At 67.6% G+C, this 56,634-nt stretch carries 53 protein-coding genes (1 of these 53 only partly in view); 28 read left to right on the top strand and 25 right to left on the bottom strand.

Translation table 11 applies throughout. The annotated features are described in order from the left end of the window. Positions 1-102: 102 nt before the first annotated feature. The 17 genes from HCU76_RS23640 to HCU76_RS23720 form a co-directional block, all read right to left on the bottom strand. On the bottom strand, positions 103-2,457 hold the full coding sequence (locus HCU76_RS23640) for a hypothetical protein (protein ID WP_218510746.1): 2,355 nt from the start codon (positions 2,455-2,457) through the stop codon (positions 103-105). Between the two features lie 9 nt (positions 2,458-2,466). After that, positions 2,467-3,390 (bottom strand): hypothetical protein, encoded by a 924-nt coding sequence (locus tag HCU76_RS23645; protein ID WP_213955770.1) that lies wholly within the window; start codon positions 3,388-3,390, stop codon positions 2,467-2,469. A 2-nt stretch (positions 3,391-3,392) separates the two neighbouring features. Continuing rightward, positions 3,393-6,011: a phage tail protein gene (locus tag HCU76_RS23650; protein ID WP_218510747.1), complete on the bottom strand. Its 2,619-nt coding sequence runs from the start codon at positions 6,009-6,011 to the stop codon at positions 3,393-3,395. Between the two features lie 6 nt (positions 6,012-6,017). Next, positions 6,018-8,306, bottom strand: a complete 2,289-nt coding sequence (locus HCU76_RS23655) for a putative baseplate assembly protein (protein WP_218510748.1) — start codon at positions 8,304-8,306, stop codon at positions 6,018-6,020. Between the two features lie 7 nt (positions 8,307-8,313). Next, on the bottom strand, positions 8,314-8,715 hold the full coding sequence (locus tag HCU76_RS23660; RefSeq protein ID WP_213955773.1) for a GPW/gp25 family protein: 402 nt from the start codon (positions 8,713-8,715) through the stop codon (positions 8,314-8,316). After that, on the bottom strand, positions 8,708-10,393 hold the full coding sequence (locus HCU76_RS23665) for a hypothetical protein (RefSeq protein ID WP_213955774.1): 1,686 nt from the start codon (positions 10,391-10,393) through the stop codon (positions 8,708-8,710). Before HCU76_RS23665 ends, HCU76_RS23660 begins: the two co-directional genes overlap by 8 nt. Positions 10,394-10,400: 7 nt before the next feature. Next, positions 10,401-11,084, bottom strand: a complete 684-nt coding sequence (locus tag HCU76_RS23670; protein WP_213955775.1) for a phage baseplate assembly protein V — start codon at positions 11,082-11,084, stop codon at positions 10,401-10,403. 7 nt (positions 11,085-11,091) lie between these two features. After that, positions 11,092-12,177: a phage late control D family protein gene (locus HCU76_RS23675; protein ID WP_213955776.1), complete on the bottom strand. Its 1,086-nt coding sequence runs from the start codon at positions 12,175-12,177 to the stop codon at positions 11,092-11,094. Positions 12,178-12,190: 13 nt separating this feature from the next. Next, positions 12,191-12,355 (bottom strand): hypothetical protein, encoded by a 165-nt coding sequence (locus tag HCU76_RS23680; protein ID WP_213955777.1) that lies wholly within the window; start codon positions 12,353-12,355, stop codon positions 12,191-12,193. A gap of 5 nt (positions 12,356-12,360) precedes the next feature. Continuing rightward, positions 12,361-13,488, bottom strand: coding sequence for a hypothetical protein (locus HCU76_RS23685; protein WP_213955778.1), 1,128 nt, complete (start codon positions 13,486-13,488; stop codon positions 12,361-12,363). Beyond that, positions 13,488-13,991, bottom strand: a complete 504-nt coding sequence (locus HCU76_RS23690; RefSeq protein WP_213955779.1) for a phage tail protein — start codon at positions 13,989-13,991, stop codon at positions 13,488-13,490. Before HCU76_RS23690 ends, HCU76_RS23685 begins: the two co-directional genes overlap by 1 nt. A 13-nt stretch (positions 13,992-14,004) precedes the next feature. Beyond that, the gene (locus tag HCU76_RS23695) at positions 14,005-15,585 is read right to left on the bottom strand and encodes a phage tail protein (RefSeq protein WP_213955780.1); all 1,581 of its coding nucleotides are present in this window, start codon (positions 15,583-15,585) and stop codon (positions 14,005-14,007) included. A gap of 17 nt (positions 15,586-15,602) precedes the next feature. After that, a complete protein-coding gene (locus HCU76_RS23700) occupies positions 15,603-16,049 on the bottom strand; it encodes a phage tail protein (protein WP_213955781.1) in 447 nt (148 codons plus the stop codon). A gap of 33 nt (positions 16,050-16,082) precedes the next feature. Next, complete coding sequence (locus HCU76_RS23705; protein ID WP_218510749.1) at positions 16,083-17,843, bottom strand: phage tail sheath subtilisin-like domain-containing protein; 1,761 nt, start codon at positions 17,841-17,843, stop codon at positions 16,083-16,085. Between the two features lie 57 nt (positions 17,844-17,900). Continuing rightward, positions 17,901-18,710, bottom strand: coding sequence for a hypothetical protein (locus HCU76_RS23710; RefSeq protein WP_218510750.1), 810 nt, complete (start codon positions 18,708-18,710; stop codon positions 17,901-17,903). Between the two features lie 82 nt (positions 18,711-18,792). Then, positions 18,793-19,374, bottom strand: a complete 582-nt coding sequence (locus HCU76_RS23715; RefSeq protein WP_213955784.1) for a DUF4255 domain-containing protein — start codon at positions 19,372-19,374, stop codon at positions 18,793-18,795. A 111-nt stretch (positions 19,375-19,485) separates the two neighbouring features. Further along, positions 19,486-19,839: a hypothetical protein gene (locus HCU76_RS23720; RefSeq protein WP_213955785.1), complete on the bottom strand. Its 354-nt coding sequence runs from the start codon at positions 19,837-19,839 to the stop codon at positions 19,486-19,488. Between the two features lie 214 nt (positions 19,840-20,053). Here HCU76_RS23720 and HCU76_RS23725 point away from each other — a divergent pair, with 214 nt between their 5' ends. The 8 genes from HCU76_RS23725 (at position 20,054) to HCU76_RS23760 (ending at position 28,694) form a co-directional block, all read left to right on the top strand. Next, entirely contained in the window at positions 20,054-21,493 is a 1,440-nt protein-coding gene (locus HCU76_RS23725) for an MFS transporter (protein WP_213955786.1), read from the top strand. A gap of 9 nt (positions 21,494-21,502) precedes the next feature. Continuing rightward, positions 21,503-22,120, top strand: a complete 618-nt coding sequence (locus HCU76_RS23730; RefSeq protein WP_213955787.1) for a paraquat-inducible protein A — start codon at positions 21,503-21,505, stop codon at positions 22,118-22,120. Then, positions 22,117-22,800 (top strand): paraquat-inducible protein A, encoded by a 684-nt coding sequence (locus HCU76_RS23735; protein WP_213955788.1) that lies wholly within the window; start codon positions 22,117-22,119, stop codon positions 22,798-22,800. Before HCU76_RS23730 ends, HCU76_RS23735 begins: the two co-directional genes overlap by 4 nt. Then, a complete protein-coding gene (locus tag HCU76_RS23740; RefSeq protein WP_213955789.1) occupies positions 22,797-24,446 on the top strand; it encodes an intermembrane transport protein PqiB in 1,650 nt (549 codons plus the stop codon). The genes HCU76_RS23735 and HCU76_RS23740 overlap by 4 nt, the downstream gene beginning before the upstream one ends. Beyond that, positions 24,443-25,060, top strand: coding sequence for a membrane integrity-associated transporter subunit PqiC (locus HCU76_RS23745; protein WP_213955790.1), 618 nt, complete (start codon positions 24,443-24,445; stop codon positions 25,058-25,060). Before HCU76_RS23740 ends, HCU76_RS23745 begins: the two co-directional genes overlap by 4 nt. Positions 25,061-25,101: 41 nt before the next feature. Further along, the gene (locus HCU76_RS23750; RefSeq protein WP_213955791.1) at positions 25,102-26,577 is read left to right on the top strand and encodes an MFS transporter; all 1,476 of its coding nucleotides are present in this window, start codon (positions 25,102-25,104) and stop codon (positions 26,575-26,577) included. Positions 26,578-26,737: 160 nt separating this feature from the next. Then, positions 26,738-26,971 (top strand): hypothetical protein, encoded by a 234-nt coding sequence (locus HCU76_RS23755; protein WP_213955792.1) that lies wholly within the window; start codon positions 26,738-26,740, stop codon positions 26,969-26,971. A gap of 184 nt (positions 26,972-27,155) precedes the next feature. Then, a complete protein-coding gene (locus tag HCU76_RS23760) occupies positions 27,156-28,694 on the top strand; it encodes an FAD-dependent monooxygenase (protein WP_218510751.1) in 1,539 nt (512 codons plus the stop codon). A 74-nt stretch (positions 28,695-28,768) separates the two neighbouring features. Here HCU76_RS23760 and HCU76_RS23765 read toward each other — a convergent pair whose 3' ends face one another. Next, entirely contained in the window at positions 28,769-30,337 is a 1,569-nt protein-coding gene (locus tag HCU76_RS23765) for a phospholipase D family protein (RefSeq protein WP_256354392.1), read from the bottom strand. A 143-nt stretch (positions 30,338-30,480) separates the two neighbouring features. On the opposite strand from HCU76_RS23765, the gene HCU76_RS23770 reads away from it, so the two are divergent. The 11 genes from HCU76_RS23770 (at position 30,481) to HCU76_RS23820 (ending at position 40,811) form a co-directional block, all read left to right on the top strand. Beyond that, entirely contained in the window at positions 30,481-32,106 is a 1,626-nt protein-coding gene (locus HCU76_RS23770; RefSeq protein ID WP_218510752.1) for an FAD-dependent oxidoreductase, read from the top strand. Next, positions 32,081-32,287: a DUF2783 domain-containing protein gene (locus tag HCU76_RS23775; RefSeq protein WP_218510753.1), complete on the top strand. Its 207-nt coding sequence runs from the start codon at positions 32,081-32,083 to the stop codon at positions 32,285-32,287. Before HCU76_RS23770 ends, HCU76_RS23775 begins: the two co-directional genes overlap by 26 nt. 309 nt (positions 32,288-32,596) lie before the next feature. After that, the gene (locus HCU76_RS23780; RefSeq protein ID WP_218510754.1) at positions 32,597-33,628 is read left to right on the top strand and encodes an ABC transporter substrate-binding protein; all 1,032 of its coding nucleotides are present in this window, start codon (positions 32,597-32,599) and stop codon (positions 33,626-33,628) included. An 8-nt stretch (positions 33,629-33,636) separates the two neighbouring features. Next, on the top strand, positions 33,637-34,419 hold the full coding sequence (locus HCU76_RS23785) for an ABC transporter ATP-binding protein (RefSeq protein ID WP_213955975.1): 783 nt from the start codon (positions 33,637-33,639) through the stop codon (positions 34,417-34,419). Positions 34,420-34,432: 13 nt separating this feature from the next. Then, complete coding sequence (locus HCU76_RS23790; protein ID WP_213955797.1) at positions 34,433-35,284, top strand: ABC transporter permease; 852 nt, start codon at positions 34,433-34,435, stop codon at positions 35,282-35,284. Positions 35,285-35,408: 124 nt separating this feature from the next. Next, entirely contained in the window at positions 35,409-36,740 is a 1,332-nt protein-coding gene (locus HCU76_RS23795) for an FAD-dependent oxidoreductase (RefSeq protein WP_371319888.1), read from the top strand. Further along, positions 36,740-37,906, top strand: a complete 1,167-nt coding sequence (locus HCU76_RS23800) for a CaiB/BaiF CoA-transferase family protein (RefSeq protein ID WP_256354393.1) — start codon at positions 36,740-36,742, stop codon at positions 37,904-37,906. Before HCU76_RS23795 ends, HCU76_RS23800 begins: the two co-directional genes overlap by 1 nt. Beyond that, complete coding sequence (locus HCU76_RS23805) at positions 37,903-38,721, top strand: enoyl-CoA hydratase-related protein (protein WP_371319889.1); 819 nt, start codon at positions 37,903-37,905, stop codon at positions 38,719-38,721. The genes HCU76_RS23800 and HCU76_RS23805 overlap by 4 nt, the downstream gene beginning before the upstream one ends. A gap of 28 nt (positions 38,722-38,749) precedes the next feature. Then, on the top strand, positions 38,750-39,085 hold the full coding sequence (gene fdxA / locus HCU76_RS23810) for a ferredoxin (RefSeq protein WP_213955800.1): 336 nt from the start codon (positions 38,750-38,752) through the stop codon (positions 39,083-39,085). Between the two features lie 27 nt (positions 39,086-39,112). Then, complete coding sequence (locus tag HCU76_RS23815; protein WP_218510757.1) at positions 39,113-40,027, top strand: LysR family transcriptional regulator; 915 nt, start codon at positions 39,113-39,115, stop codon at positions 40,025-40,027. A 22-nt stretch (positions 40,028-40,049) separates the two neighbouring features. Continuing rightward, the gene (locus HCU76_RS23820; RefSeq protein ID WP_218510758.1) at positions 40,050-40,811 is read left to right on the top strand and encodes an SDR family NAD(P)-dependent oxidoreductase; all 762 of its coding nucleotides are present in this window, start codon (positions 40,050-40,052) and stop codon (positions 40,809-40,811) included. Between the two features lie 7 nt (positions 40,812-40,818). On the opposite strand, the gene HCU76_RS23825 is transcribed toward HCU76_RS23820, so the two are convergent. The 3 genes from HCU76_RS23825 to HCU76_RS23835 form a co-directional block, all read right to left on the bottom strand. Continuing rightward, a complete protein-coding gene (locus tag HCU76_RS23825; RefSeq protein WP_256354403.1) occupies positions 40,819-42,117 on the bottom strand; it encodes an MATE family efflux transporter in 1,299 nt (432 codons plus the stop codon). Positions 42,118-42,296: 179 nt separating this feature from the next. Continuing rightward, the gene (locus tag HCU76_RS23830; protein WP_218510759.1) at positions 42,297-42,863 is read right to left on the bottom strand and encodes a DUF2239 family protein; all 567 of its coding nucleotides are present in this window, start codon (positions 42,861-42,863) and stop codon (positions 42,297-42,299) included. 113 nt (positions 42,864-42,976) lie between these two features. Continuing rightward, positions 42,977-43,492 carry a hypothetical protein gene (locus tag HCU76_RS23835; RefSeq protein WP_213955805.1) on the bottom strand — a complete coding sequence of 172 codons (516 nt, stop codon included), beginning with the start codon at positions 43,490-43,492 and terminating at the stop codon, positions 42,977-42,979. 122 nt (positions 43,493-43,614) lie between these two features. On the opposite strand from HCU76_RS23835, the gene HCU76_RS23840 reads away from it, so the two are divergent. Next, the gene (locus HCU76_RS23840; protein WP_218510760.1) at positions 43,615-45,984 is read left to right on the top strand and encodes a Tex family protein; all 2,370 of its coding nucleotides are present in this window, start codon (positions 43,615-43,617) and stop codon (positions 45,982-45,984) included. A 58-nt stretch (positions 45,985-46,042) separates the two neighbouring features. After that, positions 46,043-47,113, top strand: coding sequence for a patatin-like phospholipase family protein (locus tag HCU76_RS23845; protein ID WP_213955807.1), 1,071 nt, complete (start codon positions 46,043-46,045; stop codon positions 47,111-47,113). Positions 47,114-47,206: 93 nt separating this feature from the next. Here HCU76_RS23845 and HCU76_RS23850 read toward each other — a convergent pair whose 3' ends face one another. After that, the gene (locus HCU76_RS23850; RefSeq protein WP_218510831.1) at positions 47,207-48,499 is read right to left on the bottom strand and encodes an MFS transporter; all 1,293 of its coding nucleotides are present in this window, start codon (positions 48,497-48,499) and stop codon (positions 47,207-47,209) included. A 200-nt stretch (positions 48,500-48,699) separates the two neighbouring features. On the opposite strand from HCU76_RS23850, the gene cyoA reads away from it, so the two are divergent. From cyoA to HCU76_RS23885, 7 genes are all read left to right on the top strand, one after another. After that, complete coding sequence (gene cyoA, locus HCU76_RS23855) at positions 48,700-49,758, top strand: ubiquinol oxidase subunit II (RefSeq protein ID WP_213955808.1); 1,059 nt, start codon at positions 48,700-48,702, stop codon at positions 49,756-49,758. Between the two features lie 19 nt (positions 49,759-49,777). Next, positions 49,778-51,769, top strand: a complete 1,992-nt coding sequence (gene cyoB / locus HCU76_RS23860; RefSeq protein WP_213955809.1) for a cytochrome o ubiquinol oxidase subunit I — start codon at positions 49,778-49,780, stop codon at positions 51,767-51,769. Position 51,770: 1 nt separating this feature from the next. Then, entirely contained in the window at positions 51,771-52,403 is a 633-nt protein-coding gene (gene cyoC / locus HCU76_RS23865) for a cytochrome o ubiquinol oxidase subunit III (protein ID WP_213955810.1), read from the top strand. Positions 52,404-52,455: 52 nt separating this feature from the next. Next, positions 52,456-52,836, top strand: coding sequence for a cytochrome o ubiquinol oxidase subunit IV (gene cyoD, locus HCU76_RS23870; RefSeq protein WP_213955811.1), 381 nt, complete (start codon positions 52,456-52,458; stop codon positions 52,834-52,836). Beyond that, a complete protein-coding gene (locus HCU76_RS23875) occupies positions 52,833-53,582 on the top strand; it encodes an SURF1 family protein (protein ID WP_218510761.1) in 750 nt (249 codons plus the stop codon). The genes cyoD and HCU76_RS23875 overlap by 4 nt, the downstream gene beginning before the upstream one ends. A gap of 61 nt (positions 53,583-53,643) precedes the next feature. Next, positions 53,644-54,960, top strand: a complete 1,317-nt coding sequence (locus HCU76_RS23880) for an ATP-binding protein (protein ID WP_218510762.1) — start codon at positions 53,644-53,646, stop codon at positions 54,958-54,960. Beyond that, positions 54,950-55,489 carry a response regulator transcription factor gene (locus tag HCU76_RS23885; RefSeq protein WP_213955813.1) on the top strand — a complete coding sequence of 180 codons (540 nt, stop codon included), beginning with the start codon at positions 54,950-54,952 and terminating at the stop codon, positions 55,487-55,489. The genes HCU76_RS23880 and HCU76_RS23885 overlap by 11 nt, the downstream gene beginning before the upstream one ends. A gap of 33 nt (positions 55,490-55,522) precedes the next feature. Here the strand turns inward: HCU76_RS23885 and HCU76_RS23890 are convergent, their stop codons facing one another. The 3 genes in view from HCU76_RS23890 to nthA are tightly spaced (each overlapping or abutting the next) and all read right to left on the bottom strand, a layout consistent with a single transcriptional unit that may run on beyond the window. After that, positions 55,523-55,885, bottom strand: coding sequence for a nitrile hydratase accessory protein (locus HCU76_RS23890; protein WP_218510763.1), 363 nt, complete (start codon positions 55,883-55,885; stop codon positions 55,523-55,525). Further along, positions 55,882-56,589, bottom strand: a complete 708-nt coding sequence (gene nthB / locus HCU76_RS23895; protein WP_256354394.1) for a nitrile hydratase subunit beta — start codon at positions 56,587-56,589, stop codon at positions 55,882-55,884. The genes HCU76_RS23890 and nthB overlap by 4 nt, the downstream gene beginning before the upstream one ends. Further along, positions 56,586-56,634: the 3' end of a nitrile hydratase subunit alpha gene (gene nthA, locus HCU76_RS23900; RefSeq protein WP_218510764.1), read on the bottom strand. Its footprint extends 605 nt past the window's final position; the window shows 49 of its 654 coding nt (coding positions 606-654); its start codon lies beyond the right edge, outside the window; its stop codon occupies positions 56,586-56,588. The genes nthB and nthA overlap by 4 nt, the downstream gene beginning before the upstream one ends.

The following is a 56,634-nucleotide window of genomic DNA, read 5'->3' on the forward strand; positions in this document are numbered from 1 at the left end:
CGGCGCAGCCAGTCGGTGGCGGCGTCGGACGCGTTGCCGGGCTGCAGCGCGATGACGCGCTCGCCGGGCAGCGGCGTGGCGATGGGGACGATGGTGCTCACCTCAGCCTCCCTTGCGCTTGGCCTTGCGGCCGCTGCGTGATGGCGAATCGCCCGGATCGGGCTTCGGCGTCTCTGCCGACACGGACCGGGCGGCGCGAACCACCGGCGACACCGGGGCGCCGCGGATGACTGGCGAGACGATGGGCGAGACGGGTGTGATGACAGGAGTGACCGGCGTCACGGGGAGGACAGGCGTGACGGGCCCCAGGATCGGCGGACGCGGCCCCGGCACCGGCGTGACGACGGGCGGGCGCGTGGGCGGCGGCGTTGGCGTTGGCGTTGGCGTTGGCGCGGGCGTTATCGGCGGGCGCGTGGGCGGTGGCACCGGGGCCGGTGGTGGCACGGGAGCCGGTGGCGGCACAGGCGCTGGGGTTGGCACTGGAGCTGGCACCGGAGCCGGCGGCACTGGGCTCGAAGGCGTCACCGGCGCCGGAGTCGGCACGGGTGCCGCGGGCGGCACAGGGCTCGGCGCGGGGGGCTCCGGAACCGGCGCAGGCGGCGACGCCGGCCCCCCAGGCGCACCCACCGGCGCATCGAAGACCCGCGCCAGTTCCGCCACCACCTGCGTCGGCGCCAGGGATGCGTTCTGGTCGAGCTTGCGCCACGTCACCCCAGTCGCGATGCGGCGCAGCGTGTCGGGCCGCAACTGGCCTTCGGGCGCAGCCTTCTCGACGCGCTCGAGCCCCTGGCCGGCGCCCCGCGCGGTGAGATCGGCGCTGACCTTCAGGACGGTTGCCAGGTCCAGCGAGGGCCGCGTGCCGGCTTGCGTCGCCGGCGCCGCCGCATCGGCATCGCGCGCGGCCTGGGTCAGCGCGCCGATGGTCGCAGCGCTCAATGCCGGCGACTCGGCCAGTCGCTTCGACGACAGCAGCGAAGTCAAGGTGCCCACCGCCGCCGGCGACGAGCGAGACACGAGGTTGTTGAACGAATCGCTCAGCCCCAGCATGCTCATGCGGGTGCGCAGCGACGTGTCGAGCGTGCGCTCGTCCACGCCGCTCACGGCCTGCCATGCGCCTGTGTAGTCGTCGCGCACCGCGAGATGGCGGCGCCGCACGAACCACAGGTTGGGCAGGCGCGCGAGCCGTTGCCATTCGGCGTCGGAGGGGCTGGTCGGGTCGAGCACCACGACCGGACCGCTCGGCAGCCGCAATTTCTGCAGCACCTCGAAGGGCTTGCGCTGCGAGATCAGGTTCGGCGCCGCCGGCTTGACGACACGGCTGGTGCTGGCCAGGCGCGCGTTGACGGCGCGCCATTCATTGCGCGGCACCGGCGCAAGGATCAGCACGGCCGTGGAATCCAGCGCGTCGGCGGAGGCTTGGAGGTCGATCGGTTGCAGCAGCAGCGCGTCCTCGATCAGCGCGGGCAGTTCGTCTTCCGGCACCGGGCTGAAGTCGACCTCGATCTCCGCCGGGAAGAAGCCCTGCGTGAAGTCGCGGATGTCGATCAGCCCCGCCGGCAGCGGCCCGGCGCCGGGCAGCGCAGGGAACCAGGAGGACGCAGGGAAAGTCCGCCCCCGCGTGTTCTCCACCACCGCGGCCAGATGGTCCTGGTACTGCATGAGGTGTGCAAGCCGCAATGCGCGTGGCGAAAAGCCCAGCCCCGGCAGGTCGCCGCGATCCGCGCCGAGTTCGCGCCGCACCATCGCCTCGTCCACCCATTCGACCGTGTTGTTGCGCAGTGCCACCAGTGCCAGCGGCAGCACGTTGGCCGACAGGCTCGCGCCGCCACCGGCCACGAACACGTCGCGCGCCACCCGGCCACGGCGCGCGTCCAGCGCGTCGGTCGCGCCGTCGTCGGGCCAGGGCACCAGCACGATGGCGGTGGCTTCGATGGTGTCGCCGTCCTCGACGGTGCGTTGCCCGGTCAGCGACGACGGGTAGGCGCCGATCGGGTTGGCGGTGTATTCGACCGGACGCAGCGCCAGCACGAACAGCCCGGTGCGGCTGCGCATCGGCGGGTTGGGGATGCGGCCGAGGCCGAAGCGCGCGGACAGCTGCTCGGCCTGCGCGATGTTGGCCAGCGCGATGTCGAGGTCGCGCGGCAGCAGCACCAGTTCGCCGGCGGGCGTGATGCCGTGTCCGGTTTCGATGTGAAGCGACTGCGAATCGCTGCTTTCGGTCACGCGCAGGCCCTGGGCGACGCCGCTGCCCGCCGCGCGGCCCAGGTCGGCTTCGCGCGTCAGCGTGTATTGCTGCTCGCGGATCAGGTCGCGCGCGGCCAGGAAGCGGCCGTCGAACCAGCGCGGGCGCTCGCGCCGCGGGTCTTCGACCAGTACGCCGGCCGTGCGCAGGCGTTGCACATCGGAGCGGGCCACGAGTTCGCGCGCGGCGCCCTGGGTGAGGTTGGGGAAGGGCATGGTGAGTCCTTAGAGGCCGATGGCGTTGGCCAGCAGGTTGACCGCCGGCAGGAAGCGGCGGCCGAAGTTGTCGACTTGCGGCGCCTCCGCACTGCGCAGCGGCGCACCGGTGGCGACCAGCGCCTGCACCGGGATGAAAAGGCGCGCGAGGAACACCGCGCTGTGGTCGAACACCAGCGGATGCTCGGGCAGGGCGTCGAGCGGGTCGGTGCTGCCGGAGCGGCCGGTCGCGGGGTAGGCGGCGAGCACGGCGTCCTGCGTCGCGGCACGGCGATCGGCCGGCGCCTGGCCGCTGAGATCGGCGCCTTGCAAGGGCAGGCCGGCGTTGGTGTCGGAGAGTCCGGCGCGCAAGGTCACCACCACCTCGTAGGCATCGCGCAGGCGCGACACCGAGACGGCGTCCAGCGCGTCGTACGGCCCGGACGCAAAGCTCGGCGTGTAGCCATGCGCGCAGGCGATGAAGCGCAGGTAGACATCGGCGACGACGGCGGCGGCGGGCAGGGGCGTCGCGTCGGCCTGGCGGCGCAGGCTGGCAAAGCGCGCCAGGTTGTCGTAGCTGGCCAGCCGCATCGCGCCGCCGCCCTGCGTCGCGGACTGCTGCGTGAACCACGGCACGAGGCGCAGGCAGGCAGGTCGCGGCACCTCGATGAGCCGGCCGAGCCGGTCGACCGCCACGCCGGGGTCGACGACGATTTCCTCCGGATGCGGCGCATTGCCGCCGATGACTTCCGGCTCGTAGTGCACGCGCAGCCCGGCCAGGGTGCCGTTGCCGGACAACTGCGCCAGGGCGCGCGCGAGCCGGCCGCGGTGGTAGGTCTGTTCGTCGCTGAAATCGTCTGCGGCGAGCATCATGCCGGTGGCATAGGAAGGTCGCTCGGGCAGCGGGCGGGCGTACAGCGGATCGGCGCTGGGGTCGCGGCTTTGCACGGTCATGGTCATGGCTCCTGGTTCAAGATGGGCGCGGTGCTGCCGCCGACGCGCGGGTCGAGTGCGGGCGACTGGCGCACCAGGTCGCCCATGCCGAGCACGCTGCGCTGCACGCGCACCGGCTGCGGCGCCGCGGGCGGCGCGAGGTAGGTGTCCACGGCGACCAGGCTGGAGACGCCGACCAGCAGCGGCTTCGACGCCGTCACCACGCGCACGTCGACGTGCGCCGGTGCTTCGAGTTCGACGATGCGGCGGATCAAGCCGAGGTCCTGCGGCTCGACTTCCTGGTGCACGAACACCGTGGCGCGGTGGGCCAGGCGGCCGTAGAAGGCGCGCACCGCGTCGTTCTCGGCGTCGGTGGCCTGGTCGTCGCGGAACAGCGCCATCAGCTCGGCCTGCTGCTGGTCGGCGAGGAACAGCGTGTCGCCGACGATGGAATTGCCGCTGTGGCCAAGGCCCGGCAGCAGCGGATCGTCTTCGTCCACGAGGTCGACGCCCAGCAGCGTGGCCAGCAGGCGGCGCAGGCGGAAGTCCTCGATCACGACGATCTCGCCGCCGCTCACGCCACCGCCGCTGGCCACGTCGAGCGCGAACGACAGGCCGCGCCGCGTGCCGTGCCAGCGCGCCAGCCGCGGGGCTTCGCGCAGCCATGCACGGCGGCGGTTGGCGGGCAGGGCGGCATCGAAGGCCACGCCGACCCAGGCGCCGAGCCAGTCGAGTTGCGGCTCGGGCACGGTGGCCGGATGGGTCAGCACATGGGCGCTGGCGACGCGGTCTTCCAGCGTGGTCAGCACGCCCTCGTAGTTGGCGACCATGCGCGAGAGGAAGTCGGATGGGGTCGCCTTCGGCCTGTAGACGCCGATGTCGCGTGCGCCCAGCGGGTCGCGCACCAGGTGCCAAGTGGCCTGGCGCGAACTGTCGAACAGGCGCCAGCGCTGCTGCGGCTCGATGGGCGTGGCGGCCAGCGCGCCGGAGATGTCGGGGAGTTGCTGTTGCAGCGCCTGGACGACCGCGGCTGCCGCGGCGCCGCCCGCATCGAGCGACGCGATCGCGCTCGCCGGCAAGGTCGCGAGCCGCTCACCGGCGGCTTGCGCATCGGCGCCGAACTGCGTCTCGCGCAGGAAGCGCGGCAGGTAGTGGTCGACGTAGTCAAAGCGGCCGGCCCAGGCGCGCAGCGCGAGGATCTCGGGCGTGGCGCGGCCGTCGCCGAGCAACGTGCAGCGCACCCACAGGTAGCGTCCGACCAAGCGGCGCACCCGCCGTGTCGCGTCCTGGATCAGCACGCCGAACAGGCCGCGCCGGTCGCGCTCGGCGGTCCAGGATGCCAGCCCGGGGTGGCCGGGCAACTCGGACGGCGCGCGGTCCCATGCGGCGCGCGGCACCGGGCCGGCCATCGTGTCCGGCGCGAGCGCGGCGATGTCGCGGCCAAAGCCGTGCGGCTGCCAAGCGCCTGCATCGTCCAGCGGCGGCGGCGCGGGATCGGCCGTGGCCGCGAGCCAGACGATGAAGCCGGTGCCGGCCGGGATCGAGGCCTCGGCCATCAGGCGGTGCCAGACGGTGTCGGGCTGGCCGCTGTCGAGCCATTGGGCCGCGAGGCCATCGGCGGTGTCGGCCCAGTTCGTGGCCTCGCCTTGGCGCGCGGTGTTGACGAGCGAGAGCGGCAGCAAGGGCTCGGCCTCGTCGTCGTTCAACGGGTAGCGCGGTGGCATTTCCAGCGTATGGGCGAAGGAGGCCTCGACGGCGCCGGTGGCCAACGGGAAGACCTCACCGAGCACGATGCCGCCGTCGTCGAACGAGAGCGCGTCGGTGCGGCCGGGCAGCCGCACGGCGATGGCGCCGTTCGCGAGCCAGGCCAGGCTGTAGGCATAGCGGCCACCTGCGAGGGGCACGGCGGGCGTGAGGGTGCCGCTGGTGGCGTCGATGCTGCGCAGCCGTGCCGCACCATCCGGCCCCCAACTGAGCAGGCGCAACGCGGGGCCGGGGTACGCGGCCAGGGCGATCGGCTGTTCGTCGGCGGGCCAACTGATTTGCGTCAGCCGGCGCAAGGTGGGCGGGAAGCAGTTCTCCAGCTCGGGGCGGAAGACCTGCGGCGCGTATTCGTCGCGTGCCGGCGTCTGCAGCGAAAGCGGCCGGCCTTCGAGCCGCGCCAGCCGTCCGCTGGTGCGCTCCATCAGCAGCACGCCGCCGTCCGCGTGGGCCGCGAGGCGCCAGGGCACGAAGCCCTCCGTCGGGACGCGTGTCGTGGCGAAGCGGCCGCGCAGGTCGTGCATCAGCACGGCGTCCGGCAAGGCGGCGTACAGCACGCCATCGGTGCCGACGCAGATGTCGGTCGGTGCGACGTCCAGCGGCAGCGTGATCGCGTCGCCGGGGAGATGGCCGGTGTGCACGACCACCGCCATGGCCTCGCCATCCCATCGCGCGACGGAGCCGAAGCTGTCGACCGCGCGCGGCACCACGTCCAGCGCGGCCAGCGCCACGGCCTCCGCGGCGGCATCGATCGGCGAGACCACCTCGCGCTCGCTGGCCAGCCGCAGGGCCCGGCAGCCGCTGTCGTAGCGCGTGTGGTCATGGCTGCGCCAGTGACCGGCATTCGCCAGCAGGAAGAAGCGCAGGCCGTTGGCGTCCATGGCGGTTCAGCAGAGTTCCGGCACGACGGGCACCGCGACCTGGTTGGCCTTGGCGAAGGGGTTGGGCAGCGCGGCCAGCGAGGTGGGCACGGCCGTGTCCCCATCGACGACGATCACACCGAGCAATTCGGGCAACTGCCAGCGCGCCAGTTCGAGGCTGCGCGTGCCGTCCGGCTGGTTGCGCGGCAGCAGCGTCCATGCGGGGCCGCTTTCCGACACGCCCTTGCCGAACAGGTTCAGCCCCGACACCTCGCGCACGCCGGCCACGCGCGAGACCTCGACCTCCAGCTCGCGCTCGCGCACATGGCGGCCCAGCGTCCAGCCCTTGCCGTCGGCGCCGCCGGGCGGCAGCGGCCACAGCAGCCGCTTCAGGGCCTGGCGCACTTCGAGCAGCACGGCGTCGCGGCCGAAACCGTCGCGCAGCACCACACCTACAGCGAGTCCGAGCGGGATGTATTCGCAGCCGATCACGTACAGCTCCGACGCGAGCGGCGAGCGTGCGGCCAGGTGGCTGTACGTGCGCTCGAGGAACGGCCTGTCAGGACGCGGGTTGGGTGCCTGCGCGGTCGTCATCGGCTGCTCCGGCAGCACCATCACGCTGACCACGCCGGGCACTTCGAAGCGCCGGTCGCGCGGCTTGAAGCGCGGCATCACCTCGACGCGGCCCATGGCGATGCCGGGCACTTCGAAGGCCAGGCGCTGGTAGTCGAGCGGGGTCACGGCCCGGTCGCGGTGGCGCAGCAGCGCGGGAATACGCGCCTCGGCCTGCGCCATCGTCTCGGCATCGACGCCGCCTTGCATCGGCAGCGGCTGCTGGACCTTCAGGGGCGAGGATCGGCCGCCTTCGATGCGGGTGGCGCTGATGGCGGTCAGTGATTGCGGCGGCAGGTTGGCCACGACGCCGCCACCGAAGCGGCCGAAGGCCAGGCGCACGCGCATCTGGCGCTCCGGGATGCGGCCACGGATGCCGTCGCCGAAGCGCAGCGTGCCGGCGGCGGCATCGAATTCGAAGACCGCGGCTTCACGCGCGACGTTGGGATTGGCATCGATGGTTGCCAGGTCCTCGATGCGGCTCCATGTGCGGTAGCCCTGGCCAGGTTCCTCGACCTCGATCACCAGCGTGTCGGCATCGACCGATCCTTGCGGCAATGAAAAGCTTTGGTCCGCCGCACCGGTGGAACTGCCGAGCACGCTGCCGCGCAGGGTCGTGCGCTGGTCCACTTCGACCGCATTGGCGCCGATCCACGACAGCGCCAGGTGCTCGACCTGCGCACCGGGCCGCGGGCGCAGGCGCAGCCAGCCGACCAGGCGGGCGGCGCGGTCGGCATCGTCGATGCGCGGCGGCGTGTCGCCGACACCGGCGGACGGATTGGCCAGCACGTCGTTGGGCGGCACCCACAGGCGATCCTTGCCAGGCAAGGGCAATCTCAGCGTGCCCGCGCGGGTGAGGCCGGCGGTGGTGTTGCTGTCGGGCAGCGGATCGAGCGTGAGGTATTCGGTGCCGAAGGTGCCGGTGCCGCGCGTCGCCAGTTCCCACAGCACGGGCAGCGGCGCCGGTGCCTCGAGTTCGTCGAACAGCTCGGGCGTGCTGATGGTCGGCACCACGCCGAGCGACAGCAGCGTCGGCGTGCCGGCCGCGCCGCCGAGCGCGTTGCGCACGGATTCGTTGGTGCTTTCCTGTTCGGTGGGCCGGGCCGCGGTGGGCGCGAGCAGCGCGATCCACAGCACCCGGTCGATGCTGCTCGCGAAGACGTCGATGCCGTCGGGCTCGGCGCGGTCGGCATCGAACACGCGATGGGTTTCATACGGCTCGGCCGCACCGTTGACGCGATGGATGCGGGCCAGCCCCGCGACCACGTCGGCCATGCGGGCGCGTTCGCCATCGTCCAGCGCCCGCTTGATGTAGGCCTCGGCCACGATGGGCAGCACGCTGGTCTCAGACAGCGTCTCGAAGGGCGCGGGGCCGCTCAGCGTGGCGCCGGGTTGCAGCGTCTGCACGGTCAGGTCGTTGGGCGGCTGCGCGTAGGCCAGTTGCACGATGCCGCGCGCGGGCAGGGCGCCGCGCATCGGCGCACCGAGCAACTGCTGGAACACCAGCCGCTGCCGCTCCGGCACGAGGTTGGCGCGGTACAGCAGCGCATCGCCGAGCCATGCGAACAGCTCGACCATGGTGCGGCCGGGATCGCCCAGGCGCGGGTTGGTCCATTCCGGCGTGTGGGCCGGGATGCGGGCGAGCAGGTCTTCGACAAGGTCGTCGAAGCGCCGGTCGTCGAGGCGGGGTGGGGTGATTGCCATGGTGGGTCTACCGTGGTTCCTGGGTCATGGTCAGCGCGAGCGTGGCCGCCTCGCCGGTGCGTTGCAGCCGGTAGGCGATCTCGACGCGGATCTGGGTGGGTTCGCCGTCGACTTCGAGCACGTCGACGCGGTCGAGCACGATGCGCGGCTCCCAGCGCGTGACGGCCTCGGTCACCAGCACCTGGATGCGGCGGCGCGTGGCCAGCGTGTTGGGCTCATGCAGCAGGCGATCCAGGCCGGCGCCGAAGTCGGGCCGCATGAGTTGCTCGCCGGGGCGGGTTGCCAGCAGTGCCTGCAAGGTGTCGCGCACGCTGCGCTCGAGCACCGGCCAGTCGAGGCGGCCATGCGCATCGGGAACCGCGAACAGCGGCCAGCCGATGGCGGGGCGGCGGAGGTCGAACTCAGCCATTGCCGTCGCTCCGCTTGGGGAACGGGATGCAGATCTTGATGAACAGCATCCAGCGGAAGAACAGGTCGAACAGGCTCAGGAAGATGTTCAGCGAAATGAACGCGCAGATCGTGATGATCGGGATGTTGAAGCTGCAGATCCAGCCGAGCGTGAGGTTGCCGGTCGAGCCCTTGCCGTCCAGCATGTCCTTCGGGTTGCCCGACATCAGGTTCTGCAGCGAGGGCGGCACGACGAAGGAGACATTCGGCTTGAGGCCGGCGAGGAAGCCGCGATCGGTCGGGTCCGGCATGGCGATCTGCACCGGCGGGGCGCCTGCGCCTTCGTACCACGGGGCGATGACGAAGGCTTCGCTGGGCTCGGCCCAGACGGTGCGGGCGGGGCACGTTCCCTCTGGCTTGAGGCGGACGAAGGCAAGCAAGATGTACTTCGCGCCCGGCTCGTCGTAGCGGCCCGGCGCGCCCTTGACGGTGGCGAAGCGGGCGCGCATGGCGGAGGACAGGCAGGAGCGCAAGGCGCGCTTGTCGGCGTCGGACAGCGCGGGCCAGGCCCGTGGCATTTCGGGCGCCGGTGCGCCGGGGTCGCGTTCGATCACCAGGCGGACTGCGGCGCGCAGGAAGCTGCCGGCGTCGACGAAGTGGTCCGTGGTCTCGCCGTCCCGGCGCTTCAAGGGCAACTGGATGACTTGAAGCCGCGCATAGACGGCCGCGCTGGCCGGGCTGGTGCCGAACGCATCGAATTCGCTGGCCAACTGGCGCAGCAGCGTCACGAAGCGCTTCATCGCGAGGTTGCCGGGGTTGGCGTTGAGCACGGCCCAGTCCGCGTTGCTGATGCCTGGCGGCTGGATGCCACCGGGCTCGCCGAGCGCGTCGACCCAGGCTGTCTTGAGCGCGTTGCCGGCGAACGGGAAGTCCATTCCGTCGCCGCGCAAGGGCTCGACGAGGTGGTTGATGAAGTCGGCCGAGTCGGCGCCGAAGCTGTCGCCGAAGGTCTCGCTTTCTGGCGCTGGCGTTGCAGCCAGCTCGCCACTGCTGGTCGGCACGATGCCGCAGTAGAGCGTCTTGGCCGCGGCGGCGCAGACATCCGGTGGCGCGAGGAACAGCGGGTGGGTCTTTTCCTCCAGCCACGCGTCGGCCGGTTCGAGGGCGAGCTGCGTGAAGGCGCGGTCGAGCGCGGCGCCCAGGCGCGGCGCGGGCAGGCGGCGTTGCATGTCGGGGTCCGCACCCGCAGGGCCGAGGCGTTCGACCCGCGCCCAGCCTTGCAGCACGCCGCGCCGCGACATCCAGCCTTCGATCCAGGCGCCGTGCGCGTCGCTGCGCAGCCGCCGCACGACGAAGCCGGCCGAGGCGATGCGCTTCGGGTCCAGCCGCGGCAGGCCGGGCGTGTCGCACCAGGCTTCGATCAGGGCCAGGTGGAACTGCCGCTGCACCGGCTGGAACAGCTTGAGGACGCCCGACTTGTTGCGCTGCGCCGCGACGAGGCTGCGCAGCGTGGCATGGGCATCGGCATCGCGCAGTTGCGCGAAGGTGCTGGCGAGGAAGTCGTCGTCGCTGCGTTGCAGCAGGAAAGGCGCGCTGCCCCGGCCGGGGACCGGTGGCGGTTGCAGGTTGCGCGGCGCGCCGACCAGTACCGGATGGTGCTGCTGTTGGGGCGGCTGTTGCCGTTGAAGAGCTTGTGCCATGCCGGGCCTACCAGATGTTGCCCGCGCCGGGCGTATAGGCGGTGGAGATCACCGTGTTGCTGATCAGCGTGTCGCACTTGACGACGCCGCTGAAGGTCGACATGCCTGCGTCCACCGTGACCATGGCGGCGCTCACGGCCACCTGCGAGGCCTGCACCGTGACCTTGGCCGACGCGGTCACGGTGATGCCCGCGGTTTCGAGCTTGACGGAGTTGCCGTTGGAATCCTCCAGCGTCAGCGCACCGGGGCCGTCCTTCAGCGTGACGGTCTGGCCGCCGGGGGTTTCCAGCTTCAGCGTCTCCTGCCCACTTTCATCGGTGAGGGTGATGCGGATGCCGTTCTTCGACGCGATGCACTTGGTGACGTTGCGGCCGCCGCTGTCGATCGACGCAGGCGCGGCCGAGGCGCCGTTCCAGAGCCCGCCCACGACCAGCGGAAAGCGCGTGTCGCCGCCGGCGAAGACGACCAGCACTTCATCGTCCACGTCCGGAATGAAGAAGGCGCCGCGGTCGCTGCCGGCAAAGGCCGACACCACGCGCGCCCACAGCGGCGCGTCGTTGTCGGCGCCGTCGAAGGCGAACAGGCGGACCTGCACGCGGTTGGCGCTGTCGGGATCGTCGAGCGACACCACGCGGGCCAGGTGCGCACCCTGGTAGAGCGCGGCGGGGCGGTCGAAGGTGGAATGGCGCATGTTCATCTCAGGTGCCGAGGTACGCGCACTCGGCGCTGAATTCGGTGCGATAGCCGTGCTGCAGGTCGAACAGGTGGCAGGCCTGCGTGACGTAGTAGGTGTTGTCGAAGCGGGTGTCCAGGCCCGTCAGCGTGACGTGGCTGCCGACGCGCAACTTGGGGTTGCCTTCCGTCGTGCCGTCGACTTTCACGAAGCGGCGGGCGCGCTGGTCGAAGGCGGTCTGCGCGACGACGGTGGCTTCCTCGCTGGTGGCGACGCTGACCTGCGCGACGCGTTCATGGCGTGCGCCGAAGGCGTCCTTCAGCAGTTGCGCGCCGGTCTTGCCGGCGCCCGGGCCGAGATGCGCGCCGCTTTCCGCGGTGGACTCGGCGACGCTGCCTTGCCCGGCGTCCCAGCCACGCACGCTGACGCTGGTGGCCTGGTCGGCCAGGTCGGCCCGCACCCTGGCGCGGCCGAGCTGGCCATGCATTTGCAGTTCGATGGCATTGCGCTTCACGTCCTCGCGTGGCGAGACCTGCAGCTCCTCGCCGACGATCTGCAGATCGGCGTCGAAGCGCTCCAGCAGGCGGCGCAGGAAGGCGAGGTCGCTCTCGGCCAGCTGGGCCCAGGTGCCGCTCGGTGATGTCAGGCCGGCGATCACCGGGCGCAGGCCCAGGTCGCTGGCAATGGCCTTGACCACGTCGGCCGGCGTGGCATCGGTCCAGGTGCGGCTGCGGCGGGCGAGGCGGGCGCCCTGCAAGGCGTCTTCGGCCAGCGCGACGATGGTCGGTGGGTCGCCGGTCGCGTATTCGAGTTCCAGCGCGGTGATGCGGCCGCGGAAGATCTCGCAGGGGCTGGCCTCTTCGCCGAGGTACACGATCAAGGAGGCGCCCAGCGCCAGCTTCGAACCCGAAGGAAAGGCCAGGCTCGCGCTGCCATCCGGCGTGCTGGCCCAGTTCGAGAAGCGCAGCTCCATGCCGCTCAGGCCGCTTTCCTGCTCATGCATGCGCATCGACTGGATCAACTCGGCGGCGCGCTCGTCTTCCTGCCCATCGAAGCGCAAGGTCGGCCGCGCGCGGTAGATGGCGGCCTGGCTGACGGATGTCTCGGACATGGTGACGGGCTCCTCAATCGGCGTGCAGGCGGGCCTGGCGCTCGGCCATCAGCGCGAGTGCGTGGCGCATCGTTTCAAGTGGGTCGTGGCTCGCTTGCGCCTGCTGTGTGGGCGCGGTCTCGGCGGGCGCGGATGGCGGTGCGATTTCCGCGGTGACGTCTTCGAAAACGATGGCCATGGTGTTCAACCCTCGAAGTTGATCGAGGCGCGCAGCCCCGATGGAATGTCGACTTGCGCCGTGAGGCCCGCGCCCCCGCCGGCCTGGGCCTGGCCGCCGACGCCGATGGATGCGCCGGCCGAGATGCCTGCGGACAGTCCTCTGGCCGAGCCACCTGCGGTGAGGTTCAATACGGCGCCACTGCCGTTGAGCGACAGCGACGGCGCGGGCGGGACATCGACGCGCAGTCCGGCGAAGGCGCCGCTGGCGGCCGTGCCAAGCGAAAGGCTGGTGCCGGCCGTGGCGCCCGCGCTGGCTCCGGCGGAGGCGCCGAAACTGAACCCGGCGCCGGCGCTCGCGCCCAGACCGGCACCGGCACCGGCTCCGGCGCTGAGACTGAATCCCGCGCCCGCACCCGCACTTGCCCCCGCGCCCACCCCGAAACCGAATCCGGCGCTCGCCGAAGCCCCCGTCGAAAACGCCGCCGCCGCATTCAACGTGACCCCGGCGCCGCCCACCGCCAGCGTCCCGCCATCCGCGAAGCGCAGGCTTGCACTGCCGTTGGCGCTTGCGATGTCCCGCGCCGCGCGCGGCTGCCCGAGCTGGTTGGCCACGCTGGCGGGGTTCGGGGATCCGGGGCTGTTGCCCGCCGGCACCATCACCGGCGGCGCGTTGGTCGGCGCGGCGTCCACCGACGCGGCCGGCGCATGCTCCTTGTCCGCGAAGACCTTGTCCTGGCTCGCCAGCGTCAGGTTGATGCCGCAGCGCAGCGGCACGCCTTCGGGTGAGAAGTAGTCGAGCGTTTCCTTGTACTGCTCCACCATGCCGGTGAACTTGTAGGTGCCCCATTCGAAGGTCACCTGTGGCGGCACCTGCTTGCCCTTCGGCCCGTCGGGCTTCATGAGCTTCGCCATGCGGTCGCTGAGTTCGCGCACGTCGTGGCCGTTGTGCGTGGTGTCGAACACCAGGTCCATCGTCAGCTTGGCGCTGCTGTTGGCGACGTACTGCTTCTTGTTCGGCCCCTTGGCCTCGCCCATCGTGTTCGACACGCTGTACTGCAGCGACGCCGGGTTGAAGTGCACCGTGATGTCATCGCCACCATCGATCTTGAAGTGGGCGAGGGTGACCGCGCGAATGTCGGGTTGCAGAGCCATCACGGTGCCTCCAGCTGCAGGCCTTCATGGGCCAGGTGCAGCTCTTCGATGCCGATCTCTGCGGTGCGCGCGTTGAGGTCGGCGGCCTTGAACTTGACCGGCAGGGCCCGCGCGAGCCGCCACGTCATCGCGGTGTTGCCGGCCGCGTCCTGTACCGCGATCGAGACATCCAGCCGATAGGCACTGGCGCCGCCGGCCACCAGCGCGAACCACTCCCACGCGTGGCGGGTGCTGGTCACGCCGCGCTTGAGGATCACCGTCGAGAAGCTCACCGGCCCGACGCGCTGCGCCGCACCGTAGTTGGCGCCGCCGGACTTGATCACCTTCGGCTCCATCGTGGCTTCGAGCCCGGAACATTCCGCGAAGGCGCCCGAGCAGAGGTTGATCTCCGCCCCCGGCTGCCCCACGCCGCCCGGGATCACGGCTCGCTTGAACGTGACGTGGAAGCGGAACATCTGCAGCGGCTGCAGCAGGTTTTCCTGGAGGTCTTGTGCGTCGGCCATGGTGTGTCTTCGGTCAGGCGACCGCCTCCCCGAGCACTGCTTCACTGCCTTCGGCATGCTGTGCCGCGAGCAGCGAGAAGCTGACCGTGATGCGCTCGACCGAGGCGGCGGGCAGCAGCACGACTTCGACGATGAGCCGGCCGGCATCGAGGTCGGATTGCGTCATCGTCGTGCGGTCGCATCGCACTTCGAAGGCCTGATCCGGCGTATCGCCTCCGAGCCCGCCGGCACGCCAGTAGCCCATCAGCAGTTGTTCGAGCGAGAGGCGGGCCTGGCGCCACAGGGCCGGTCCGTTTAGTCCGAACGCATGGGCCTGGCCCAGCGCGCGCGCCGAGCGCAAGACGCTGGCCACCAGCCGCGAAGCCTGGCCGCCACGCCAGGCCGGCGCCGGCGAACCCGTGACATCGGACTGCAGCGCCCAGCCATCCGGTCCCGGTGCGAAGACGCACACGCGCTCGGCCAGCCGGGACCATGGATGTTCCGGCACCAGGCTGGTCGCGGAAGTGGGCTCTCCGCGAATGATTTCCGGCCGACGCGTGCCGGCCGCGCTGCGGAAGGTGCCCCGCGTCAGGGCATTGCGCGCCAGCGTGCCGGCCAGCAAGCCATCGGGCGGCATCAGCGCCTGCGGCATGTCCTGGCTCGCGGGGCTTTCCAGCCAGGGCGTGGCGAGTTGCACGAAGGCGCTGCTGGCTCGCGCCGGTTCGACTCCAGACGCGAGCAGCAGCGTGGCCTCCAACAGCGCACCGAGCGGGTCGGTGACATGGTGGCGTTGCCATCCCGTGCTGCCTTCGAACAAGGGCAGGGCGGCGACGAAGCCGCAGTCGCGCCGGTAGCGCAGCAGGAAGTCCCGCACCCGGCCGACCGCCTGGGCCCACGCTGCGGCGCCGGCCACGTCGAGCCGGGGCGCAGCGATGCGGCGCAAGCCCGGGTCTACCACCGGACCGACATCGTTGGCGCTGCATTCGACGAACACTTCCGGCGACGTGACGATCGGCCGCTCGCCGTCCGGCGCGGGTGTCGTCGACGCATTCAGCGCAGGGAGGTCGGGCAGGCACAGCAGCGCGACCTGCTCCAGGCCGATCAGGTGCTCCAGGCCCTGCCACGCAGCGGGGTCGAAGCGATCGACCGTGCGCTGCGGCAGCAAGGCGGCAAGGCGTGCCCGCACGAGCGCAACGCGCGCAATGGTCTCGGCGGCATCGCGCGGCGCGGGCTCCAACACCGGCCACGGATCGCCGACCCGCACGATGATGGCCCGCCGTCCACCCGCGATGAAGAAGCTGCGCACCGCGGCGCCCAGCATTGCCGCGCAACGCTGGCCGGCCTCGACGCTCACCGGCCGCGCCACGCTGTCGAACAGGCGGTCGAACTCCGACCAGCTCTCCACAGCGACGGGCACCTGTTCCAGCGCATCGAGCCGATCCGCCGGCAGCGCCCACGGCCCGTCGATCCAGCCGGCATCGCGCAGGTCGGCCCGCTGCGCCGCCGACAACGCGGTGCCCGCGCGCCGATGCACGAAGCCGATGAAGCAGGCGACATCGGTGCGCTCGGTCACGACGGTGGCCGGGATCTCGGCGGGGGCGAACACCAGCGGCATGTAGGGCCTCGTCCTCGTCAGGCTTCGATGGTCAGGCCTTCGGCACTGAGCACGATCTCTTCGAGCGCCAGGTCGCCGCCGCCCTTGCCAGCCAGCGTCGGCCCGGTGTACTTCATCGGGATCACGTTGCTCAGCACCCATTGCTGCACCGGCTGCTGCGCTTCGTCCAGCAGCTTGATGGTCACGCTCTTGCGTTGCGCATCCGGGCCGGCCACGCGGGTCTGCTTGATCCAGTCGAACAAGGTCTTGGAGTTGATGACGCCGCGCTTGAGCGTCACGTCGCTGACCTTGTGCACGCCGGCCACCTTGCGCACGTGGTTCTCGCGCTCGTTGCCGTTGCGGTATTCGGCGACGGTGACCTCGGTGCCGAGGCCCGATACGTCGGAGAAGCCTCCGAAGACCTCGCCGCCGTCGAAGTTGACGGTGAAATTGAAAGCGCCGTAGGGCGTGTTGCGGTTTGCCATGGCTGCAAGCTCCTGTGTTCCTGGGGGATGGAATTAGCCGCGTGCGTCAGCCGTCTTCTGGCCGATGCGGAAGATCACGAACTCGGCCGGCTTGATGATGGCCACGCCGATCAGGCAGATGAGCCGACCGTTGTCGAGGTCGTTCTGCGTCATGGTGCCGCGGTCGCAGCGCACGAAGAAGGCCTCCTCGACGGTGCTGCCCAGCAATGCGCCGCCGCGCCATTCGTTGTAGAGGAAGTCGCTGATGGTCTGCCGCACATTCGCCCACAGGCGCTCGCCGTTGGGCTCGAACACCGACCACTGCGTGCCGCGGTCGATCGAGGCTTCGAGGTAGTTGAAGTAGCGCCGGTCGCTCACGTATTTCCACTCGGGGTCGCTCGACACGAGCCGCGCGCCCCAGACGCGATAGCCGCGGCCCGAGAGGTAGCGCAGGCAGTTGATGCCAAGCGGGTTCAGCGCCTCCTGTTGCGCGAAGTTGATGTCCGTCTCGAAGCGCAGCGCCCCGCGCACCACTTCGTTGGCCGGCGCCTTGTACACGCCGCGCTCGATGTCGTTGCGCGCATAGATGCCGGTGACGAAGCCCGAGGGCGGCAGCGCGATCTCGCGCGGGATGTCGTCGCGGCCCGGGCGTGCCAGCGGGTTGGCGGCGATGACCCATGGGTAGTAGAGCGCCGCGCGTGTCGAATCGACGCGGCCGCGCAGGTCGCGCACCTGGCCGGGCGTCTGGGCGCGCGGCGTGTCGAGGACGGCGATGCGGTAGGCGCGCCGGTGCTCGGCATGCGAGATGAGCGCGTTCTGGATCGCCTGCGCATCGGCATACACGCTGCTGCCGGGCGCCGCGACGATGGACACGTCCTCGAGCCCGATCAGTTGCGCCAGGGCATGCGCATAGCTGCCGACGGTGGTCTCGTTGCCAACGCCGGGCGCGGCGCCATCGGTGCCGGTGGCAAGCATCACCTGGCGCCTGCCTTCGGTGTCGCCCGGCACCGCGTCCAGTCCTGCGATGGCGGCCTGCAATTCAAAGGCGCTGACGCCGCTGCCGACCTGCACCCACACCAGGTTCTGCAAGTCGTCGGCGCGGTTGCCTGGGGTCTGCGCCAGCACCGTGCCGATGAAGCGTGGATGCGCGCTGCCCAGGCCGATGTCATCGAAGACCTGGCCGTAGCCGTCGGCGTCGGTGAACTCGACCGACAAGGTCACGAGTTGCGCGACGATGCTGTCGTCGATCGTCAGGGCAGCGGCGGCGGCGTCGGCCCACGCGGTGGCCGTCGTCTTGGTGAACAAGGTGAAGACCGGCGCGGCCACGGTCCCCGTCGTCACGCGCACCAGGCTGCCGACCGGCGCGGTGGCGAGCGTGCGCGCCGTGGCGGGCCGCGTCGTTTCGCGGAACACCAGCCGTCCGTTGCCGGTGGCGCCAGGCGAACGGGCAAAGGCGGCAATGGCCTCGGCGCCCGCGCCGTTCCCGATCGCGGCAGTCGCCACGCCCCCGCCCGCTGCCGCAGTGCGCACCACGTACAGGCGCGAGCCGCCGTTGTCGAAGTAGCCATGAACCGCATGCGCCAGGAAATTGAGCTGGTGCCGTGCATCGGTCACGTCGCTGAACGCCAGGTTCTCGAAGCTGCCGTAGACGCGTTCGAAGTCGGTCAGGCTGGTCAGCAGTTCCGAGGCCACGCCCACCGGCCCGCGTCGTGCGGGGCCGACGAAAGCCGTGGTGCTGGTGCCCACGCCCTCGACGGACTTGGCACGGAAACTGGTCTCTTCGACGTAGACGCCGGGGGCAAGGTATTCAGGCATGGGGGGCTCCTTTGGACGGGGCGGTGGGTGGAGGAAACGGGAGGGTGGGCGGGGGCATCACGGCACGGCGAGTACCACGCGCAGGGATTGCGCGCGGCCTGCCGTCAGCTGGATGTCGATGGGGGCGGCAGCGACCGGCGCGGGCACGGCCGGCAGGTTGTCGGGATCGATGATCGGCAGCCGCGCGGGCGGCCGGCCCGCGGCGACAAGGTCCTGCGCGACACGCGTGCCGACCGTGCCGGGCCAGCGCGCCCGCACCGTTGCCGGGACACGGTCGACGACGACGGCGTCCTCGCCATCGCCCCAGGTGGTGACCGGGATGCCGACCACCGGCAGCACGCATTCGCCACGCCAGTCGCTGACGCCGCGTGCGAGCAATTGCGCGCCGGCATCGAACACGTCGATGAGCGCGCCGCCCAGCGCGTCTCCGTTGGCTGCGCTCACGTTGACGAACAGCGTCGACCAGTTGTGGCCCAGCGGCGCCATCGCGCTGCGCATCAGGGGCACGCGCTGCGGCCGGAACAGCGAGCCGGGCAGCGCGGCACTGGCCGGGTCCGGGTCGCGCGGCAGCAGCATGCGGGCGTCGCGCGGCACGTAGAGGCCGGACGGGTCGGTGATGCGAACGTCAAGCACCTGGCTGCCGATGGCGGGCGTGGCCGGTGGGGTCGCGAAGGTATCGGCATGCGCCGCCAGGGGCGTCCACGAGACCAGCGCGTACAAGCCGCTGACGTTGCGCACGAAGCGCGCGTCCGGCGCCTGCAACTGCAACGGATTGCCGATGCGTGCACCCGTGCTGCCATCGACGCATTCGATGGCGCCGAGCACACGCCGTACATCGTGCTCGATGGCTTCCCACACAGCGCTCATTTCGACCCCCACGCTCGGCACTTCGTGTCCTCGCTGCCCCCCAAGGGGGTGCGAGCTTGCTTGGGGCGGCCCGGCGCTGCGCTCATGGCCGTCCCCCTGGCCCATACGCGAAGTGGCGCGCCACCACCGGTGCGAACGCCTGCTCATCCGTATCCGGATCCAGCCGCACCACGCGGGCCACATAGGCGGCCGAGAGCCGGTACGACGCCTCCAGCGCGTCCCAGATGCGCACCTGCTCCTCGATGCCGAGTTCCTGCGGCACGATCTGGATCACGTCGTCGCGTTGCCAGCCCGCTTCGGGCGACAGCGACGATGCGTCGAGCAAGGGATGCAGATGCAGTTGCCGCATCGCCCAGGCCAGCGGCACCTGCTCGTCCTCTGCGGTGGCCGCGAAGGCGGTCAGCAGGTAGTGCAGGTCGAGCGAGAGCGCGTTCGGGTTCTGGGCTGGCTGCGGGCGCCGGGCGTGCTCGCTGACCGTGACCCGGTACAGCAGCAGCCCGATGTGCGCAGCGTCATCCGACAGCGAGGTGGCCTGGCGCAGGGCCATCGACTCGAAGGTGCAAGGCGGCATCGACACGACGCCCACACCCGGCTGCGGATAAGCGCTGCGCAGGAGGGTGGCAATGGAGTTGCCAACCGCGTGAAGGGCTCTTGCATTTGCCACGATGACTTCATCTCCCCGAAAGACTTGATGGGACGGGGATCGAAGTTATCGGGCGAGCGATGTGAGCGCATCCTCACGAGTGATTACATCCTTTGGGATGTGCCAACCGGCCTAGGGAGAACTACGGCTGTGCTTGGGACGGACACTGCCATGGGCGCGCGCGAAGCTGACGGTCCGGTGCCGCAGGTTGTCCACGCCGAAGAAGCGGTCGTCTCCGATCATGTTGATCGCATAGGTGGTGGTCGCAAAGTAGTTCATGGGCAATGGCTGCCCGTCCTTGCGCGTGTACTTTCGCTTGAAGTTCGTGCCGTCGAAGGACCACTCCCCGCCGGTCCGCGTTTCCCTCGCCGTGCCCTTGCCGTCGTCGATCTTCTCGACCTCGTCGAACTCGCCAGCCTCGGCCAGCGCGATGACGGTGCGGGTCCTGATGCCTTCGTCATCGGACTCGCTGAGCCATGTGCCCACGAGATGCATGCGAATGTTCGCGGTCTCGGCGGGGCGCGAAGGCTCGCAGGCCGCAAGGCCAGCCGGGAGGAGGGCGAGGAGAAAGAACCTGGAGATGCGCATGGGTGGGGCGATTGTGACGGCGCCGTGTTGATGCTTTCGTTGCACCTGTGGCCCACCCTTGGCCCCGCGCGCACGAAGCCCGCGCGGGTGCGATAGGCTCCGGGTGCACAACATGTCATCCACGTCTTCCACAGCACCCGTCGTCCATGACGGCCTGCCTTCTCCAGCCCGCGGCCGGGCCATGCTGGTCATCATCCTCGGCATCATGGTCGCGGTGCTCGACGGCACCATCGTCAACCTCGCGCTGCCCGGCATCGCCGAGCAGCTGAAGGCCACGCCCTCGCAGTCGATCTGGGTGGTCAATGCCTACCAGATCGCCACACTGGTGATGCTGTTGCCGCTGGCCACGCTCGGCGACCTGGTCGGCTACCGGCGCATCTACATCGCGGGCATCGGGCTGTTCACGCTGGCCTCGCTGGGCGCCACCTTCGCCGATTCGCTGGGCACCCTGATCGCGGCGCGCGCGGCGCAGGGGCTCGGCGCGGCCGGGATCATGAGCGTCAACTCGGCGCTGGTGCGGCTGATCTATCCGTCCAACCGGCTCGGCCGCGGCATGGCGATCAACTCGATGGTGGTAGCCACCTCTGCCGTGGCCGGGCCGTCGGTGGCGGCGGCAATCCTGTCGGTGGCTTCCTGGCCCTGGCTGTTCGCGCTCAACCTGCCGCTGGGCGTCGTGGTGCTGGCCATGGCACGCCGCTCGCTGCCCGCCAACAGCGCGCCGCCCGCGCCAGGGGCACGGTTCTCGCTTGTCGACGTGGTGCTCAACATGCTCATGTTCTCGCTGATCTTCCTGGGCGCGGACCAGCTCGGCGTCGGCGACCCGTCGCGGCAGGGCGGCACTGCGCCGGGCTGGGCGACGCTGGTCGCGGGCCTGGCGATCGGCTACGTGTTCATTCGGCGGCAACGCAGGCTCGCGCTGCCGCTGTTTCCGGTCGACCTGCTGCGCATCCCGGTGTTCGCGTTGTCGATGTGCACCTCGGTCGCGGCCTTCGCGGCGCAGATGCTGGCCTACATCGCACTGCCGTTCCTGCTGCTCGGCGCCTATGGTCGCAGCCATATCGAGGCGGGGCTGCTGATCACCTGCTGGCCGCTGGCCATCGTGGTGGCCGCGCCGGTGGCCGGGCGCCTGATCGGCCGCTATCCGGACGGGATGCTCGGTGGCGTCGGCCTTGGCCTGATGGGCGCCGGGCTCGCCTTGCTCGCGGCCTTGCCGGCCAGTCCGGCCAATGCCGACATCGTGTGGCGCATGGGGCTGTGCGGGGCGGGCTTCGGGCTGTTCCAGTCGCCCAACAACCACACCATCGTGACCTCGCCGCCGCCGCACCGCAGCGGTGCGGCCAGCGGCATGCTCGGCACGGCGCGGCTCACGGGCCAGACGCTGGGCGCGGTGATCCTGGCGGGCCTGTTCAGCGTGTGGAGCCCGGTGGACGGGAAGGGCCCGGTCATCGCGCTGGTGCTGGCCGCATGTTGCGCCGGCATCGCGGCGGTGTTCAGCGTGATGCGGCTGAAGATGGCGCCGTCCGACATCGCGCACGGCGCGACCGGGTCATGATGTCGCCCCATGCGTGAAATGCCCGACCTGATCGCCTGCGAAGGCTGCGACGCCATCTACAAGCGTGCGCAGCTGCGCCCGCGCGACGTGGCGACCTGTCCGCGTTGCCACACCGAACTCGAGCGCCATGCCGGCCAGCAGCGCAAGCGCGTGCTGCCGCTGACGGTGGCGAGCCTGATCACCTTCATCATTGCCAATGCCTTCCCGATCGTCGAGATCGAGGTGCGCGGCCTGCGCAGCGAGACCACGCTGGCCGGCGCCGTGGTGGCGCTGGGCAGCGAGGGCATGTCGCCCGTGGCCTTGCTGGTGCTGGCCACCACCATCCTGTTCCCGCTGCTGCAGCTGTGCATCCTGGTGTGGCTGCTGATTCCGCTGGAGCGCGAGCGACAGGCGCCTGGTTTCGCGTGGCTGGTGCGCCTGATGCAGACGCTGCGGCCCTGGGGAATGATCGAGGTGTTCCTGCTCGGCGTGCTGGTGGCCATCGTCAAGCTGTCGAGCATTGCCACGGTGGTGGCCGGGCCGGCGCTGTGGGCCTTCATGGTGCTGACGGTGCTGCTGACCTCGGTGCTGGCGTTCGACCCGCGCGGTTTCTGGGAGATGGTGTTTCACCGGCAGCGCGGCGCATGACACCCCACACTCCCCCGGACGACGCCCCCCTGACCACGGCCGCCAGCCTCGGCCTGGTGGCATGCAGCCATTGCGCCACCGTCTGGGCGGACGCGCAGGACGGCGAGCCCTGCGGCCGGTGCGGCACACACCTGCATCGCCGCAAGCCCGACAGCCTGAACCGCACCTGGGCCTTCCTGATCGCCGCCGCGGCGATGTACATCCCGGCCAACTTGCTGCCGGTGATGATCACCTCGTCGCTGTTCGGCTCGCAGGACGACACCATCATGAGCGGCATCATCTATTTCTGGGTGAGCGGCGCGTATGGGCTCGCCGCCATCGTCTTCATCGCCAGCTTCCTGGTGCCGCTGTTCAAGCTGGCCGCACTGCTGGTCCTCGTCGTCGGGGCGCAGCGCCGCAGCGCCTGGCGCCGGCCCGAGCGGGCCAAGCTCTATCACATCATCGAATTCATCGGCCGCTGGTCGATGCTCGACGTGTTCGTGGTGGCGCTGCTCGCCGGCCTGGTGCGGCTGCATGGCTTCGCGGAGATCACGGCGGGCGTCGGCATCGCGGCGTTCGGTGCGGTGGTGGTATTGACGATGCTGGCCTCGCTGAGTTTTGATCCGCGCCTGACATGGGATTCCCCGCCAGGGCCCTCCGCCGACGAGAATGACGAGCCGCAGCAAACCGCCACCGCATGAGTGATCCAGAACAGTCCAATCCGCCCGTGCCTGAATTGAAGCCGCCCTCGGTGAAGCGGCGGCGCGACTGGCTGCCCTCGCTGGTCTGGCTGATTCCCGTCGTGGCGGCGCTGGTGGGCGTGTACCTGGTCGCGCGCATCCTCACGCAACGCGGCCCGGAAATCGTCATCAGCTTCAAGTCGGCCGAAGGGCTCGAGGCGGGCAAGACAGCCGTCAAGTACAAGGAAGTGCAGATCGGCGTGGTCAAGACCATCCGCCTCGCGCGCGACCGGTCGCTGGTGCGCGTCACGGTGCAACTGACCAAGGACTCCGACGGCTTCACCGCACCCGACACGCGCTACTGGGTGGTGCGCCCGCGGCTCGATACCTCGGGCATCTCCGGCCTCGGCACGCTGCTCTCGGGCGCCTACATCGGCGCCGACGCCGGCACGGCCGACGAGACCACCGACCAGTTCACCGGCCTGGAGACCCCGCCCATCGTCACGCGCGATGCGTCGGGCCAGCAATACCTGCTGCATGCCACCGACATCGGCTCGCTCGACGTGGGTTCGCCGGTGTACTTCCGGCGCATCAAGGTCGGGCAGGTGGCGGCCTATGAACTCGACGGCGACGGCCGCGGGGTCACGTTGCGGATCTTCGTGAACACGCCGTACGACAAGTTCATCGGACTCAACACGCGCTTCTGGCATGCCAGCGGCATCGACCTGTCGCTGAGCGCGGGCGGCGTCAACGTGCGTACCCAGTCGGTGGCCTCCATCGTGCTCGGTGGCATTGCATTCCAGGCGCCCGAGAACGTGATCGGACCGCTTGCCAGCGAGAACACGGCCTACGTGCTGGCCGCGGACGAGACCACCGCGATGAAGCCGCCGGACGGTCCCTCGCAGACGCTCCTGATGTACTTCAACCAGTCGCTGCGAGGCCTCGAGCCCGGCGCGCCGGTCGACTTCCGGGGCGTCGTGATCGGCGAGGTCAAGTCGATCGGCGTGGAGTTCGACCGCAGCGAGCGCGAGTTCCGCATGCCGGTACTGCTGCAGGTCTATCCCGACCGCCTGCGCCGCCGCGCCGGCATCAACGAGGTGGGGGCCAATGCGCCTTCGAGCCGGACGCAGGAGGAGCGCCTGCGCTTCCTCATCGGCAAGGGTATGCGCGCGCAGTTGCGCAACGGCAACCTGCTGACCGGCCAGATGTACGTCGCGCTCGACTTCTTCCCGAAGCAGCCGGTGGTGAAGGTCGACGTGGCCACCAACCCGATCGAACTCCCCACGGTGCCTGGCAGCTTCGACGACCTGCAGTCGCAGGTGCAGGAGATCGCGACCAAGGTCAACAAGATCCCGTTCGAGGAACTGGGCAAGGACCTGCGCGTGTCGCTGGCCACGCTCAACAAGACGCTGACCGGCGCCGAGAAGCTGGCCCACACGCTCAACAACGACGTGTCGCCCGAGATCACGGCAGCGCTGAAGGACGTTCGCAAGACCGTGGATGCCGCCAACCGCACGCTGCTGGAGGACGCGCCCCTGCAGTCAGACCTGCGCCAGACCATGCAGGAGCTGACGCGTGCGGCCGGCTCGATGCGCGTGCTGACCGACTACCTCGAGCGCCATCCCGAGTCGCTGCTGCGCGGCAAACCGGACGACAGGAAGAAATGAAAGCCCCGACTTCCCTGATTCCCCTGGCCGCGGCCATCGTAGCGGCGCTCGCGGGCTGCGCCGCTTCGTTGCCGCGCTTCTATACGCTGGCTTCCCCGTCGGCTGCCACCGCTGCGGTGGCGGGTTCTGCACCGCTCTGGATCGAGGTGGCGCCACTGGCGGTTCCCGAACGGCTGGCTCGCCCGCAAATGGTGGTGCGTTCCGCCGGTGTCGATGCGCAGGTCGAAGTGCTGGAAGACAGCCGGTGGGCATCCTCGTTCGAGAGCGAACTGCGCGATGCGCTGTCGAGCGGCATTGCCGGCCAGTTGGGGGCGCTCGACGGTACCCGCGGCGGCCGACCGGCCTCGGCGCCGGTCATGCGCATCTCGGTGCAGGTGCGGCGCTTCGACGCCGTGGAGGGCAGCCGGGTCGAGGCGAGCCTGGGCTGGTCGGCACGCCGGGCCGAACAACCGCGTGCCCTGGTCTGCCAGGTCAACCTGAGCGAACCGGTCAGCGGCCCGGGCATCGACGCCGTGGCGCAAAGCGCCCAGAGGCTCACAGCCAATGCCTCGGCCGCCATCGCGCGCGGCGTGGCAGCGCTGCAGTCGAATCCGGACGCGACGTGTCCGATTTAAGACATATCGCCCTGCGGCACCCGCGGGTCGGGTAGGCGCGCATGAACGGGATCGGCAAGTCGCCTTGCGATGACACGCTGATCCAGGTTGCGCCGCCGGCCGTGCCTTGCCCCGAAAGCGCCAGGCGCTGGGTGCTGGTGGCGGCGATCATCGGTTCCAGCATGGCCTTCGTCGACGGCACCGTAGTCAATGTCGCGTTGCCGGCGATCCAGCGCGATCTGCGGGCCACACCGTTCCAGGTGCAATGGGTGGTCGAGGCCTATGCGCTGTTCCTGGCGGCGCTGCTGCTGGTCGGCGGCGCACTGGGGGACCGCTTTGGTCGTCGTCGCGTCTTCGCCTGCGGCGTGACGGTGTTCGCCGCGGGATCGGCGGCTTGCGCATTCGGGAGCGAAGTGCAGCACCTGATTGCTGCAAGGGCCGTGCAGGGCATTGGCGCCGCCATGTTGGTGCCGGGCAGCCTGGCCCTGATCAGCGCAGCCTTCCCCGAGAAAGAGCGCGGCAAGGCGATCGGCACCTGGTCGGGCTTCAGCGGCATCACTGCTGCCATCGGGCCGGTGCTGGGCGGCTGGCTGGTGGACCACTATTCCTGGGCCTGGGCCTTCCTCATCAATCTGCCGATGGCCGCGCTGGTGCTCGTGCTGGTGTGGTGGCACGTGCCGGAAAGCCATGGCCCCGACACCCGCAGTCCCGTCGATTGGCCCGGCGCCGTGCTGGCGACGGTGGCGCTCGGCGGCATCGTCTACGCGTTCATCGAGGCGCCGACGCAGGGCTGGAGCGCCGCGCCGGTGTGCATCGCGCTCGCGCTGGGTCTCGCGGCCAGCGCGGCTTTCGTGCAGGTGGAGCGCAGGAGCGCCGCGCCGATGCTGCCGCTCGGGCTGTTTCGCATCGCCAATTTCAGCGCGGCCAACCTGCTGACCCTGTTCCTCTACGCGGCGCTGGGCGGGGGGCTCTACTTCATGCCGCTCAACCTGATCCAGGTCCAGGGCTATTCCGCTACGTCGGCGGGGGCGGCGCTACTGCCGTTCATCCTGCTCATGTTCCTGTTGTCGGGCTGGGCCGGGCAGCTGGTGGACCGGTTCGGGTCGCGTCTCCCGCTGGTGATCGGCCCGGCCATCGCGGCTGCGGGGTTCGCGTTGCTGGCCGCATTGCCGGGTGTGGGGGCGAGCTACTGGTCGGGCTTCCTGCCGGGTGTGGTGGTGCTCGGCCTCGGCATGACAGTGACAGTGGCGCCGCTCACCACCACGGTCATGAATTCGGTCGGGGCGGAGCTCGCCGGTACGGCTTCTGGCGTGAACAATGCCGTGTCCCGGACGGCCGCGGTGCTGGCGATTGCCGTATTCGGCGTGGTCATGGCGCTCGCCTCCGGTGCACACCCCTCCGATGGTTCGCTGGAATTCGGGACAGCCTTCGTCGCCGGGTTTCGCCGGGTCATGTGGATCAGCGCGGCGCTGGCGCTGCTCAGTGCTTTCAGCGCGTGGCGCTGGATCCGTGGCCCCGAAATAGCCTCGAAGCCGTAGACAAAGACCTGTATAACCCCACGCCTTCGAAATTGCCCAGGTATGGGAATTTGCGAGGCGGGTATCATCGGGGGTTCTCCGGTTGGGTCTCTCGCACTTGAACGCATCCCAAACCATCGCCTCGCATTTGATGCGTCCCCTGAACCCTGGAAACCATTAGATGGCAAAAGCCGACAGCAAAACAGCCGTGATCGAAGGCGGACTTCGCTATAAATCCAAGCCCTCGGGTTCACCGTACGCCGAGGTTTCGTCGTTCGGCGGCAGCACGATGTCCTGCTACATGTGCGGCAAGCACCGCGCCCGCGCCTCGCTGCAGATGAAGCGCCTGCTCGGCAAGTCCCAAGCTGTTTGTGCGCCTTCCTGCAAGGCACTCGACGAAGCCATCAAGGGCTGAGCCTTCTTCGGCGAGCCTGTTGAGAAGCTGCTTTCGGGCGGCTTTTTGTGTTTGGTTGGGTGTTCCCTGAGTTGATGCACCAGGCCCCACGACGGAGTTGGGATGCTCACGCATCTCTTCTTGTTCGTCGCTCAGTGTCGAATCGACAAGCCGCTCCGTTCGAACGATCGCCAAGGAGTAGTCGATGCACGATTCGAAATTCCACGACGTTGTAGTTGCAGGCGCAGGCCCTGTCGGCTTGTTCCTGGCCTGTGAACTTCGCTTGGCAGGCGTCTCTGTGCTGGTGCTGGAGCAGGCCGAAGACCTCGAGTCGCCGTTGAAGCGGCTGCCTTTCGGAATGCGCGGTCTTTCCGCCCCCACCATCGAAGCCTTTGACCGGCGCGGGTTGCTGAATGACATCGCGCTGGCCCAAGCCCGGAAGGACCGGTCGGACGCTGGTGGCGCTTCGCCCGCCGCACATTGGATGCAGCAAGGGCGCCGTCCGGGCGGCCATTTCGCAGGCATCCAGTTCTTTCTCGACGACGTCGAATTGTCCAAGTGGCCGCACCGATTGCCGAGTCCTGCCGGCACCCACATGGCAACCACGATGGAGCACATCGAATCCGTGCTGGCCGCTCGCGCCCGGGCATTGGGCGTCGAGGTCAGGCGCGGCTTTGCCGTAGATGGCTTTGACCAGTCCAGCGAGAACGTGGACGTTCGGGCTGGCGGCGAGACTTTTCGCGCACGATGGCTCGTCGGATGCGATGGGGGCCGCAGCACCGTGAGAAAGATCGGTGGCTTCGAGTTCGTCGGTACTGAGCCGGAATTCACCGGCTACTCCGTGGAGGTCGAGCTGGCCGATCCGGACAAGCTGTTGCCGGGCCGCCGGTACACCCCGACAGGCATGTACACCTACCAGGCGCCCGGGACCATCGCAATGGTCGATTTCGACGGGGGCGCCTTTCACCGTACGGACGCGATCACGGCGGAGCAGGTTCAGTCGGTGCTCCGGCGCGTTTCCTGCACGGATGTCACCGTGACGAATCTGCGACTTGCGACCACCTGGACAGATCGCGCCTTTCACGCCAAGGCCTATCGCAACGGGCGGGTCCTTCTGGCGGGCGACGCTGCACACATCCATTCCCCGCTGGGCGGTCAAGGGTTGAATCTGGGGCTCGGTGACGCCATGAATCTCGGTTGGAAGCTCGCCTCCGTTGTCCATGGCCAAATGCCCGACACCTTGCTCGACAGCTATTTCGCGGAGCGGCATTCAGTGGGATCACAAGTGCTTGACTGGTCGCGAGCTCAAGTTGCGCTCATGCGTCCGAGTCGCAGTTCCCGGGCGCTTGAAGCCATCATCCGCGACCTCATGGCGACACGCGACGGCGCGACATACTTCGCCGAGCGCGTCTGGGGCGTATCGCTTCGCTACGAGCTTGGCGGAGGTCACCCGCTGGTCGGCCGCAGTGCGCCCGACTTTGAATTCGCCGACGCGACGAGACTCGGCGAACATCTCAGGAGCGGGAGAGGTCTTTTGCTGGATTTCAGTTCCGATTCCAGGCTGGAGACACTGGCAGCCGGTTGGCGAAATCGGATCGACTACACCGCACGGCACGCAGCAAATGACCTCGGCTTGAGCGCACTGCTCCTGCGCCCGGACGGTATCGTGGCCTGGGCCAGTGAAGGAAACCCCGACGAACAGGAAGTTGCGGAAGCCGCGGCGAGATGGTTCGGCAAGGCTTGAATCCGGAAGGGGCGAAACGCGAAAGACGTGAGTTGCACAAGGCGCCGCCATCGAATACCGGCGTCGGGCCCTCGCTACAGCAGGCTCTCGCTGATGAACGGAAACAACAGCAGCAACTGCAGTTTCGTGCCCAGGCTCACGCCGGGCTCGCTGTCGTAGACCTTCTCGACACCGTGGTCCACGCCGATCCACTGGACCCGGTCTCCCGGCTGCGCCAGTCGCAGCCGGAAGCTGCCCGTGTCGCGCACGCGATCCGCGAGGGTCAGGACGTTTTCAGCGAGCTCGGGCGAATAGACCAGCATGCCCAGTTCGGTATTGATGCGCGAAGAGCGCAAGTCCAGGTTCATCGAGCCCACGAACGTGGTCTGCCGGTCGACGACGATCAGCTTGGAATGCGATCGGCCGATGGTGGCGTGCAGTGCTGCGCCAATGAGCGAGTCGTTCTTGAGTTGGCTGGAGTCGATTTCGAACAGGTCGACGCCCATCTTCAACATGTCGAGGCGATAGCGCGCGTAACCGGCGCTGGCGAATGGTTCGTCGTTGGACGCCAGCGAGTTCGTCATGACCTCGATACGTACGTCGTTGTTCAGCGCCTGGCCCAGGCCCTCCATGCCGAGCTTGCCGGGAACGAAATACGGTGAACTCAGCACCACCTCGGCCTTGGCCTCGCCAATCGTCCGCATGACGCGGGTCGTCACCGTGGTTTCATCATCGCCGCGCGAGGCGCGCCCGCTGACCTTTTCCGGATCGTCCGCAAAGGCATCGATGCGCCCGTAGAGCAGCTTCAGCGGCGGTTGCTTCAGGTCCGCACTCAGCGGGAGATAGCCGAGCAGGTCCCTGGCGTTGGGCGGCGGGCTCGGAAACGCGGACACGGCGTCCGCCGTGAGCTTCTCGAAGTCGTCCCGCAAGGCCGGGGGCTCCTTGAACCGGGGCTCCACCGAATGCAGCGGGAAGACGCGTTCGCTGTTCCAGTAGATGTCGAAGATGCCGGCCAATCGGGGCACGGCCTCGCCAGCGACCAGCAAGTCGAAGTCGACGAAGTTGCTGCCCTTGCTGTTGAAGAAGTATTCGTCGGCGATGTTGCGCCCGCCCGCGATGGCGAAGGCGCCGTCGGCAATCAGCAGCTTGTTGTGCATGCGGTGATTGACGCGCGAGAAGTCGCCAGCCGCCAGGATCCACCTCGTCAACTGCCAGGCCCGCCCCGTCGGAAACGGATTGAAGAGCCGTATCTCCACGTTCGGGTAGGCGGCCAGGTCTGCCAGCAAGCGTTCCGTGTTGGCGGTGTAGAGATCGTCCACGAGCAGGCGCACCCGCACGCCACGCAACGCCGCATCGCGCACCGCCCGCACCAGGGCGTGGCCGGTCAAGTCGTTTTGCAGCAGGTAGTACTGGATGTCGAGGCTCTTCTGCGCGTTGCGCACCAATGCGAGCCGCGCATCCATCGACCAGGCAGCCAAGGGCAAGGGCCTGAAGCCGGACCCCTTGCCCGCCGGCACGCTGAGGGCCGCGATACGCCCGAGCGCCTCCTGGCTGCTGGCAGGAATTGCCAGCACTGGCGTGCGGTCGACCATGGGAGGCAGGGAGGCGCAACCCTGCAGCAATGCCAGCATGGCGGCGAGGGCTGCAAGGAGAAGTGGCTTCATCGTCATGGGCCGGAAATTGTTTCAGGTTTCCGAAGTCCGTGGTCTGGCAGGCCCGGAAAGCGCGCTTCCTGGTCGCGGCCGGTCGCAAGACTCCTCGTTTGCATGGACAGACAAGTGCAAGCCGGCTCCATAGAGTGCCGCAGATGCATGCACTGCCGCGCTACCCGTTTCGCCGCCCCGCAGAACTCGATGGTGCGCCATCGCCTCGGCGCCCTGTCGTGGTGGTGGGCGGCGGGTTGACGGGGCTTACGCTGGCGCTGGACCTGGCGCGACGTGGCGTCCCGGTGGTGCTGCTGGACGATGACGACACGGTCGGCGTGCGCGGCCTCGCCTCGCGCGGCATCGTCTGGGCGCAGCGAACGCTGGACGTGTTCGAGCGACTGGGTGTCGCGCCGCGCATCGCGGCCAAGGGCGTGCGCTGGAACGTGGGGCGCGTGCTGTGCGCAGACCGGCCGGTCACCTCCTTCACGCTGCAGGACCAGCCCGATCTGCGCCACAACGGATTCGCCAATCTGCAGCAGTACTACGTCGAGCAATTCCTCGTCGAGGCCTTGCAGGCGCAGCCGCTGGCCGACTTGCGCTGGCGCAGCGAAGTGGTCGGCCTGCAGGCGCAGGACGTGCATGTGGCGTTGCAGGTGCGCACGCCTGAAGGCGACTACGCGCTGCAAGCCGATTGGGTCATCGCCTGCGATGGCGCCTTCAGTCCGTGCCGCAAGCTGCTCGGACTCGCGCCGCATGTGTTCGACCGCACGGAAGATCACTGGATCATCATCGACGTGACGCTGCGCGACTGCGCCTGGCCGGAGGAACGCTGGACCTGGCTCGACGCCAGCGCCAACAACGGCCGCGCGGTGTGGCGTCACAAGATGGCGGACGACACCTGGCGGCTCGACTTCCAGCTTGGCGAGGGCGAAGACCCGGTTACCGCCGCCACGCCCGAGGCCATGCGTCGAAGGGTCCGCGCTCTGATCGGCGGCGACATCGACTTCGACGTCGCATGGTCGGGCGCCTGGGCCTACCGGCACGAATGCCTCGAATCGATGCGCCACGGCCGGGTGCTGTTCGCTGGCGACGCGGCGCATCTGGTCGCGCCCTTCGGCGCACGCGGCGGCAATGGCGGCGTGCAGGACGCGGACAACCTGGGCTGGAAACTGGCGCTGGTGGTGAAGCAGGGCGCGGACGCGAGCCTTCTGGACAGCTACTCGCTGGAGCGGCGCGAGGCGGCGCTCGAGAACATCCGGCAGGCGCGGCGATCGTCGCGCTTCGTCTATCCGCGCGGGCTGGAATCGGTGCAGCTCTGGCGCGACGCGATCATGGCGCTGGCGCCTTCCTTGCCCTGGGCGGCGCGCTTGATCAATACGGGGCGGCTGTCGGCGCCCGCGGTGTACGGCGGCGATTCGCCACTGGTCGACGAAGGGGGTGGCGCTGCCTTGCCCGACGTGATGCTGAATGCGAACGGCGCCAGCCTGCATCGCTTGCTCGGGCCGTGGTTCACGCTGCTGTGCTTCTCGGGCAGTGCGGCTGCGTGCGCACATCCCCTGGTGAAGGTGGTGGCGGTGGACCCGCACTGCGACGCAGCCGGTCGCGCAGCACTGCAGCGCCAACTCGGTGTGCCGGCGGGGGGCGGACAGGCATGGCTCGTTCGGCCTGACCAGCACATTGCGTCTCGTCGCGCGCACGATCCCGCATTCGATCTCGACCAGGCGCTTGCGTCCTGCATTCCCTCCCGCACGGAGCCTTCCCATGGCCAGCACCCAGCAACAGCTTGACGACCTGCTCGAATCGCTGATCGCGCTGACGCACGGCATTCCAGCCGAGCAACAGGCCGCTTTGCTCGCGCGACTCGTGCTGGTGCTGGCGGCGAAGCTGGACGACGCGCCCGCCGTCGAAGCCGCCATCGCGCAGGTCGCGCAACAGGCCGGCCATCCACTGGAACGCAGCCTGCCTTGAGCGTTCGCGGGCGCAGGAGAGCGCCAACGGGATAAGCGTTTACCCGGCAACAGAGCGGGAGCGGCCGTCCGTGGGGCCGGGCCGCGGATGTGACATTTTTCCCAGATTTCCCCAGTGAAATTGGGCAAATCACGCCGCTCCATTTTGGCCCGTGCGGTCGAATTTTTAGATCGCCCGTTGCGAAAAACGGTGCTTGGCAGCATCACCCCTCGCTTCTTACATTCGCCTCACTGGTCCTCGAAGCCCCCCGGCAAAGAGGCACCCACAGTGCCGCATTCACCCGCTTGCATCCATCGAAAGGTTCCCTCCATGGCCCACGTTTGCGACCCAGGTCGCCGCAGTCTCCTCAAGACTTCCCTCGTTGCCGGAGGCCTCTCGGCCGGCGGCTTCCTGTCGATCGATGCATTCGCGCAGGGCAAGGCAAAGATCAACATGCAGCTCGGCTGGATCCCGAGCGTCAACCAGATCGGCGAAGTGGTGGCCAAGCGACTTGGCTTCTACGAGCAGGAAGGCATCGACTTCGCCATCCAGCCCGGCGGTCCGAACATCGACGGCGTGGCCATCGTGGCATCCGGCCGCTATGAAGTGGGGCAGGTTTCTTCAAGCCCTTCGGTGATGTTGGCGGTGTCGCAAGGCCTGCCGATCAAGTGCTTTGCTGTCGGCGCGCAGAAGCACCCCTTCACCTTCTTCTCGCTGGCCAAGAACCCGGTGAAGAAGCCGCAGGACCTGGTCGGCAAGAAGGTCGGCATTCCGTCGACCGCGGCCATCCTGGTGCGCGCCTTGCTGGCCAAGAACAAGATCGCCGAGAAGGACGTGACCATCGTCACCGTCGGCTCCGACATGGCGCCGCTGCTGACGGGACAGGTCGATGTGGTGACCGGTTGGCTGACCAGCACCACCGCGCTCAAGGCGCTCGGCCCGGGACGTGTCGATTTGACGCTGTGGGATGGCGGCGTCCAGTTGTACGCATTGCCGTACTACGCGACCCACGCGACGCTGGAGAAGCAACCCAAGGTCATCGAGGCCTTCATGCGCGCCACGTCGCGCGGCTGGCACCACGTCAAGGCCAACCGCGACGAAGCGGCCGACCTGCTGGTCAAGGAATATCCGAACCTCAAGCGCGAGGACGAGCGCGCCGCGATCGACGTGATGCTCGAGTACGCGCTCGGCGGCATGGCGCAAACCCAGGGCTGGGGCACGATGGATCCGGCGGTATGGCAATCGCAGATCAGCATGTATTCGGAGCTGGGCCAGTTCACCGCCAAGACGCCGAAGCTCGAGGACGTGATCTCGCTGGACCCGCTCAAGGCCACAGCGGCTGCCCGCACGAAGGTGGCGTGAGCAAAGTCATGAACGCCGTCATGAACGCGACCCCCGCGATCAGCTGCCGCGACATCGGCATGCGCTTCTTCACCGAGCGCCGCGATGTCACCGCCATCAAGAGCCTCGATCTCGACGTGGCGCAGGGCGAATTCCTGACGCTGCTCGGGCCCTCGGGCTGCGGCAAGTCCACTTTCCTGCGTGTCGTGGCCGACCTGCTGGAACCCAGCCGCGGAAAGATCGAAGTGCTCTCGGGCACGCCGCAAGCCGCGCGGGAAAAGCGCGACATCGGCTTCGTGTTCCAGGACGCGGCGTTGCTGCCCTGGCGCACCGCCTTGCAGAACGTCGAACTGCCGTTGCAGGTGGGGAAGGGCGCGAGCCGCAAGGGCCGTCGCTCACCGCAGGAACTGCTCGAACTCGTCGGCCTCAAGGACCGCGCCAACGCGTGGCCGCATGAGATGTCCGGTGGCCAGCGCCAGCGCGTCTCCATTGCCCGCGCGTTGGCCAGCGATCCGAAGATCCTGCTCATGGACGAGCCTTTCGGCGCGCTCGACGAGATCACGCGCGACCGGCTCAACGAGGAAATCCGCAAGGTCTGGAAAGACACCGGCGTGACCATCCTCTTCGTGACGCACAGCATCCACGAGGCCGCCTTCCTCGGCCAGCGCGTGCTGATGCTGGCCGCCAACCCGGGCCGGGTGCGCGAGATCGTGCCCGTCAACCTGCCGGAAGACCGCACCCTCGACATCCGCGAGACGCCTGAATTCGTCCAGCTCACGGCGCACCTGCGCCGGGTGCTGGAAACCTGCTGAAAAGGCCATTGCCATGACAACCAGTTCCCTGGAGCCGCCAGTGGCCGTGATGCCCCAGACGCCCGTCGACGCCGAATACCTCAAGTGGGCGGCAGCGCGTCGCCGCCGCATGTGGCGCCGCCGCATCCTGCCGGCGCTCGGCATCGGCGGCTTGCTCGCCCTGTGGTGGGCCGTGATCACGATCTTCGAGGTCAAGCCCTTCATCGCGCCGTCCCCCTGGGCGGTGGTCGAGACGCTCTACGCCAAGCGCGCGGTGCTGCTCGACAACCTGATCCCCACGGCGCTCGAAGCGGCCGGCGGCTTTCTGCTGGGCAACCTGGCGGCGATCATCATCGCGACCATCTTTGTCCACAACAAGACGCTGCAGGACATCTTCTTCCCGGTCGTGCTGATGTTCAACGCCATCCCGCTGGTGGCCAAGGCCCCGGTGCTGGTGCTGATCATGGGCAACGGCATGGAGCCGAAGATCACGATCGCCGCGCTGGTCTGCTTCTTCCCGACGCTGGTCAACATGGTGCGCGGGCTGGAATCGGTGAACCCGCAGGCGATGGAATTGATGCGCGTGCTGTCGGCCAGCAAGATGGAAATCTTCTTCCGCCTTCGCCTGCTGAACGCGCTGCCGTATCTGTTCTCGGCGCTGCGCATCGCGGCTTCGATGAGCGTGATCGGCGCGGTCGTGGGTGAATGGGTGGGTGCCACGGTCGGCATCGGCGCGATGATTTTGCAAGCCACCTTCAACTTCGACTCGCCACTGCTCTATGCCGCGATCGTGATGAGCGCGACGCTGTCCGGACTGTTCTTCCTGCTGGTCACGGTGGCCGAGCGCTTGATCATCCGCTGGCATCCCGAAGACACATCGCACTGAACCCCGGTGCATAACGGGCGGCAGCCACTCGATACACGAGCTGCCGCCCACCTCGACATATCAACTGGAGATTTCTATGAGCCGTATTGGTGATTGGATGCAAGAGCCTGCCCACGACATTCGCGTGGCAGCCGAATCGGATGTGGTCGTCGTCGGCGGTGGCCCCGCTGGCCAGGCCGCGGCACTGGCCGCTGCGCGCAACGGCGCGAGCGTCACGCTGCTGGAGCGCTACAACCACCTGGGCGGCCTCGCATCGGGCGGCATGGTGCTGGTGCTCGACGACATGTGGGACAGTCACCAGCAGGAGATCTCGGTGCGCGGCATCTGCATGGAGATGATCGAGCGCATGGCCTCGCGCGGCCTGGCCGAATACCCGAAGCAGCAGGACTGGGGCACGCTGCCCGAATCCGTGCGCCGCTGGAAGCGCTGGGGCACCTTCGACTTCCACAGCAAGGAAAAGCCGCACCCCATCTGCTTCGCCGCCGCCTTCGACCCCGACGCGTTCAAGCGCGCGTCGCTGGAGATGGTGCAACAGGCCGGCATCAACCTGCGCCTGCACTCGTGGTTCTCGCGCACGCTGGTGGAAGACGGCAAGGTCAAGGGCGTGGTCTGCGAGTCCAAGAGCGGACGTGAAGCGATCCTCGGCAAGGTGGTGATCGACACCACGGGCGACCTCGACGTCGCCGCATCGGCCGGCGCGCCGCACATCAGCGGCGCCTACATCGTCACGACGGTGTTCCGCCTGGGCGGCGTCGACACCGACGAAGCCGAGCGCTTCGAGAACGAAGAGCCGGCCGCGTTCCAGGCCATCGACCGCGAAGTCAAGCACCTGCTCGGCGGCGCATGGGACAGTTGGTGGCTCAAGACGCCGTTGCCCGGCGTCGTGTGGTGCAACTGCCCGCACATGGCCGGCCTCGACGGCCTGAAGGTGGCCGACCTGACCCGCGCCGAAGTGCAGGGCCGCAACACCATCCACAAGGTGATCGAGTTCATTCGCGGCAAGCTGCCGGGCTTCAGGAACTGCTTCCTGGTCGACTTGGCGCCGCAGACCGGCATCCGCCAGACGCGACTGCTCGAAGGCGAGTACGTCATGTCGAAGGAAGACGTGGCCCAGCGCACGCGCTTCGAAGACAGCGTGGCCCGCGGCCGCGATTACTACTACCCGTACCGCACGCTGGTGCCGCGCAGCGTCGACAACCTGCTGGTCGCAGGCCGTCACTACTCGTCGACGTCCGCCGCGCAGAAGATCTCGCGCGAGATCCCGCCATGCATGGCCATGGGCGAAGCGGCCGGCGTGGCCGCGGCGCAATCGCTCGACGCCGGCGTGCTGGTGCGCAACGTCGACATCGCCAAGCTGCAGCGCACGCTGCGCGCCCAAGGCGCCGACCCCGGCGACCAGAAGGGCCCGAATGCCGATGTGCCCGAGATTGCCCGTTCCTTTGCGGAGGCCGCATGATGTCGAACCAACCAACCCTGCCGCTCGACGGCGTTCGCGTGATCGACTTCACGCAAGTGATGATGGGCCCCGTCTGCACGCAGATGCTGGCCGACCACGGCGCCGACGTGATCAAGATCGAGCGCAAGGGCGCGGGCGACCTGAGCCGCTCGACCTTCGCGCCGGTCGCCGGGCATGACAACCCGATCTTCTGCAGCCTGAACCGCAACAAGCGCAGTGTCGAGATCGATCTTCGCGATCCGGCACAAGTCGATCTGGTCAAGGCCCTGATCGCCGATGCCGACGTGGTCACCAACAACTTCCGCGCCGGCGTGATGGAGCGCCTGGGCTTGGGCTACGAGGACTGCAAGCGCCTCAACCCGCGCATCATCTACGCGGTCGGCACCGGCTTCGGCGAGACCGGCCCCTACGCCCACAAGGGCGGCCAGGACGTGCTCGCGCAAGCGCTCACCGGCGTGATGGCGCGCCGCGCCGACGATTCGATCCCGGTCTCGATCTACCCGACCGCGCTGGCCGACTACACCGCCGGCATGCACATGGTGCAGGGCATCCTGTTCGCGCTGTTGCAGCGCGAGCGCACTGGCGAAGGGCAGAAGGTTTCCGTCTCGCTCTTCAACTCGATGCTGGCCATGCAGATGCAGGAGGCCGCGATGATCATGATGGAGGACTCGGAGGTCAACTGGGCCGCGATGCCGCTGTCCGGTACCTTCGAGACGCAGAACGGGCCGCTCGTGCTGGTCGGCGCCTTCAAGCAGCATCCGCTGCGCGACATCTGCACCGCGCTGCAGATCGACGACCTGTCGCAGGACCCGCGCTTCGCCGACCTGCCGGCGCAGTTCCAGCACAAGGCCGAACTGCACGCGATCTTCAGGGAGCGCTTCGCCAGCAACACGCGTGAATACTGGCTGGGTCGCCTGGAAGAGCAAGACCTGCTGTCGGCACCGGTGCGTGACATGCGCGAGGCCCTGGTCGACCCGCAGACGCTGCACAACAAGATGATCATGGAAGACAGCACGCTGTCGGACCGGACACTGAAATTCATCGCCAGCCCGATCCAGATGTCCGGCGCGGCGACTGGCATCCTGCGCGAACCGCCGCGGCTCGGGCAGCACACGGAAGAAGTGCTGGCAGAGGCACGCGCATTGATCGAGGTGGTGACGCTGTGAGCGCCGTACACGCCATGCCGAGCGAGCGCGTTGCATCGACCAGCGTTCGCTACGAGGTCGCGAACAACGTCGCGACCGTCACCATCGACCGCCCAGACGTGCTCAACGCGGTCGACCTCCCGACCGAGGCAGAGCTCATCCGCATCTGGGAAGACATCGAGAAGCGCAACGACATCCGCGTCGTGGTGCTGACCGGCACCGGCGAGCGCTCCTTCTGCGCCGGCGCGGACTTGAAGAACACGTCCAACCTCAAGGGCGTCGAGTACTGGGCGGCATCGCGGCCGGGCGGCTTCGGCGGCATCGCGCTGCGCGAGACGCTCAACGTGCCGGTGATCGCCAAGGTCAACGGCTTCGCGCTGGGTGGCGGCTTTGAAATGGTGCTGGGCTGCGACCTGGTCGTGGCTTGCGAGGAAGCGAGCTTCGGCCTGCCCGAGCCGCTCGTCGGCCGCCTGCCGCTCGATGGCGGCATGTTGCTGCTGCAGCGCCAGATCCCGTACCGCCAGGCGATGGGCATGATGCTGACCGGCCAACGCATCAAGGCCGCGCGCGCGCTGGAAATGGGACTGATCAACGAAGTCGTTCCGCGCGCCGAACTCGATGCGGCCGTCGACCGCTGGGTGCAGCAACTGCTGGCCTGCGCGCCGCTGTCCTTGCGCGCCATCAAGCAGGTGGTGCGGCAGACCGGCCAGATGTCGCCGTCGCAGGCGCACGGCATGCGGCTGCCGGAGCTAGTCGCGGCACTGCGGTCCGAAGATTCCAACGAGGGCGTGCTGGCCTTCCAGCAGAAGCGCAAGCCGCAGTGGCTGGGCCGCTGAGCCGAGCAAAGCCAAGAGGGTCCATGTCATGGCACACGTCATCACCACGGCCTGCATCGATTGCAAGGACGGCGCCTGCATCCCGTGCTGCCCCGTCGATTGCATCTACGAAGGCGCCCGCACTCTGTACATTCACCCCGATGAATGCATCGATTGCGGCGTTTGCGTGTCGGCCTGCCCGGTGCAGGCCATCTACGAGGAATATCGGTTGCCGCCCGAACTGGCCCATTTCACGGCGATCAACCGGGAGTTCTTCGACAAGGACGTCAGCGGGCTGGGCTCGCCGGGTGGCGCAGAAGGAGGGCGTGTCGCCTGCGACCATCCCGCCATCGCGCGTGAAATCCCCATCGCCAAGGCCGCATGAAGGAGCAACTTCGCGGAGTGCAGCCTGATGCATGCCAGCGTCCTGAAGTACTTCATCGAAGTGGCGAGTTGCGGCTCGGTGCGCAAGGCATCGGAGCGGCTCTTCGTCGCGGCCAGCGCGGTCAACCGGCAGATCCACAAGCTGGAAGACGAACTGGGCGTCGAGCTGTTCGACCGCCTGCCGACCGGCTTGCGCCTCAACCCCGCCGGCGAGCGACTGCTCAAACATGCACAGGAAACGCTGCACCAGTTCCAGGTGATGCGCACCGAGCTCGACGCGCTCAAGGGCGAACGCACCGGGCATGTGAAGGTCGCGGCGATGGACTCCTTCTTCGAGGAGATGCTGCCGTCTGCGGTCGAGGAGTTCCTGCAGATCTTTCCGGCCGTCACATACACCATCACGTCGATCCAGCCGATGGAGGTGGCGCAACTGGTCATGACGGGGCAGGCCGACGTGGGGCTGGCCTTCGTGGGCCGGATGCCGGGCGGCGTCAAGGTGATGAGCAATGCGAGGCTGCCGATCGGCATCGTGATGCCGCCCGGCCACCCGCTGGCAAGCCATGCCAGCCTGAGCCTCAAGGATTGCGCTAACTATCCCTTCCTGCGATCCAGCTCGCATCCCGTGCTGAGCGCGGCGCTGTCGCCCGAATTCGCCGCCTTCTGGGACGACATGGAGCCGGCCGCCACCTGCAATTCGACGCCACTTCTCAAGCGCCTGATCATGGGCGGCAAGGGCATCTCCTGCTTCTCGAAGATCGCTTTCATCGAGGAACTGAAGCGCGGCGAACTGCTGTGGCGGCCCTTCGAATTGCCGGCGCTCAACGAACTGCAGGTCGGCATCCTGGTGCCGACCCAACGCGTGCTGCCGCATGTCACGCAAAACTTCGTCGGGCGCATGGCCCGGCGTCTTTCTCAACTCGAAGCCACGGCCGCTGCGCTGTGAACACAGGAAAACCTGAAGCCCCATGAACGATCTGAAGAACAAGGCCGTCCTCATCACCGGCGCCAGCACCGGCATCGGCGCCGCCGTGGCGCGTGGACTGGGTCAGGCTGGCGCGCGCGTCGCCGTGCACTACCGCGGCAGCCGCAGTGAGGCCGAGGCGGTCGCACGCGACATCGACGCGGCCGGCGGCCAGGCATTGCTGGTGCAAGCCGACGTCACCGATTCCGCGTCGGTGGATCGCATGGTGGACCAGGTTCGCCAAAGCTTCGGCGGCATCGACATCCTCATCAACAACGCCGGCGGCTTCGTCAAGCGCTCGCCCATCGTCGACGCGGACGACGACTACATCGATCAGGTGTTTCGCCTCAATGCGCGCTCGGTGGTCGCGGTCAGCCGCCGCGTGATCCCGCTCATGGCGGCCAACGGCGGCGGCAGCATCATCAACGTCACGACGCAGGCGGCGCGCACCGGCGGCGGGCCGGGCGCCGGGCTGTACGCAGCCTGCAAGGGTTTCGTCTCGACCATCACGCGCACGATGGCCAAGGAGCTGGTGAAGGACAAGATCCGCGTCAACGCCGTCGCGCCGGGCGTCATCGAGACGCCGTTCCACGACGGCGACTCCAGCCCCGAGGTGTTGAAGAACTTTGCCAACGCCATCCCGATGGGCCGGCTCGGCACGGCGCAGGAATGCGTCGGCGCCTTCCTCTACCTGGCGAGCGAATCGGCCAGCGGCTATGTGACCGGACAGGTCATCGAGGTCAATGGCGGGCAGGTGATGCCCTGACCGCGCTTCACACCAAGCGCTTGAACGTCTTCTTCCGCCACACCAGCCGGTAGTAGGCAGTCTGCAGCACCAGCATCGCCACGAACGCGGCCGGGTACGCGACCCAGATGCCGTTCAGCCCGATGCGGTGGCTCATGAACACGGCCACCGGCACCTCGACCAGCACGATGCAGAAGATCGCGATGCCGGTCGGCACCAGCACCGAGCCGCTGGCCCGCATGATCCCCGAGAGCACCGAGGCCATGCCGAAGACGATGCTGCCCCACAGCATGATGTGCAGCAGCGTCTGGGCCACTTCGATGACCGGCTCGCTGGTGATGAACAAGGCCATCAGGTGGCGCGAGAACAGGTAGCCGACCAGCACCAGCGAGCCCGTCAGCACCAGGTTCATCAGCAGGCCGGTGCGCGCGATGGCGCCGAGCTTGTCGGAGCGGCCGGCGCCGATCGCCTGCGCACCGAGGATCGACGAGGTGATCGCGATAGAGATGGCCGGGAACTGCACGTAGGCCACGATCTGGTTCACTGCGCCGTACGCGGCCGTGGCATTGGAGCCATAGGCGTTGACCAACGAGAGCAGGGCGACTTCTGCCAGCGAGATCACGATCATCTGCACACCGGTCGGCACGCCGACCTTCAAGACGGTCTTCAACACCCTCGGGTTGATGCGCATGTGTCGCGCAAACTCCGCGTCGGGCGCCAGCGGACTCTTTTTCGAGCGGAGGCGGAACGCCAGCCACACCGTCGACACGACGAAGGAGACCACGGTCGCCGCTGCGCCGCTGGCCACGCCGAGCCTTGGCAGTCCGCCCCAGCCGAGGATGAGCGCCGGTGTCAGCACCAGGCCGATGCAGGTCGATACCAGCAGCGTGAAGAGCGGCGTCACCGTGTCGCCCACGCCGCGCAGCATGGCTGTCGACAAGAGGAACACGAACAGCCCCGGCATCGCGATCAACATGATGCGGGCATAGCGCGTGGCCTCGGGCAGGATGTCCGCGGGCGTGCCGAGCGCCTCCAGCAAGTGGGTCGTGAAGGCGCCGCCGAACACGGCGATGACCAGACCGAAGGCGATCCCCACCGACAAGGTGGTGCCGGCCACGGTCTTGACCTTGTCGGTGTCGCGCGCGCCCCAGGCCTGGCCGATCAGCACCGACGCTCCCGCGCCCAGGCCGATGGTGAAGGCGATGAAGAAGAACATCACCGGGAAGAAGCTCGACACCGCCGCCATGGCGCCGACGCCGATCAGCTGGCCGACGTAGATGTTGTTGAGCGTGCCCGACAGCGACTGCAGGATGTTGCTGAGCAGCATCGGCGCGAGGAAGGCCGCGAAGATCTTCCAGAGCGGCTTGCCCTCGACGTAGCCGCGTCCTCGCGCCGATGCGACAGGTGGCGACACGGGCGCGGGCACCGGATCGGCCACGGCGGCGGGTGGCGCCGCGATCTCACCGGCGATGCGCACGTCTTCCGGCTCCAGTTCGTCGCGCCGGTTCATGCGACCACCCAGGCATTCGCCGACAGGCGCGCAAGGTGGGCCTTGACGTCCTGGGGCCAGCCAGCCACAAGCCCTTCGAAGCGGACCTGCTCGCCGGCAAACAGCGCACGGCTGGCTTCCTCGAAATCAGGCAGATGACCCGCGATGGCGCTCATGAATCGGTATGCGGTTTCGCGGGAGGCGCGCACCGTGTCGCGCTCGGCGTTGACCTTGCGCGCGTCTTCCACCAGCTTGCGCAGCGCGACCGAGGCGCCGCCTGGCTGGCGATTGAGCCAGTCCCAATGACGGGGAAGCAGCGTGACCTCGCGGGCCACGACACCCAGCTTCGGTCGGCCGACGGTACGCGTCGGTGGCTCCGGGGCGGTCGCATGGGGGAGCGCGTCGTCGCGAAGGTCGAGATCGATCGGCTCGCCGGTGGTGTCGTCGAAGACGAACAGCGGCTGGGAGTCGGTGCGGGATCGCAGTTGCGCGATGACCTCGGCGCGCGGACCTGCCGCAATGCGGTGGAATCCCGCGAAAACGGTCAAGGAGTCTGGAGGGCTGTCAGTGTCAACATGTGGCATTCCCGCATTCTATCCGGGCAAAATCCAATATTCGCATATTACCCGGATAAAAAATATTCAGCGCACCGTGCCCGCTGTGGCAGCCACCGTCAGCTACCAATTTGATAGCAGACTTACTCGGCACGCTGCCGCAAGGCACGCCACCGACGCCGCATGTCAACCCTGAACGCGCGGACGGCGCGCCACGGCGCACTCTGGCGGACATGCGACAAGACGCGGTCTTTCCATGCCTTCCATCGCGGATACCAGGTGGCGAAAACCGGTATTTCCATCAACGCCGGCAAGGTGAGCTGGAACAGGCGCGCGACGATGGCCGTGCCTGCGATCTTGGCGCCGATCAGCAAGGCAAACCCGGTGGTGAAGTGACCCTCGCCAAAGAGGTAAAGGGCCATCAGCTTGACCGGAAACAGCACAGCCATCGGCACGACAAGCACCACCAGCGCACCCCACGGCGGTAAAGCGCTGACCTTGCGCTCCAGCCGGGCCCACTGCGGCAGCCGGCCAAGTTGGGCCGCCAGCGCCGCCAGCGGTCCCCAGCCCCATTCCTCGAACAGCAAGACGGGTACCAGCAACGCCGTGACGATGCCGCGCAGCAGGATGCGCAGTCGTGGACGGAGAGGGGCGTTCATCGAGGGCAGCATAGCCCTGTTGCGCTGTGGATTACCGTCCAGGACGACCGTGGACCCTGTGGCAAACTTCGCCGCTTTATTCGCGCCGCCCTCGGCGGCGCTGCCGGAGACACGGTTCAGACATGCAGAAAATCATTCGCCAGCTGGCTGCGGAGATCAAGGTCGGCGAGCACCAAGTCAAGGCCGCCGTCGATCTGCTCGACAGCGGCGCCACGGTTCCCTTCATCGCCCGCTACCGCAAGGAGGCCACCGACGGCCTCGACGACATCCAGTTGCGCGAACTCGAAGCCCGCCTCAGCTACTTGCGCGAACTGGAAGAGCGCCGCGCCGCGGTGCTCAAGAGCATCGAGGAGCAAGGCAAGCTCACGCCCGAACTGCGCTCGGCCATCGAATTCGCACCCACCAAGCAGGAACTGGAAGACCTCTACCTGCCCTTCAAGCCGAAACGCCGCACCAAGGGCCAGATGGCGCGCGAGGCCGGCATCGAACCACTGGCCGAAAAGCTCTTTGCCAACCCCACGCTCAACCCGCAGGAGGAGGCCGCGGCCTTCGTCAAGCCGTCCGCCGACGGGCTCGACTTCTCGACGGTGCAACTCGTGCTGGATGGCGTGCGGGACATCCTCTCGGAGCGCTGGGCCGAAGACGCTGCGCTCGTGCAGTCGCTGCGCCAATGGCTTTGGAGCGAAGGCCTTTTCAAGTCCAGCCTGATGGCAGGCAAGGACGAGAACAACGCCGATGTGTCGAAGTTCCGCGACTACTTCGACTACGACGAGCCCATCGGCCGCGTGCCTTCGCACCGCGCGCTGGCCGTGTTCCGTGGCCGCACGCTGGAGATCCTCGACGCCAAGCTGGTGCTCCCGGTGGAGCCCGAGCCGGGCAAGCCGTCGATCGCCGAAGGCAAGATCGCGCTGCACCTCGGATGGAGCCATGCGGGCCGCGCCGCCGATGACCTTATCCGCAAGGCGGTCGCCTGGACCTGGCGGGTCAAGCTGTCGCTCTCGACGGAGCGCGACCTGTTCACCCGGCTGCGTGAAGAGGCCGAGAAGGTCGCGATCAAGGTCTTCGCCGATAACCTGCGCGACTTGCTGCTGGCCGCGCCGGCAGGTCCGCGCGTCGTGCTGGGGCTGGACCCCGGCATTCGCACCGGTGTGAAAGTCGCCGTGGTCGATGCGACCGGCAAGCTGGTCGAAACGGCCACCGTGTTCCCGCACGAGCCACGCAAGGACTGGGAAGGCTCGTTGCACACGCTCGGCAAGCTCTGTGCAAAGCATGGCGTGAACCTCATCGCCATCGGCAACGGCACCGCCAGCCGCGAGACCGACAAGCTGGCCGCAGACCTTATCAAGCTGCTCGGAAAGATGGCCACGCAAGCCGGCGCACCAGCCCTGGCCATCGACAAGGTCGTCGTCAGCGAAGCCGGCGCCTCGGTCTATTCGGCAAGCGAGTTCGCGTCGCAGGAGATGCCCGATGTCGATGTGAGCCTGCGCGGCGCCGCGAGCATTGCGCGCCGCCTGCAGGACCCGCTGGCCGAACTCGTGAAGATCGACCCGAAGAGCATCGGCGTCGGCCAATACCAGCACGACGTGAACCAGAGCGAACTCACGCGCACGTTGCATGCGGTGGTGGAAGACTGCGTGAATTCCGTCGGCGTGGACCTCAACACCGCCAGCGTGCCGCTGCTGAGCCGCGTGTCGGGTCTTTCGGCCAGCGTGGCCAAGGCCGTGGTGCGCTGGCGCGAGGCCAACGGCGCCTTTTCGACGCGCAAGCAGTTGCTGGAAGTGACCGGCTTCGGTCCCAAGGCTTTCGAGCAGAGCGCCGGCTTCCTGCGCGTGCGTGGCGGCAGCAATCCGCTCGACATCACCGGCGTGCACCCCGAGACCTATCCGCTGGTCGAGCAGATCATGGTCAAGACCGGCAAGCCGATCACCGAGCTGATGGGCCGCGCCGAGATGCTCAAGTCGCTGAAGCCCGAGCTGTTCGCCAACGAGAAGTTCGGCGTCATCACGGTCAAGGACATCCTCGGCGAACTCGAGAAGCCCGGCCGCGACCCGCGCCCGGACTTCAAGGTCGCACGCTTCAACGACGGCGTCGAAGACATCAAGGACCTGGTCGAAGGCATGGTGCTCGAAGGCACCGTCAGCAACGTCGCGCAGTTCGGCGCCTTCATCGACCTGGGCGTGCACCAGGACGGCCTCGTCCACGTGAGCCAGCTCTCCCACAAGTTCGTCAACGATGCACGCGAGGTCGTGAAGACCGGCGACATCGTCAAGGTCAAGGTGATGGAAGTCGACGTGGCGCGCAAGCGCATCGGCCTGTCGATGAAGCTCGACGCCGCGCCCAAGTCCCGTGATGGCCGCGATGGCGCGCGCGACAACCGCTTCGAAGGCGCCGGCCGCGGCCAGCAGCAACACGGTTCGCGCCGCGACAACACGCCGCAGCCCTCCAGCCAGATGGCCAATGCCTTCGCCAAGCTGCAGGGGTTGCGCAAGTAGGCTGCCGGGTGCCTGTCTTGATGCTTGTGGGCGCACGGATTTTGCTTGATTTCCCGGCATGAAAGCGCTGCGTATTCATGCCGGCCCCCTCGCACGCGAGCACATCGCGCGGCACGGCATGCTGCCTCAACATGTGCGCACGATCCCCGGCGCGGCAGGCGGGCCGAAGGGCCTGATCCTGGGGCCGCTCGACCGCTTCACATTCGGCGAATGGCTGCCCCGCTCGACACAGCCGGTCGACCTGGTGGGCGCCTCCATCGGCGCCTGGCGCCTGGCCAATGCGTGCCTCGACGACCCGGTTGCCGCCTTCGAGCAGTTCGAACACGGCTACATCCACCAGCACTTCGACGTGCCCGAGGGGCAGAAGCGCATGACCGCGCAACAGGTGAGCCGCCAGTTCGGCAATGACTTGCGCGGCTTCTTCGCGGGCCGCGTGGCCGAAGTCACGCACCATTCGCGCTACAGGCTGCACGTCATCACGTCGCGCGGTCGCCACATCCTCGGTCGTGAAGGCCGTGCGCGAACGCCGGTGGGATACCTCGGCGCGTTCGTCACCAACAGCGTGCATCGGCGCAGCCTCGGCGCATGGCTGGAGCGCGTGGTGTTCTCCAGCCCCGGTGCAACGCTGCCCTTTGCCACGCGCGACTTCCGAACGCGCCAGGTGCCGCTGGACGACGCCAACTTCGCGCCGGCACTTCAGGCCTCGTGTTCCATTCCCTTCATGCTCGAAGCCGTGCATGACATCCCTGGCGCGCCCCCCGGGGCCTATTGGGACGGCGGCATCACCGACTACCACCTGCACCTGAACTACAGCAATGCCGAGGGCATCGTGCTGTATCCGCACTTCCAGAAGGCGGTGGTGCCAGGTTGGCTCGACAAGGGCCTGAAGTGGCGGCACAAGTCGACACACTTTCTCGACCGCATGGTGTTGCTCGCGCCCGACGCGGACTGGGTCAGGAGGCTGCCGAACGGCAAGTTGCCCGACCGCAATGACTTCCTGCGCTACGGCAACGACGTACAGGGCAGGGTGCTGGCCTGGCGCAAGGCCGCGGCCGAGGCGCACCGGCTTGCGGACGAATGGCAGGAGTGGCTCGCGCGGCCCGACCTGGCCGAGGTCGGCGCGCTGTAGCGGTTTCCAGGTCGAGGCGGCTCGGCAGCTCGCCTTGACACTTCGCCTGACCCCTCGGGCGGCGGCCCGGGCCTGGGCCCGGAAAGAGTCTGCTCAATCCTTGTTGAGTGAGCGATTGATGCGCAGCGCCAACAGCGTGCCGATCACACCGGACAGCAGGTAGCCACTCAGGGCAACCAGGCCAAAGCGGGACGACAGTCCAATTGCGACAAGCGGCGCGAATGCCGCCCCGATCAGCCATGCCATGTCAGACGTCAGGGCTGCACCCGTGTAGCGGTACTTGGGTTCGAGATTGCCGGTCGCGGCGCCCGCGGACTGGCCATAGGACAGGCCCAGCAGAGCGAATCCGACCAGGATGAAGATGTTCTGGTGGATGATCTGGCCGCCAAGCATCAGGGGAGAGAGCGCAGCGAAGATGCCGATCAATACGGCCATCGTGCCGAGCGTGTTGCGGCGGCCGATGCGGTCGGCAATCCAGCCTGAAGCCATCACGCCGAAGAAGGCCAGCACGCCGCCACAGATTTGCACGATCAGGATGTCGTCGATGGCCTGGGAAGAATGCACGATCAGCCAGGACAGCGGGAACACCGTCACGAGGTGGAACAGCGCATAGCTGGCCAGCGCGGCGAAGGCACCGATAACGATACTGCCACCGCTGGTGTCCAGAAGCTCGCTGACATTCTCGACCGGGTGCAACTGGTACTTGTCGAGCAGCCTTTCATAGTCGTCGGTCACCACGATCCGCAGGCGTGCGAACAGGGCCACCACGTTGATCGTGAAGGCGACGTAGAACGGATAGCGCCAGCCCCATTCCATGAAGTCGGCACTGGTCAGCTCGGAATAGAGATACAGGAACAGGCCCGCTGCGATGACGAAGCCGATGGGCGCGCCGAGCTGCGGGATCATGGCGTACCAGCCATGGCGCTTGGGCGGCGCATTGAGGGCCAGCAGCGACGGCAGGCCGTCCCACGAGCCACCCAGGCCGAAACCCTGGAAGCATCGCAGGATCGACAGCAGCACGATCGACCAGGGTCCGACGCTTTCGTAGCCCGGCAGGAAGGCGATGCCCGCTGTCGCGAAGCCGAGCATGAAGAGCGCCGCCGTCAGTTTGACGCCACGGCCCCAGCGTCGCTGGATGTCGAAGAAGACGATCGTCCCGATCGGCCGCGCAATGAACGCGAGGGCGAACACGACGAAGGAATACAGCGTGCCTTCCAGCGGTTCCTCGAACGGGAAGAACACGCCCGGAAACACCAGCACCGAGGCGATGCCGTAGACGAAATAATCGAAGTATTCCGAGGCCCGGCCGACGATCACCCCGACGGCGATTTCGCTCGGAGCAACGCCGGAATGCCTGGCATTGAGGTTGCTCACGTCGTGCTCCATGCCACGGGGCGACAAGTCATTTTGTTGTTGGCTGATGCTGGACATCGTGCTCGCTTGTGATTAGGGTGTGGTCACTCAAATACGGAGGGTCGCATTGCTTGATAAATCTTGCCATAGGACAAAACGTCCAATGCCCTTCGCGCGCCATTGGACTTAGATTCTGCGCGTTCTGGCCCACGCTTACCACCCTTCCGCACGGCATGCCTTCAATCAAGTACCTTCGTGGTCTCCTTCTGCTCCCGGCCGGCGCCTTGCTGGCCGGTTGCGACTGGGTGACGATGAGCCCTTCAGGCGACATCGCACTGCAGCAACGAGACCTCATCATCGCTTCGACCGTGTTGATGCTGCTGATCATCATCCCGGTGATCGTGCTGACGCTGGTCTTCGCATGGCGCTACCGTGCGTCCAACAAGGATGCCGACTACCAGCCGGACTGGGATCACTCCTCCCAGCTCGAACTGCTGATCTGGGCAGCCCCGCTGCTGATCATCATCGCGCTCGGCGCCATCACCTGGATCAGCACGCACACGCTCGACCCCTACCGCGAACTCAAGCGCCTCGACAAGAAGCGCGGCATCGCGCCCAACCTCACGCCACTGGTTGTCGAAGTGGTCGCGCTCGACTGGAAGTGGCTGTTCATCTATCCGGAGCAAGGCATCGCCACTGTGAATGAGGTGGCGGCGCCCGTCGATCGGCCCATCCAGTTCAAGATCACAGCTTCCTCGGTCATGAATTCGTTCTACATTCCGGCGCTGGCTGGCCAGATCTACGCCATGCCCGGCATGGAAACCAAGCTTCATGCCGTCATCAACAAGCCGGGCGAATTCGAAGGCTTCTCCGCGAATTTCAGCGGCGCCGGCTTCTCGCACATGAAATTCAAGTTCCATGGCCTGGCTGCGGATGGCTTCGATGGCTGGGTGCAGAAGATCAAGGACGGCGGTGGCGGCGCGCTCGACAGGCCGGGCTACCTCCAGCTCGAAAAGCCCAGCGAGGCCGTGCCGGTGAAGCGCTACGCGACCGTGGCGCCGGACCTCTATGAGGCCATCCTCAATCGCTGCGTCGAAGCCGGCAAGATGTGCATCAAGGACATGGTGGCCATCGACCAGGGCGGCGGACTCGGCAAGCCAAGTGCCTTCAACCTGACCTCGGAACCGGCCGTGCCCGGCGGAAAGCCAGCTCGCACTTTCGTCGCCGCCATGTGCAGCATCAACGATCCGACAGATCCCGTCGTGTCGACCGCATCTCCCCGCTCCAACTGATCAGGCGTCCGCAATCCTTATGGATCTCACCAAGCTCATCTTCGGCCGACTGACGCTGGAGGCCATCCCTTACCACGAACCCATCCTGCTCGCGACCTTTGCGGCCGTCGTTCTGGGCGGCGTCGTCGTGCTGGGCGCGCTGACCTATTTCAAGCTCTGGGGCTACCTCTGGCGCGAATGGTTCACCAGCATCGATCACAAGAAGATCGGTGTCATGTACGTCATCCTCGGCATCGTGATGCTGCTGCGCGGCTTCGCCGACGCCGTCATGATGCGCTTGCAGCAGGCCATCGCGTTCAACGGCAATGAAGGCTACCTGCCCCCCCATCATTACGACCAGATCTTCACGGCGCACGGCGTCATCATGATCTTCTTCGTGGCCATGCCGCTGGTCACGGGCCTCATGAATTTCGTGGTGCCGCTGCAGATTGGCGCACGCGACGTGGCATTCCCATTCCTCAACAACTTCAGCTTCTGGATGACCGTCACGGGCGCCGTGCTGGTGATGGCGTCGCTGTTCGTCGGCGAGTTCGCACGTACCGGCTGGCTGGCCTATCCGCCGCTGTCGGGGCTTGCGTACAGTCCTGATGTCGGGGTCGACTACTACATATGGTCATTGCAGCTGGCGGGGATAGGAACGCTTCTATCGGGCGTCAACCTGGTCGTGACCATCCTGAAGATGCGCGCACCGGGCATGGGCCTCATGAAGATGCCGGTCTTCACCTGGACCGCGCTGTGCACCAATGTGCTGATCGTCGCCGCATTCCCGGTGCTCACCGCCGTGCTCGCGCTGCTGTCGCTCGATCGCTACCTGGGCTTCAATTTCTTCACCAACGACCTTGGCGGCAACGCCATGATGTACGTGAACCTGATCTGGATCTGGGGCCACCCGGAGGTCTACATCCTGGTCCTGCCGGTGTTCGGCGTGTTCTCCGAAGTCGTCTCGACCTTCTCGGGCAAGAAGCTGTTCGGCTATTCGTCGATGGTCTATGCCACGGTCGTGATCACGATCCTCTCGTACCTCGTGTGGCTGCACCACTTCTTCACGATGGGGTCGGGCGCCAGCGTGAATTCGTTCTTCGGCATCACGACCATGATCATCTCGATCCCGACCGGGGCGAAGATCTTCAACTGGCTTTTCACCATGTACCGCGGCCGCATCCGCTACGAGGTGCCGATGCTGTGGACCATCGGGTTCATGGTCACCTTCGTCATCGGCGGCATGACGGGTGTGCTGCTGGCGGTGCCGCCGGCCGACTTCGTGCTGCACAACAGCCTGTTCCTGATCGCGCACTTCCACAACGTGATCATCGGCGGCGTGCTGTTCGGCCTGATGGCGGGCATCACCTTCTGGTTCCCCAAGGCGTTCGGCTTCAAGCTCGATCCGTTCTGGGGCAAGTGCTCGTTCTGGTTCTGGCTGATCGGCTTCTACTTCGCGTTCATGCCGCTCTATGCGCTGGGCCTGATGGGCGTGACGCGGCGCCTGAGCCGCTTCGAAGACCCGTCGCTGCAGATCTGGTTCCAGGTCGCGGCCTTCGGCGCCTTCCTGATCGCCATCGGCATCGCCTGTTTCCTCATCCAGCTTGTCGTGAGTTTCATGCGTCGCGAACAGCTGCGCGACACGACGGGCGATCCGTGGAATGGCCGCACGCTCGAATGGTCGACATCGTCGCCGCCGCCTGCCTACAACTTCGCCTTCACGCCCGTGATCCACGACAACGACGCGTGGTATGACATGAAGCAGCGTGGCTATGTGCGGCCGTTGGAAGGATTCATCCCTATCCACATGCCGAAGAACACCGGCGCCGGGGTCATCCTGGCTGCGCTCAGCATCGTGTTCGGATTTGCAATGATCTGGCACATGTGGCTCATTGCAGGCGTCGCGTTCTTCGCGTTGTTCGTCACCGTGATCGTCCATACCTTCAACTACAAGCGCGACTACCACGTCGGCGTCGAAGAGGTCGTCCGGACCGAAGCCGCCCGCACCCGCATGCTCGCCAGCACTACCTGACATGACCGCATCTTCTTCAATCGCCAACGCGACGGCGTCCGGTGACGTGAGCTTCTACCTCAGGGAGGAGCACCACGTCGAGAACGGCACGATGCTGGGGTTCTGGATCTACCTGATGAGCGACTGTCTCATCTTCGCGGTCCTGTTCGCGACCTACGGCGTGCTCGGCCGCAGTTATGCCGCCGGCCCCACCGGCGCCGACTTGTTCGAGTTGCCGCTGGTGGCGCTCAATACCTCGATGCTGCTGTTCTCCTCGATCACCTATGGCTTCGCCATCCTCGAGATGCAGAAGAACAATGTGGCTTCGATGCAACGATGGTTGTTCGTCACCGGACTCTTCGGTGCGGCCTTCCTCGGCATCGAACTGTATGAGTTCGCCCACCTGATCCATGAAGGCGCCGGGCCGCATCGCAGCGCATTCCTGTCGTCCTTCTTCACGCTGGTGGGCACGCACGGGCTCCACGTGACCTGCGGGATCATCTGGCTGGTGACGCTGATGGTGCAGGTCGGAAAGCACGGCCTCATCGAAGCGAACAAGCGCCGCCTGTTGTGCCTGTCGATGTTCTGGCACTTTCTGGACGTGGTCTGGATCGGTGTCTTCACTTTTGTCTATCTGATGGGGTCGTTGCCATGAGCGGCGCGCCCAAGCAAGCTCGCACCGCAATGCGCTGCACGGAGATTTCACGATGAGCGCCCACGATCACGCCCACGACGACCACGGACACGGCGGTGGTGCACCGCACAGCACGCTCAGCGGCTACCTCAAGGGCTTCTTCCTGTCGGTGATCCTGACCGCGATACCGTTCTGGCTCGTCATGGGCAAGGTATTCGACAAGCAGAGCACCACGATCCTCGTGATCCTGGCGTTCGGCATCGTGCAGATCTTCGTGCACATGATCTATTTCCTGCACATGAACACGAAGGTCGAAGGTGGCTGGTCGATGACCGCGCTGGCCTTCACGTTGATCCTCGTCGTCATCACCTTGACCGGTTCGATCTGGGTAATGTTCCACCTGAACCACAACATGATGCCGATGTCAGCGCATGAAATGAAGAACATGCCTTGAGGGGTGGAGCGCGGGCGGCTGCCGCCGCCGTTGCAGTTCTTCTTCTTGCAGGATTCATCGCGCTCGGGACTTGGCAGGTCGAGCGCAGGGCTTGGAAGCTCGATCTCATTGAACGGGTCGACCAGCGCGTGCATGCACCCGCAGTCGCCGCGCCGGGACCGGCGAGTTGGCCGGAGGTCAGCGCGGCGCGCGACGAATACCGGCACGTGCGTGTGACCGGTGTTTTTCTCCATGATCGCGAGGCATTGGTCCAGGCCGTGACCACGCTGGGAAGCGGCTTCTGGGTGCTGACGCCGCTGCGCCAGCCCGATGGCCGCGTGGTGTTTGTCAACCGCGGTTTCGTTCCTCCAGAAGCACGGCAGCGCGCGACACGAAATGGGTCGGAGCCCGCAGGCGAGACGACCGTCACCGGCTTGCTGCGGCTGACCGAGCCGAAGGGCGGGTTCCTGCGCAGCAATGACGCGGCGAGCGGTCGCTGGTACTCGCGCGACGTGCAGGCCATGGCCGCCGCCAGGGGGCTGGCCGAAGTCGCGCCGTATTTCATCGACGCGGATGCGACGCCTTCCATGGGGGAGCGCGAATGGCCCGCGGGCGGGCTTACCGTCGTCACCTTCCAGAACAACCACCTGGTCTACGCGCTGACCTGGTACACGCTGGCGCTGATGGTGGTCGCCGCCGCGTGGCGCTTCTTGCGACAGGGGCCCGAGGGCCGGGCCGACCCCGGCTCGCCATCCGTGGGGGATTGAGTCGAGATGGCACGACGCAAGCCGAAGCGGACGGGTGGCAAAGCGGCGGCAAGATAGCGGGATGGGAACCCAGTCCATCATCATTGACGCCGCGGGCGTAGTCAACGTCACCGGCCACAAGAACATGCTGCAGCTGATCCAGCTTCGCTGGATCGCCGTGGTCGGGCAGTTCTTCACCATCGGGGTTGTCCACTTCGGCTTCGATATCCCGCTGCCCATCGAGACGATGCTGGGTGTGCTGGCTGCATTGGCGGTGTTCAACATCGCGAGCACGGTGCGTTGGCGCAGCCCGAAGGAGGTGACGAACCGCCGCCTGTTCGTCGCGTTGCTGGTCGACGTGGCCACGCTCACTGCGCAGCTGTACCTGAGTGGCGGCGCTTCCAACCCCTTCGTCTTCCTGTACCTGTTGCAGGTCAACCTGGGGGCGGTGCTGCTGAGTCCCCGCGCGACCTGGACTTTGGTGGGAGTCACCATCGCCTGCTTTGGCGGGTTGGCCCTGTACGGCAGGCCACTGGCGCTGCCGCTCGACCAGGCCGGCGGACTGTCGAGCCCCTATGTGCAAGGCATGTTGATCTGCTTCGCTCTCGATGGTGCGTTGCTGGTGATCTTCATCACCCGCATCGGCGGCAATCTGCGTGAACGCGATGCGCGCCTGGCGAGTTTGCGACAACGCGCGGCCGAAGAGGAACATGTGGTGCGCATGGGCTTGCTGGCCTCCGGCGCGGCGCACGAACTCGGAACACCGCTTGCCACGCTGGCCGTGATCCTGGGCGACTGGCGCCGCATGAGTCCGTTCGTGGCCGATCATGAGTTGCTCCAGGAACTCGCGGAGATGCAGGCCCAGGTGCAACGCTGCAAGACCATCGTGACCGGCATCCTGCTGTCGGCGGGTGAGGCGCGTGGCGAATCATCGGTCAAGACAACGGTGTGCACCTTCCTCGACGAACTGATTGCCGAATGGCGCAACACACGTTCGGTGCAATGGTTCACCTACGACAATCGCTTCACCGATCACCTACCGATGGTGTCGGACTCGACCGTGAAGCAGATGATCTGCAATGTGTTGGACAATGCGCTCGAGGCGTCGCCGCACTGGTGTTGTCTCGAAGCCACCCGCGCGCGGGGCGCGCTGGTCATCATGGTGACCGACACCGGCCCCGGATTCGCCCCGGAGATGCTGGCACAGTTTGGCAAGCCCTATCAATCCAGCAAAGGTCGGCCCGGCGGTGGCCTTGGCTTGTTTCTGTCGCTGAACGTGGCACGGACCCTCGGCGGCAGCGTCCACGCACACAATCGGGCGGTCGGCGGGGCGGTTGTCACGATCTCCTTGCCGCTCGCCGCCATTACGCTTGAGGAAGACAATTTCAATGAAGGCTGACGAACGCCTGTTGCTCATCGTGGAGGACGATGCGGCTTTCGCCCGGACGCTCGGCCGCTCGTTCGAGCGCCGCGGCTACCTGGTGGTCCTTGCATCCAGTCTCGAAGAGGTCGAGCTTCTGTTGCGGACCTGTTCGCCGGGCTTTGCGGTGGTCGACCTGAAGCTGAACGGCCAGGCCTCCGGGCTGGCCTGCGTGCAGGCGCTGCATGCGCGGGACCCGGACACGCTGATCGTGGTGCTGACCGGCTTCGCGAGCATCGCGACAGCGGTCGAGGCGATCAAGCTCGGCGCCTGCCACTACCTCGCCAAGCCGTCGAACACGGACGATATCGAGGCTGCGTTCGGTCGTTCGATGGGCGACGTGCAGGTGGCGCTGACCAATCGTTCGTCATCGATCAAGACGCTCGAATGGGAGCGGATTCACGAGACGCTGGCGGACACCGGCTTCAACATCTCGGAAACCGCGCGCCGGCTGGGCATGCACCGCAGGACCTTGGCGCGCAAGCTGGGCAAGCAGCAGGTCAAGTAGGGCGGGCGGCCCGGGCGGCCCGGCCCCGGGGGTTCAGAAATCCTCGTCGCGCAACTCGATGGGCTGGCCATGCGGGGTGCGGTCCGCGGCACGGTCCCAGGCGAGCCGATAGCGCTCCAGTTCTTCGGCCGAGCCGGCGCCCTTGCTTGCGACCAGCGACTCGAGCGCGGCGAGCCAATGGTGGTAGTAGGTGTCGCCGAGGTCGGCGTCGCCGGCCGCTTGCGCGGCGCGGATCTGCGCGGCGAGCGCCGCAGCCCATTCGGGCCAGGTGAACAGTTGCCGGGCATGCAGTGACACGGCCATGGCAAAGGCCTGGGCCTCCCAGGGTTCGCGGAACACCGGCTTGTCGTCCTGCCGGGGCATGCCGTCGAGAAGAGGGGGCTGGGCGTCAGTCATGAGGCCCCCACACGAGGCACTTGGGTGTTCTCCGGTTCCAGGTAGCTTTCCCAGGCGTCGACGGAAACGCGCAGGCCCGGCGCGGAATTCGCACCCCAGATCGCATGCCCGTCGAACACGACCGTGTAGAGCCATTGCGGCTGCTCCCCCAGCCCCTGTGCGTTGGTGTCGGCAAAGACGTGGGCGCCGTGCAGGTGCTCGACGGTGCCTGTCTTGCCGCTGGCATAGGCGGGCAGGCGCGTGTGGTGGTCGACGTGGGCGGCTCGCGTGCGGACCCGGTCGCCGACCTTGAAGCGCGGCTGCGCATCGACCTGGCGCGAGGTGGGCGAGCCCCTGGCCAGCGCGGCGGCAACCTCCGATGCCTGGAGTACACGCTTCGTCGCACGCGGCGGATACAGCATGCGGCCAGCCTCGATTTCATCCGGCATCACCTGGAGGCGATCGGCCATCAGGCGCTCCAGCGCGGCCAGCCAGATCTCGTAGTAGGACATGCGGGCATAGGCAGGAAGGGTCTCGCGGACGCTTCGGCTCTGGTCGATGTTCCAGGAGCCAGTGCCGCCCATCGCCAGCGTCAGCGCGAGCACGCGCGGCTCCCAGGCGTGATGGAAGAGGGCGCCTTCGGGCTCGGGCAAGACGCGGCCCGGCGTGTCCCGGCCGCCGAGGTCCGCGTGGCTGGTGTAGGGCATCGTTGCCGTGGCGGTCATGGCCTGCTCCGACGCTCGGCCTCCGGGGTGCGCGCGAGTCCGGTG

Origin of the sequence: Variovorax sp. dw_308, assembly GCF_019207085.1 — a bacterium.
GTDB lineage: Bacteria > Pseudomonadota > Gammaproteobacteria > Burkholderiales > Burkholderiaceae_C > Variovorax.

Coding starts and splice junctions, on each gene's coding strand:
- HCU76_RS23640 (WP_218510746.1), bottom strand. CDS start 2,457: ATGCCCTTCCCCAACCTCACCCAGGGCGCCGCGCGCGAACTCGTGGCC.
- HCU76_RS23645 (WP_213955770.1), bottom strand. CDS start 3,390: ATGACCGTGCAAAGCCGCGACCCCAGCGCCGATCCGCTGTACGCCCGC.
- HCU76_RS23650 (WP_218510747.1), bottom strand. CDS start 6,011: ATGGACGCCAACGGCCTGCGCTTCTTCCTGCTGGCGAATGCCGGTCAC.
- HCU76_RS23655 (WP_218510748.1), bottom strand. CDS start 8,306: ATGGCAATCACCCCACCCCGCCTCGACGACCGGCGCTTCGACGACCTT.
- HCU76_RS23660 (WP_213955773.1), bottom strand. CDS start 8,715: ATGGCTGAGTTCGACCTCCGCCGCCCCGCCATCGGCTGGCCGCTGTTC.
- HCU76_RS23665 (WP_213955774.1), bottom strand. CDS start 10,393: ATGGCACAAGCTCTTCAACGGCAACAGCCGCCCCAACAGCAGCACCAT.
- HCU76_RS23670 (WP_213955775.1), bottom strand. CDS start 11,084: ATGCGCCATTCCACCTTCGACCGCCCCGCCGCGCTCTACCAGGGTGCG.
- HCU76_RS23675 (WP_213955776.1), bottom strand. CDS start 12,177: ATGTCCGAGACATCCGTCAGCCAGGCCGCCATCTACCGCGCGCGGCCG.
- HCU76_RS23680 (WP_213955777.1), bottom strand. CDS start 12,355: ATGGCCATCGTTTTCGAAGACGTCACCGCGGAAATCGCACCGCCATCC.
- HCU76_RS23685 (WP_213955778.1), bottom strand. CDS start 13,488: ATGGCTCTGCAACCCGACATTCGCGCGGTCACCCTCGCCCACTTCAAG.
- HCU76_RS23690 (WP_213955779.1), bottom strand. CDS start 13,991: ATGGCCGACGCACAAGACCTCCAGGAAAACCTGCTGCAGCCGCTGCAG.
- HCU76_RS23695 (WP_213955780.1), bottom strand. CDS start 15,585: ATGCCGCTGGTGTTCGCCCCCGCCGAGATCCCGGCCACCGTCGTGACC.
- HCU76_RS23700 (WP_213955781.1), bottom strand. CDS start 16,049: ATGGCAAACCGCAACACGCCCTACGGCGCTTTCAATTTCACCGTCAAC.
- HCU76_RS23705 (WP_218510749.1), bottom strand. CDS start 17,843: ATGCCTGAATACCTTGCCCCCGGCGTCTACGTCGAAGAGACCAGTTTC.
- HCU76_RS23710 (WP_218510750.1), bottom strand. CDS start 18,710: ATGAGCGCTGTGTGGGAAGCCATCGAGCACGATGTACGGCGTGTGCTC.
- HCU76_RS23725 (WP_213955786.1), top strand. CDS start 20,054: ATGTCATCCACGTCTTCCACAGCACCCGTCGTCCATGACGGCCTGCCT.
- HCU76_RS23730 (WP_213955787.1), top strand. CDS start 21,503: ATGCGTGAAATGCCCGACCTGATCGCCTGCGAAGGCTGCGACGCCATC.
- HCU76_RS23735 (WP_213955788.1), top strand. CDS start 22,117: ATGACACCCCACACTCCCCCGGACGACGCCCCCCTGACCACGGCCGCC.
- HCU76_RS23740 (WP_213955789.1), top strand. CDS start 22,797: ATGAGTGATCCAGAACAGTCCAATCCGCCCGTGCCTGAATTGAAGCCG.
- HCU76_RS23745 (WP_213955790.1), top strand. CDS start 24,443: ATGAAAGCCCCGACTTCCCTGATTCCCCTGGCCGCGGCCATCGTAGCG.
- HCU76_RS23750 (WP_213955791.1), top strand. CDS start 25,102: ATGAACGGGATCGGCAAGTCGCCTTGCGATGACACGCTGATCCAGGTT.
- HCU76_RS23755 (WP_213955792.1), top strand. CDS start 26,738: ATGGCAAAAGCCGACAGCAAAACAGCCGTGATCGAAGGCGGACTTCGC.
- HCU76_RS23760 (WP_218510751.1), top strand. CDS start 27,156: ATGCACGATTCGAAATTCCACGACGTTGTAGTTGCAGGCGCAGGCCCT.
- HCU76_RS23765 (WP_256354392.1), bottom strand. CDS start 30,337: ATGAAGCCACTTCTCCTTGCAGCCCTCGCCGCCATGCTGGCATTGCTG.
- HCU76_RS23770 (WP_218510752.1), top strand. CDS start 30,481: ATGCATGCACTGCCGCGCTACCCGTTTCGCCGCCCCGCAGAACTCGAT.
- HCU76_RS23775 (WP_218510753.1), top strand. CDS start 32,081: ATGGCCAGCACCCAGCAACAGCTTGACGACCTGCTCGAATCGCTGATC.
- HCU76_RS23780 (WP_218510754.1), top strand. CDS start 32,597: ATGGCCCACGTTTGCGACCCAGGTCGCCGCAGTCTCCTCAAGACTTCC.
- HCU76_RS23785 (WP_213955975.1), top strand. CDS start 33,637: ATGAACGCCGTCATGAACGCGACCCCCGCGATCAGCTGCCGCGACATC.
- HCU76_RS23790 (WP_213955797.1), top strand. CDS start 34,433: ATGACAACCAGTTCCCTGGAGCCGCCAGTGGCCGTGATGCCCCAGACG.
- HCU76_RS23800 (WP_256354393.1), top strand. CDS start 36,740: ATGTCGAACCAACCAACCCTGCCGCTCGACGGCGTTCGCGTGATCGAC.
- fdxA (WP_213955800.1), top strand. CDS start 38,750: ATGGCACACGTCATCACCACGGCCTGCATCGATTGCAAGGACGGCGCC.
- HCU76_RS23815 (WP_218510757.1), top strand. CDS start 39,113: ATGCATGCCAGCGTCCTGAAGTACTTCATCGAAGTGGCGAGTTGCGGC.
- HCU76_RS23820 (WP_218510758.1), top strand. CDS start 40,050: ATGAACGATCTGAAGAACAAGGCCGTCCTCATCACCGGCGCCAGCACC.
- HCU76_RS23825 (WP_256354403.1), bottom strand. CDS start 42,117: ATGCTGCTCAGCAACATCCTGCAGTCGCTGTCGGGCACGCTCAACAAC.
- HCU76_RS23830 (WP_218510759.1), bottom strand. CDS start 42,863: ATGCCACATGTTGACACTGACAGCCCTCCAGACTCCTTGACCGTTTTC.
- HCU76_RS23835 (WP_213955805.1), bottom strand. CDS start 43,492: ATGAACGCCCCTCTCCGTCCACGACTGCGCATCCTGCTGCGCGGCATC.
- HCU76_RS23840 (WP_218510760.1), top strand. CDS start 43,615: ATGCAGAAAATCATTCGCCAGCTGGCTGCGGAGATCAAGGTCGGCGAG.
- HCU76_RS23845 (WP_213955807.1), top strand. CDS start 46,043: ATGAAAGCGCTGCGTATTCATGCCGGCCCCCTCGCACGCGAGCACATC.
- HCU76_RS23850 (WP_218510831.1), bottom strand. CDS start 48,499: ATGGAGCACGACGTGAGCAACCTCAATGCCAGGCATTCCGGCGTTGCT.
- cyoA (WP_213955808.1), top strand. CDS start 48,700: ATGCCTTCAATCAAGTACCTTCGTGGTCTCCTTCTGCTCCCGGCCGGC.
- cyoB (WP_213955809.1), top strand. CDS start 49,778: ATGGATCTCACCAAGCTCATCTTCGGCCGACTGACGCTGGAGGCCATC.
- cyoC (WP_213955810.1), top strand. CDS start 51,771: ATGACCGCATCTTCTTCAATCGCCAACGCGACGGCGTCCGGTGACGTG.
- cyoD (WP_213955811.1), top strand. CDS start 52,456: ATGAGCGCCCACGATCACGCCCACGACGACCACGGACACGGCGGTGGT.
- HCU76_RS23880 (WP_218510762.1), top strand. CDS start 53,644: ATGGGAACCCAGTCCATCATCATTGACGCCGCGGGCGTAGTCAACGTC.
- HCU76_RS23885 (WP_213955813.1), top strand. CDS start 54,950: ATGAAGGCTGACGAACGCCTGTTGCTCATCGTGGAGGACGATGCGGCT.
- HCU76_RS23890 (WP_218510763.1), bottom strand. CDS start 55,885: ATGACTGACGCCCAGCCCCCTCTTCTCGACGGCATGCCCCGGCAGGAC.
- nthB (WP_256354394.1), bottom strand. CDS start 56,589: ATGACCGCCACGGCAACGATGCCCTACACCAGCCACGCGGACCTCGGC.